This is a genomic window from Kitasatospora sp. NPDC024654 (genome assembly GCF_055559155.1).
In genome coordinates, this window is the sequence record NZ_JBVHLF010000007.1 from 1 (window position 1) to 48741 (window position 48741).

A 48741-nucleotide genomic window follows, 5' to 3' on the forward strand; every position below is an offset into this window, starting at 1 on the left:
ACGGCCCCATCCCGGAACTCGGCGTCGTACGTACGTCGCTTCCCCACCCTCAACTCCTTATCGGGTCACGACTCCACGCTACGAGGGGAAGCACACGAGTGGGAACAGTGGTTCATGACCGTCCGGCGGGTGCTGGCCAAACAGCACATCGTCGAACAGGCCGACGGCCAGGACCGGACCTTCTACCGCCTCCTCCACGCGCACTGCCGACGGCAGATCCTTGCCGGAAAGACGGTGCACCAGCCATGACGCCGACGCGGAAACCTCGTCGTCCTCGGGGCTTGCTTGAGCCGTGGTGCCTGGAAAGCGGGCACGCCCGGTTCTGAGGGGGCCGGGGTCCAGCAATGGGCCCCGGCTACCCGACGGTTCCATCACCGGAAGGTGGAGTCGTGGAAGTGGCGGGGCAGGTTCTACCTGCAACGCTGGCCCTCGGCGCGGGCGTTGGGGGTGCTGCGGGACAAGATCCGCGCGGCGACTTCCCGGTCCCGGACCGAACGGCCGGTGGCTGCCGTGGTGGCCGACCTCAACCCCGTCCTTCGGGGATGGGCAGCGTACTTCCGCAACGGCAACTCCGGGCCGAAGTTCAACGCGGTCGACGGCCGCCACTCAGCGCGCCACTACATGGGCGCATAGTCCCAGCTCAGCGCATCCTTCCCCGTGGCTTCAGGGGCAGTTGGGGCAGCTCGGGAGCAGCCAGCCGGTCACCTTCGTAGCCGTGCACCGCGCCGAAGCGTGCACCGGTCATCCAGTCCTCGCGCGCCTGCCTGATATCCTCATCGGTCCGGGCGATGAAGTTCCACCACATGACGATCCGTTCCTCGAACGGTTCACCGCCGAGGAGGAGCAGGGAGCCATCGGTGCGGGCGTGCAGGGGCAGGTCGCGGCGGCCGCAGCCGAGGTAGAGGAGCGAGCCGGGCTCCACCCGGACGCCGTCGACCTCGATGGAGCCGGTCATGGCGAGGGCCGCGTACTCGAAGGCGGGCTCGACGGGGAGTGCGGTCGTGCTGCCCTCGGTGAGGGTGAGGTCCACGCCGACGAGTGGGGTGTGCGTGGTGCCGGGAGAGCTGGCGCCGTCCAGTTCGCCGAGGATCACCGTGCCGTGCAGGCCGGCAGCGGTGACCTCGGGGAGGACGGGGTGGTGCTCGAAGGTGGGGGCGGTGTGCCGGTGGGCGTCCGGCAGGGCGACCCAGAGCTGGGCGCCGTGCAGCAGCCGGGCGTGCTCGCGCGGGGACTCCTCGGAGTGCGAGATGGCCCGGCCCGAGGTCATCAGGCCGAGTTCGCGCGGGCGGACGGTCTGCAGGCTGCCCAGGCTGTCGCGGTGCAGCACCTCGCCTTCGTGCAGCCAGCTGACGGTTTGCAGGCCCATGTGCGGGTGCGGCGGGACCTGCATGCCCGGCTCGTCGGCGATGTCGTCCGGGCCGTAGTGGTCGACGAAGCACCAGGCGCCGACCATCCGCCGGCCGAGGTTGGGCAGCAGCCGGCGGACCTGGGTGCTCTCGCCGAGCCGCACCGTGCGCCCGGTCAGCAGTTCGCGGACCGGGCCGGTGCTGGCGTCGCCGCCGCAGAAGGTCGCGACGGGCTTGAGGTCAAGGTTGCTCATGATCGTCACGGTACCCAGCACGGTGCTGAGCCACCCGCGGCGGTGTTGGACCGCCCACGGCTCAGTGCGTGCAGGCCCAGGGTGCCTTCGCGGTGGCCGCCTCGGCGCTGGCGCGCAGCGAGCGGACCGCCTCGGCCGGGTCCGCGGCGCCGTACACCGCCGAGCCTGCCACGAAGACGTCGGCGCCCGCCTCGGCGCAGCGCTCGATGGTGGCGGCCGAGACCCCGCCGTCGACCTGCAGCCAGAGCTCCAGGCCGTGCTTGGCGATCAGCTCCCGGGTGCGGCGGATCTTGGGCAACATGATGTCCAGGAACGCCTGGCCGCCGAAGCCCGGCTCGACCGTCATGATCAGGATCATGTCCAGCTCGGAGAGCAGGTCCTCGTACGGCTCGATCGGCGTGGCGGGCTTGAGCGCCATCGAGGCGCGGGCGCCCTTGGCGCGGATCTCCCGTGCGAGGCGCACCGGCGCCGCGGCGGCCTCCGCGTGGAAGGTGACCGAACCGGCCCCCGCCTCGACGTACTGCGGCGCCCAGCGGTCCGGCTGCTCGATCATCAGGTGGCAGTCCAGCGGGATGTCGGTGGCCCGGGCCAGCGCCTCCACGACCGGGACGCCGAGGGTGAGGTTGGGCACGAAGTGGTTGTCCATGACGTCCACGTGCAGCCAGTCGGCCCCACGCACCGCCTCGGCCTCCTCGGCGAGGCGGGCGAAGTCCGCGGAGAGCATGCTGGGGTTGATCTGTGCCATTTCCGAATACCTTCACCACTTGGCTCGGGCCACCACCGCGGTCGCCCCGGCCCCCATCATCTCCCGAGCGGCGGTCGGCCTCCGCGCCGGGCCGGGCGTTCCAGCACCACCAGGTCGTAGCGCTCCTCGACCGGCCGCGGCGGTCGCTGGGCCCGGGCAGCCGCGGTGAGCCGGTCCAGGCCGGCGGCGAACTCGGCGGGGCTCAGCGCGTCGAACTTGGACTCCGCCCGCAGGGCCAGCCGGTCCCGGAACTCCCCGAGGCCGCGGGCGACCGGCGCGCGGTACGAGCAGATCCGGTGGACCGCGAGGCCGGCGGCCGTGAAGTCGTCCAGCACCTCGCCCTCGGAGGGGAAGCGCGCGGCGTCGGTCTCCCGCAGCCGCGGCCAGTAATCGTAGACCGGCGCGTCCAGCCGCTCACGGAAGGTCGTGCGGATCACCAGCCGGCCACCGGGCCGCAGTACCCGGACCAGCTCCCGCGCGGCGGCCGGCCGGTCCGACAGGTGGTGCACCACCCGGGAGAGCAGCGCGAGGTCGAAGCCCTCGGCCGGCAGTGGCAGTGCCTCCGCGCGGGCCGGCAGGTAGCGCACCCGAGGGTGAGCGTGGAGCCGCTCGGCCTGCTCCAGCATGGGCGCCGCGGGGTCGACCCCGACCACCTGCGCGGCGGGCAGCGCGCGGGCCAGCGCGGCGCAGAACACGCCCGTTCCGGCACCGACCTCCAGCACCGCGGTCGCCCCGGCCGGGGCGTAGCCGGCGATCAGCTCGGCCCAGCCGCGCAGTGACTCGGCGGGTATCCCGTTGCCGGCCTGGTAGACGGCGGCCAGCCGCGGGTCGGCGTGCACGACACCTGTCCCTCGAACGTCCATCTCCCGGTCGCGCTCCTTCCTCGACGTCATCGGTGTCGGTGTGCCGCCCCCGCATCGCCGGGCGGCCCGGCCGGTGGCGGCCCCACCGGCCGGGCCGCCAGACGCACGGCTCGGCCACTCACGTACTCACGAACGCCCGCTCACGAACGCCCGCCCACGGACCCCGTGCTCACCAGGCGTAGTCCTCCGGCGCGGGCCGGTGGCCGGGGAAGATCTCGTCCAGCCGGTCCAGCGCCTTCTGGTCCAGCTCCACGTCCAGCGCCCGCAGCGCCCCGTGCAGCTGCTCCAGGGTGCGCGGCCCGACGATCGGCGCGGTCACCACGGGCCGGGTGAGCAGCCAGGCCAGCGCGATGTCGGCCGGCTCGTGACCGAGTTCGGCGGCGAAGTCCTCGTACGCCTGGAGCTGCTCGCGCTTGCCCTCCAGTGCCTCGGCCGACCGGCCGGTGACCCGGCGGACGCCCTCGCGCTCCTTGCGCAGCACCCCGCCGAGCAGCCCGCCGTGCAGCGGGGACCACGGGATCACGCCGAGGCCGTAGTGCTCGGCGGCCGGTAGCACCTCCAGCTCCACGTCCCGCACCAGCAGGTTGTAGAGCGACTGCTCGCTCACCAGGCCGAGGAAGTTGCGCGCCCTGGCCGTCTCCTGGGCCTGCGCGAGGTGCCAGCCGGCGAAGTTGCTGGACCCGACGTAGAGGATCTTGCCCTGGGCGACCAGCACCTCCATCGCCTGCCAGATCTCCTCCCACGGCGTGGCCCGGTCGACGTGGTGCATCTGGTAGAGGTCGATGTGGTCGGTCCGCAGTCGGCGCAGGCTGGCCTCCACCGCGCGGCGGATGTTGAGTGCGGAGAGCCCGCTCTCGTTGGGCCACTCGCCCATCGCGGCGAAGACCTTGGTGGCCAGCACGGTCCGCTCGCGGCGGCCGCCACCACCGGCGAACCAGCTGCCGAGGATCTCCTCGGTGCGGCCCTTGTTCTCGCCCCAGCCGTAGACGTTGGCGGTGTCGAAGAAGTTGATGCCCTGCTCGTGTGCGGTGTCCATGATCTGGTGCGCGTCGTCCTCGGACGTGTGCGGGCCGAAGTTCATCGTGCCCAGGCAGAAGCGGGAGACGCGGAGGCCGGTGCGGCCGAGGTGGGTGAACTCCATAAGGCATCACCCTCCGCCCGCACCGGCCCTTTTGTCCAGCCTGACCTGCCATCAACTACCTTCGGCAATGGGTGGACTAGCGTCCGTGTGCGCCGTACGAGCGAACCGCGAGCGGGGCGCAGACGGCCAGCAGCAGCACCGCCCAGCCGAGGGTGGCCGGCACCGGGTGGTGCAGCGGCCAGGTCGACCCGCCCGCTGCCGGGTTGCCGAACAGCTCCCGAAGGGCCGCGACCACCGTGCTGACCGGGTTCCACCCGGCGACCAGCCGCAGCCAGGCCGGCATCCCGCCGGTCGGCACGAAGACGTTGGTGACCATCGCCACCGGGAAGGTGAGGACGGCGAGTTGGCCCGCCAGCTCCTCCCGACCGGCGGCCAGTCCCAGGCAGGTCCCCAGCCAGGTCATCACGAACCGGAAGAGCACCAGCAAGCCGAAGGCGACCAGCGCGTCGGGCAGCCCGTGGTGGATTCGCCAGCCGGCCAGCAGCCCGACCCCGACCAGCGGCAGCAGCACCACGACACCGACCACCAGGTCGGCCAGCGCGGTGCCGAGCAGGACGCCGGTCCGGGAGACCGGCATCGAGCGGATCCGGTCGGCGGCGCCGCGGTCGAGGTCCCGGGCCGCACCCACCATGGTGGGGGTCAGGCCGTTGACCGCGACCATCGCGAACAGGCCCGGCATCAGGAACTCCCGGTAGCCACCACCGCCGGGCACCCGCATGGCACTGCCGAAGACGTAGCCGAAGACCACCACCATCACCACCGGGACCGCCAGCGAGACGGCCACCAAGCCGGGCGAGTGCCGGTAGTGCAGCAGCACCCGGAGGGCGGAGGTGGTGGCGTCCCGCCGAAGGCGGCCCAGCCGGCCGGGAGCAGCGGTGAGCGCGGCCATCAGGCAGCACTCCGTCCGGTGGTGCCGACGCGCTCCGAACTCCCGTCCACCGTTTGGCTGGTGAGGATGAGGAAGACATCGTCCAGGGTCGGCGGGCGCAGCGCCACATCCTCGGCCTGCACGCCGGCCGCGTCCAACTCCCTTACCAGCTGCGGCAGGGCGACCGCGCGGCCGGGCCGGGAGACCACGGTGACCAGCCGCCGATCCGGGTCGGCCTCCGGGGTGCCGCCGGTCAGTTCCGCCAACACCGCGACGGCGCCGGGAAGTTCGGCGCTCTGCTGGACGGTGACCTCGACTCGCGAGCCGATCGACTCCTTGAGCCGCTCCGGCGGCCCCTCGGCGACGGCCCGGCCGCGGCCGAGCACCAGCACGGTGTCGGCGAGCCGGTCGGCCTCGTCCAGGTACTGGGTGGTGAGCAGCACGGTGGTGCCATCGCCGGTCAACTCCCTTACCGCCGACCAGATTTCGGAGCGACTGCGGGGGTCGAGGCCGGTGGTCGGCTCGTCCAGGAAGAGCACCGGCGGCCGGGTGACCAGACAGGCGACCAGGTCCAACCGGCGCCGCATCCCGCCGGAGTAGCCGCGCACCAGGCGGTCGGCCGCGCCCGCGAGGTCGAAGCGCTCCAGCAGCTCGGCGGCGCGGCGGCGGGCCTCGCGGGCGCCGAGCTGATGGAAGCGGCCGACCAGGTGCAGGTTCTCGCGGCCGGTGAGGCCCTCGTCCACCGCCGCGTGCTGTCCGGCCAGGCCGATGCTGCGCCGGACCAGGTCGGGCTCCCGGACCACGTCGTGGCCGGCCACCCTGGCCCATCCGGTGTCCGGCGCGGCGAGCGTGGCCAGCACCCGGACGGCCGTCGTCTTGCCGGCACCGTTCGGACCGAGCAGCCCGTACACCGTCCCGGCCGGGACGGCCAGGTCCAGGCCGTCCAGCGCTCGGGACCTGCCGTAGGTCTTGCCCAACCCCTCGGCAGCGATGGCGAGTTGTGTTCGCGACATGAGAACCCCCGATTCTCTGGGTACATCGTACGTAGAAGAGCGGCAAGGCCATGCTAGTACTACGTACGCCGTACGTCACTAGGATGGGAACTGAGGTGATCTTCTCGTGCCGTCCAGTGACTCTTCCGCCCGCAAGCCGGCCGCCCGCCGGACCGCTGCCGCTCCCCCGCCGGCCGGTGGCGGCTCGCCCGAACTGATCTGGCTGCGCCCCGAACGCACCGGTCGCGGGCCGCGCCCGGCCCACAGCCGCGCCTCGATCGCCGCCGCGGCGGTGGCGCTGGCCGACGTCGAGGGTCTGGAGGCGGTCACCATGCGCCGGATCGCCGCCCGGCTCGGCGCCGGGACGATGTCGCTCTACAACTACGTGCCGAAGAAGGAGCAGCTCTTCGACCTCATGCTGGACTCGGTGGTCGCCGAGTACCAACTGCCCGCCGAACCCTCCGGGGACGTCCGGGCCGACCTCACGGCCCTCGCCCACCAGCAGTTGGGCATCCTGCGCCGGCACCGCTGGGCGGTCTCACTGGTCATCACCCGGCCCACCCTGGGCCCCAACGGGCTGCGCTTCCTCGACCACTTCCTCGCCGTGCTGGCCCCCACGGAGCTCGACGGCAGCGCCAAGCTGGAGGCGATGGCGCTGTTCAGCGGCTTCGTCTGCCAGTTCGCCGAGTGGGAGCACGGCGGCGTCTCCCCCGGCCAGGACCGCTTGCAGGCGCAGCGCGAACTGGCCGAGTACCTGGGCCGGGCCGCTCTCACCGGCCAGTACCCGCACCTGGCCGCCAATCTGGCCGGCCGCGCGGCGCCGGCGGACCTCGACCAGCTCTTCGCCCGCTCGCTGGGCCGCATCCTGACCGCGATGCTCACCCCGGTCGACTAGGGCTTGTCTGACAAGCCCTAGTTTTCTAGGGGCCCTCCCAGGCTCAGGCGGTACGGCGCAGCAGCGCGAGGTACATCGCGTCCGTGCCGTGCAGGTGCGGCCAGAGCTGGATGTCCGGGCCGGCACCGAGCGCGGGAACGCCGGGCAGCAGTGGCCGGGCGTCGATCCACTCGACCTCCGGCGCACCGCGCAGGACGTCCTCGACCACCGCGCGGGTCTCGGCCAGGTGCGGGGAGCAGGTGGCGTACCCGACCACCCCACCGACCCGGACCGCCGCGAGAGCCGAGCGCAGCAGGTCACGCTGGAGCGGGCCGAAGCCGGCGACGTCCTCGGGCCGGCGGCGCCAGCGGGCCTCCGGGCGGCGGCGCAGCGCGCCGAGGCCGGAGCAGGGCACGTCCATCAGCACCCGGTCGAAGCTCCCGGGCCGCCAGGCGGGCTTGGTGCCGTCCGCGGCGATCACGGTGTACGGGCCGGGGTTGCCGTCCAGCGCCCGGGCCACCAAGCGGGCCCGGTGCGGCTGCTTCTCGGACGCCACCAGCGCGGCGCCCCGCTCGGCGGCCAGCGCGCCGAGCAGCGCGGCCTTGCCACCGGGGCCCGCGCAGCCGTCCAGCCAGAGCCGGTCCGGCCCGTCCAGCGGCGCGTTGGCCAGCGCGACGGCGACCAGCTGGCTTCCCTCGTCCTGCACGCCGGCCCGGTTCTCCTTGACCGCGGCCAGCTCACCCGGGTCGCCGCCCTCGGCGAGCCGCACCGCGTACGGGGACCAGCGGCCGGGCGAGCTGTCCGGCAGCGCGGCGGCGAGGTCGGCGGTGGCGATCCGGCCGGGCCGGGCCACCAGGGTCACCTCCGGGCGCTCGTTGTCGGCCCGCAGCAGCTCCTCGACGGCGCTGCGCCCGGAGGCGTCCGGCTGCCAGCGGCCGAGCGCGTCCCAGAGCGAGGCGACCACCCAGCGCGGGTGCGAGTGGACGACCGCCAGGTGGTCCTCGGCGTCCTCCTCGTACCGCGGGGCGACCTGGGCGATCCAGCTGTCCAGGTCCTGGGCGCTGATCCGGCGCAGCACCGCGTTGACGAACTTGGCCCGGCCGTCGCCGAGCACCACCCGGGCCAGTTCGACGGTGGCCGAGACGGCGGCGTGCGAAGGGATCCGGGTGGCCAGCAGCTGGTGGGCACCGAGCGAGAGGACGTCCAGCACCGGCGGGTCCACCTCGCGCAGCGGCCGGTCGATGCAGGCGGCGATGATCGCGTCGTAGCTGCCCTGCATCCGCAGCGTGCCGTAGACCAGCTCGGTGGCGAGCGCGGCGTCCCGCCGGTCCAGCTTCTGCTTCTGCTCGGCCTCCCGCAGCAGCGAGGGCAGGATCAGGTTGGCGTAGGCGTCGCGCTCGTCGACGGCGCGCAGGGCGCGGAACGCGACGATCCGGGCCGGGTCCTGCTTCGGACGGCGGTGCGGGCGCGGCGCGCCCTTCGGACGCGGGGTGCGCGAGGCGCTGGGGGTGCTCACGGGACTTACCTCAAGGTGCTGCGGAAACTGCGGGAAAGGAGGACGGACTGGGAGTTCAGGCGCCGAGCCGCTCACCGCTCTCGATCCGGACGCCTCGCGCCCAGTCTGCCGCGCGCATCGGCTTCTTGCCCTGCGGCTGGACCTCGCCCAGCTCGATCTCGTGGCTGCCGGTGCCGGCCCGCACGCTGTTCTTCTCCACCGCCAGCTCGCCGGGGGCCAGCTCGGTACGGTCGGTCAGCAGCCGGACCGGGCCGGAGAGCTTGAGGCGCTCGCCGCGGAAGGTGGTCCAGGCGCCCGGCGCCGGGGCGCAGCCGCGCACCAGGCGGTCGATCCGCAGCGCGGGGTGGGCCCACTCGACCCTGGCGTCCTCGACGGTGATCTTGGGCGCCAGGGTGACCCCCTCGGCGGGCTGCGGGACGGCCTTCAGGGTGCCGTCCTCGATGCCGTCCATGGTCGCGCCGAGCAGCCGCGCGCCGGCCCGGGCCAGCCGGTCGAGCAGCTCGCCGCTGGTGTCGGTGGGGTGGATGTCCTCGGTGATGATCCCGAAGACCGGGCCGGAGTCCAGGCCGCGCTCGATCAGGAAGGTCGAGGCACCGGTCACCTCGTCGCCGGCCAGCACCGCGTGCTGGACGGGTGCCGCGCCGCGCCAGGCCGGCAGCAACGAGAAGTGCAGGTTGACCCAGCCGTGCCGGGGGATCTCCAGGGCCGGCTCACGCAGCAGCGCGCCGTACGCGACCACCGGGCAGCAGTCCGGGGCCAGCTCGGCCAGCCGGGCCAGGAACTCGGGCTCGCTCGGCTTCGCGGGCTTGAGGACCTCGATCCCGGCCTCCGCCGCCCGCCGGCCGACCGGGCTGGCCACCAGCCGGCGGCCGCGGCCGGCCGGCGCGTCGGGGCGGGTCACCACGGCGACCACCTCGTGCCGGTCGGAGGCAAGCAACGCCTCCAGCGCGGGGACGGCGACCTCGGGGGTTCCGGCGAAGACGAGACGCAAGGGTCAGGACCTTTCAGCAGCTGGCGGAGGGGAGTGGATGTCGGGATGAACGGGGTGGACCGCTCAGCGGATCACACCGAAGGTACTGTGCGGGGAGATCCGCACCACGGGGGCCGGCTCGGCGCCCCAGTCGGCCTCCCGGATCGCGCGCAGCGCCTCCTTGCGCGCCTCGCGGTCCAGTCGGTCGATGAAGATGATCCCGTCCAGGTGGTCCGTCTCGTGCTGGATGCAGCGGGCCAGCAGCTGGGTGCCCTCGACGGTCACCGGGTCGCCGTACTCGTTGAACCCGCGCGCCACCACACCGTGGGCGCGCCTGGTGTCGAAGCGCAGCCCCGGCAGTGACAGGCAGCCCTCCGGGCCGTCCTGCTCCTCCTCGGAGAGCGACAGGTCCGGGTTGATCAGGTGACCGGTCACCCCGTCCACGTGGTACGTGAACACCCGGAGCGAGACGCCGAGTTGAGGAGCCGCCAGGCCGGCCCCGGGGGCCGCCAGCATGGTCTCGGTCAGATCCTTGACCAGACCGCGCAACTCCTTGTCGAAGGTGGTCACCGGCTGCGCCTTGGCGCGCAGGACCGGGTCACCGAAGATCCGGATCGGTTTGATCGGCACGGTGGCGGGCTCCTCTGCGGGTCGGGCGGGGCAAAGCGTCAGTCTATGCCGTGGCCGGACCCGGCCGACCGCTGATCCGGCAGATCCCGGATCGACCCGACGCGTGACCCCGAGGCCGCTTCGGCGTTGGTCAAGTGGGATTGACCGCGAGTTTCACCGGGCCGGCGCGGGGCCCCCATCACTTGCACGGAAGGTGGCCTGAGCACGATGGCCGAGCAGATCAATCACGACACCCGGGCACGGGCGAGCCTGCACATGCTGGTGCGCGACATCGAGCGGGTCCGCCGCCAGGTGGACGCCCTGCGCACCCTCACCGCGCAGTTGGGCAACGTCTACCGCCCGCGGCGCCCGAGCAGTTCCGGCGGCTTCGTGGTCTACGGGCGGGCGCCGGCGCCGACCGTGCGGCTGGCCCAGGAGCTGCGCGAGAGCGTGGAGACCCTGGTCGCCGCCGCGGTCGAGTTCGACCGGGCACTGGGCTTCTCCTGGGACTCGGTGGGCTCCGCCCTCGGGGTCACCAAGCAGGCGGTGCACCGCCGCTACGGCATGCGGCGCTCGGCCACCGAGCTGCTCGGGGCCGGCGGGAACGCGCTGGCCGGCGCCGTCCCGACGCCCGCCGCGCCGCGCGACGACTGCCTGGACGAGGAGCCGGCCGGCGCCGCCGCGTTGGAGGAGCCGGCCGCGGGCCAGCTGGCCCGGTCCGTCCCGGCCGCCCGGCAGGCCAGCCGACCGGGGGTCCAGCTGCGGGGGTGACCAGCACTCGAGGCTTTGCTACGTGGGAAGTCGGCCTGGCCGACTTCCCACTCGGCATGTCGAGGGCCGATCAGCCGATGTCCGGCGGGTCGATCCGCACCTTGACCGGCTCCGCGGTCCGCAGTGCCACCCGGGCGATCTGCGCCGCCTTCAGCGCCGCCGCCAGCGCTCCGCCCTGCCCGGGGCGCACGCGCAGCAGCGCGCGCTCCTGTTCCTCACCGCGCCCCCCGGGTACGGGGAGCGGGACCGGCCCCAGCAGATCCGTCCCCTCCGGCAGCCGGGTCAGCGCCAGCAGGTCGGCCACCGCCCCCGGCGACCCGGTCACCGAGGCCATCCGGGAGACCGGCGGGAACCGCAGCTGGGCCCGCTCGTCCAGCTCCAGACCGGCGTGCCCGGCCGGGTCCCAGCGGACCAGCGCCTGCACCGGCCGTGCGCCCGGCTCGGCCACGATCACCACCACGCCACCCTGAGCGGCCGGCCGGACCAGCGAGGCCGCCGCCAGCCAGAGCCGCAGCGCCTCCTCGCCGGCCCGCAGGTCGGGACGGTTCAGCAGCGCCCAGCCGTCCAACAGCAGCGCCGCCGCGTAGCCGCCCTCCGCCACCGGCTCGGCGCCGGGCGTGGAGATCACCAGCGCCGGCTCCCCCGGCACGGTGGCCAGCACCGCGTCCCGCCCCGAGGTGCGCACCGGCACCTGTGGAAAGGCCTTGCCCAGCTCCTCCGCCGTCCGCCGGGCACCCACCACCTGCGCCCGCAGCCGGAACGACCCGCACTCCACGCAGTGCCAGTCCGCCTCCTCCAGGCCGCACCAGCCGCAGCGCAGCGCCTGCCCGGCGCCCGTGGCCTCCAACGGCCCGACGCAGCGCGCGCAGCGGGCCGGGGTGCGGCAACGGTCGCAGGCCAGCCTCGGCGCGTAGCCCCGCCGTGGCACCTGGACCAGCACCGGGCCGTCGCGCAGCGCCTCCCGAGCCACCTGCCAGGCCACCGACGGCAACCGGGCGGTCTGCGCGGCCTCGTCGCGCGCCTGGTCGGCGTCCCCCACCGTGCGCACCCGCGGCGCGGTCTCCCGGACCGTCGCGCGGTCGGCGGCCAGCGGCCGGGCCCAGCCGGTGCGCAGCAGCTGGGCGCCCTCGACGGTCATCGCCAGACCGCCGAGCAGCACCGCCGCGCCCTCCTCGGCGGCCCGCAGCAGCGCCACCTCCCGCACGTGCGGGTGCGGCGCGCGCGGATCGCTGTGGCTGCTGTCGCCGTCCGACCAGACCACCAGCAGGCCGAGGTCGCGGACCGGCGCGAAGACCGCCGCCCGAGTGCCGATCGCGGCCCGCACCGAGCCACGGCTGACGGTCAGCCAGCGGCGGTAGCGCTCCTTGGGGCCCAGGTCGGCGCTGAGCGCGGTGTGCCGCCCGGGGCCGAGCAGCTCGCCGAGCGCCCGGTCGACGCGGGCCACCGCCCGCCCGTCCGGCAGCACGGCGAGCGCGCCACGCCCGGCGCTGAGCGCGGCGGCCATCGCCCGGGCGATCTCCTGCGGCCAGTCGGGGCCCGGCAGCGCCGTCCAGACCGCGCGCGGGGCGTGGCCGGCGGCCAGCGCGGCCAGGTACTCCGGACCCTGCGGGTAGCGCCGCCAGCCGCCCGGCTCCGGCTGCGCCGGTGGCGGCAGCGGGTCGGGTGACGGCTCCGCCTCGGCCTTGGCGTGTCGCGGTGGCACCGCGAGCTGCAGCACGTCGGCCAGCGTGCCGGCGTAGCGGTCGGCGATGGTCCGGCTGAGCCGCAGCAGCGCCGGGGTGAGCACCCGCTCCGGCGAGAGCACCTGGGCCAGCGGGGCGAGCGGGCCGGGGTAGTCGCTGGCCGCCAGGCGCTCGACGATGAAACCGTCGTGCAGTTCACCACCCTCGCGCCGCCCGGCCACCACGCGCGCCCCGAAACGCACCCGGACCCGGCAGCCGGGCTGGGCGTCCTCGGCCATCGTGGCGGGCACCGCGTAGTCGAAGAACTGGTCCAGGTGGAGTAGCCCCTTGTCCACCAGCACCCGGGCCACCGGCAGCTCGGCGGCCGGCAGCGCACCGCGCCAGGTGCGCGGCTTGGCCCGGCGGACCGTCTCCCGGATCAGCGCCAGCTGCTCGGGCGGGCCGCCCGGAGCGTCGTCGTGCTCTCCGCTCATCGGACCGTCCCCTCCCCCGGGCCCGGCCGGCGACGAGGCGCTCCCTTCACTGCGGCCGGTCTTGCTCATGGATCCAGTGGTACCAGACCGCACCGACACGCACGGGCGGCGGCCACCCCGTACCAGGGGTGACCGCCGCCCGGTCGATCAGCGGATCAGGCGCTCGCGACGGCGGCCTTCAGCTGCTCGGCGCGGTCGGTGCGCTCCCAGGTGAAGTCCGGCAGCTCGCGGCCGAAGTGGCCGTAGGCGGCGGTCTGGGCGTAGATCGGGCGGAGCAGGTCCAGGTCGCGGATGATCGCGGCCGGGCGCAGGTCGAAGACCTCGGTGACGGCCTTCTGGATCTCCAGCACCGGCGCGGTCTCGGTGCCGAAGGTCTCCACGAACAGGCCGACCGGCTCGGCCTTGCCGATCGCGTAGGCGACCTGGACCTCGGCCCGCTTGGCCAGGCCGGCGGCGACGATGTTCTTGGCGACCCAGCGCATCGCGTAGGCGGCCGAGCGGTCCACCTTGGACGGGTCCTTGCCGGAGAAGGCACCGCCGCCGTGGCGGGCCATGCCGCCGTAGGTGTCGATGATGATCTTGCGACCGGTCAGACCCGCGTCACCCATCGGGCCGCCGACCTCGAACCGGCCGGTCGGGTTGACCAGCAGCCGGTAGTCACCGATCTCCAGCTCGATGCCGTCCTCGGCCAGCCGCTTGAGCTCGGGCTCCACCACGAACTCGCGGATGTCGGGGGCCAGCAGCGAGTCCAGGTCGATGTCGCTCGCGTGCTGCGAGGAGATCACCACAGTGTCCAGGCGGACCGCCTGGTCGCCGTCGTACTCGATGGTGACCTGGGTCTTGCCGTCCGGGCGCAGGTAGGGGATCGTGCCGTTCTTGCGGACCTCCGACAGCCGGCGGGAGAGCCGGTGCGCCAGGGTGATCGGCAGCGGCATCAGCTCGGGCGTATCGTCGCACGCGTAACCGAACATCAGGCCCTGGTCGCCGGCGCCCTGCTTGTCCAGGTCGTCGTCGTCGCCCTCGACGCGGGCCTCGTGCGCGAAGTCGACACCCTGGGCGATGTCCGGGGACTGCGCGCCGATCGACACCGACACGCCGCAGGACGCGCCGTCGAAGCCCTTCTTCGAGGAGTCGTACCCGATCTCCAGGATCTTCTCGCGCACCAGCTGCGCGATCGGCGCGTAGGCCTTGGTGGTCACCTCGCCCGCGATGTGGACCAGGCCCGTGGTGATCAGCGTCTCCACGGCGACCCGGGAGGTCGGGTCGTCCTTGAGCAGGGCGTCGAGGATGGTGTCGCTGATCTGGTCAGCGATCTTGTCGGGGTGTCCCTCGGTGACGGACTCCGAGGTGAACAGGCGGCGAGACACAGCGCTCCCTGGGGTTGCAGCGGCTGCTGACTGAACGCTCCCGGCCGGGCCGGGGCATCCGGAAAGACTTGATTCCTGGAGTGTAACGGTCAGCTATACGCGTTCGACACTCCCTCCACTCCGACGAGCAGAACCGTCTCAAACTACGGTCATGCCAGTCGAGCGGCGACGGCGTCCCAGACTACGTCGGCCAGCGCCTCCTTCGGCCCTTCGGGTACGGCCGTCTCGCTGCCGTCGGCGCCCAGCAGCACCGCCTCGTTGGTGTCGGCGCCGAACGCCTTGTCGGCTCCCACCTCGTTGACGACCAGCAGGTCACAGCCCTTGCGGACGAGCTTGGCCCGGCCGTTGGCGAGCACCTGGTCGGTCTCCGCGGCGAAGCCCACCACCAGCTGGTCAGGGCGCGCCCGGTGCGCCGAGAGCTCGGCCAGGATGTCGGGATTGCGGACCAGGGCGACCGGCGCCGGTTCGACCCCCTCGACCTTCTTGATCTTGCCTGCGGCGTACTGGGCTGGCCGGAAATCGGCCACCGCGGCAGCCATCACCACGACGTCCGCGTCGGCGGCCGCCTTGAGCGCGGCCTCCCGCAGGTCGAGCGCCGTCGAGACCCTGATCACATCGACCCCGGCCGGGTCGGGCAGCTCGGTGTTGGCGGCCAGCAGGGTGACCCGGGCGCCGCGCGCGGCGGCGGTGACGGCCAGCGCGTAACCCTGCTTGCCGGACGAGCGGTTGCCCAGGAAGCGCACCGGGTCCAGCGGCTCCCGGGTGCCGCCGGCCGAGACCACCACGTGCCGGCCGGCCAGGTCGGCGGCGAGGGCACCGCGGGCCAGCACCCGACGACAGGCCTCGAAGATGGCCTCCGGGTCGGGCAGCCGGCCCTTGCCGGTGTCCACGCCGGTGAGCCGGCCCACCGCCGGCTCCAGCACGATCGCGCCACGCCGCCGCAGGGTGGCGACGTTCTCCTGGGTGGCCGGGTGCTCCCACATCTCGGTGTGCATCGCGGGCGCGAAGACCACCGGACAGCGGGCGGTCAGCAACGTGTTGGTGAGCAGGTCGTCGGCCAGCCCGTGGGCGGCCTTGGCCAGCAGGTCGGCGGTGGCGGGCGCGACCACCACCAGCTCGGCCTGCTGCCCGATCCGCACGTGCGGGACCTCGTGCACCCGCTCCCAGGTCTCGGTGGCCGCCGGTCGGCCGGAGAGCGCCGCCCAGGTGGCCTCCCCGACGAAGTGCAGCGCCGCCGCGGTGGGCACCACGGTGACCTGGTGGCCGGACTCGGTGAACCGGCGCAGCAACTCACACGCCTTGTAGGCGGCGATCCCGCCGCTCACTCCGAGGACGACACGGGGTTGGTTCATGGGGCTCGCTCACTCCTCCGCTGGGATTCGCGTTCAGCCTACGATCACTCAGATCGGTCGCGCACCGTGACCAAGGGAACAGTTCCGGTGTGAACGCCGCAGGGCCCGCCGGACGGTGGTCCGGCGGGCCCTGCGATGAGACCTCAGGCCGCGTCGACAGCCTCGGCGGTGAGCATGCCGGCGTTGATCTCGCGCAGCGCGATCGACAGCGGCTTCTCGTGCACGTGGGTGTCGACCAGCGGGCCGACGTACTCCAGGAGACCCTCGCCCAGCTGCGAGTAGTACGCGTTGATCTGACGGGCGCGCTTGGCGGCGTAGATCACCAGGCTGTACTTGGAGTCCGTGGCCTCAAGCAGCTCGTCGATCGGCGGGTTGATGATGCCCTCGGGCGCGGTCATGGAAGAGGACACGCGAAAACCTTCCGAAAGGGTGGAAAAGAAAGAATCTGATGTGATCGCAAAGATCACATCAGGCTACACCGAGCAAGGCTAGCAGTTCGGTCGCCACCTGCTCGACCGAGGTGTTCACCAGGGTGCTGTCGAACTCCGGCTCGGCGGCCAGCTCGACCCGGGCCGCCGCCAACCGCTCGTCGATGACGTCCTGCGGCTCGGTGCCCCGGCCGGTGAGCCGGCGGACCAGCTCGTCCCAGCTCGGCGGCGCCAGGAAGACCAGCTGCGCCTCGGGCATCGACTCGCGCACCTGGCGGGCGCCCTGCAGATCGATCTCCAGCAGGACCGGCTCGCCCCGCTCCAGCTTCTGCTCCACGGCGGACCGCGGGGTGCCGTACCGGTTGCCGGCGAAGACCGCCCACTCCAGCAGTTCACCGTTGGCGATCAGCTTGTCGAACTCGTCGTTGTCGACGAAGTGGTACTGGACCCCGTCCTTCTCGCCCGGCCTCGGGTGCCGGGTGGTCACCGACACCGAGAGCCAGACCTCGGGGTGCTGCTGCCTCATATGGGCGACGACCGTGCTCTTGCCGACCCCCGAAGGGCCGGAGAGCACGGTCAGCCGCGGACGTTCACTCATGCACCGATTATCCCGGATCCTGGACGGACCCGGCACCACCGGGGCCGCGTCAGGACGCGGTGCTGCCGAACTCCCGCTCCAGCGACGCGATCTGGTTGCTGCCGAGGCCGCGCACCCGGCGGCTCTCGCTGATCCCGAGGCGCTCCATGATCTGCTTGGCCCGAACCTTGCCGACACCCGGCAGGCTCTCCAGCAGCGCGGAGACCTTCATCTTGCCGATGACCTCGTTCTCGGACTTGCCGGCCTTGATCACCTCGTGCAGGGACGCGTTCGAGTGCTTGAGCCGGTTCTTCACCTCGGCGCGCTCCCGGCGAGCCTCGGCGGCCTTGGCCAGCGCGGCGGAGCGCTGTTCAGGGGTAAGGGGCGGAAGAGCCACGCCGTTCACCTCAGGGTCTGGAAGGAGTTGAAGTGCTAGGACATTGGTCGTGCCAGGGGCCCACCGTCGCCGGTCTGGTTTCGGCCGCAGTGGAACCTAGCCGCTCTGACCTGCGAGAGCAACGGGAAACGCACTGCTGAGAGCCCCTACCGCCGGACACTACCCGGATTGCGCGCCCACGTCAGGAAAAGAAGCCGAAAAGTCCTGGTCAGCACAGGTAGGCCAGGACTTTTCGGGAGAAAACGGCCCGGTTTGGGCGGCGTTCGTCAAGCCGATGTGACGGCCCTCACATCGTCGACGAAGGTCTGTGCGGCCTCCCGCAGCGCGGTGACCGAGGGGCCGTGCCGCAGCACGTCCCGGCTGACGCTGGGCACCACGTCGCGCACCGCGGCGCCGAAGACCCGGGGCAGATCGGCCATCGTCGCGCCCTGGGCGCCGATCCCCGGGGCCAGCAGCGGCCCGTTGATCGTCAGGTCCACCCCCGCGTCGGCCAGCGTCGCGCCGACCACCGCGCCGAACGAACCGAGCGGCTCGGCACCCGCGTTCTCCGCCGCCAGCCGGCGCAGCACGCCCTGCGCGACGCTCACCCCGTCCGGGCCGGTCGCCCGCTGCACCTCGAAGCCCTCCGGGTTGGAGGTCAGGGCCAGCGTGAAGAGCCCGCAGCCGCTGGACCGGGCCAGGTCCACGGCCGGCTGCAGCGAACCGAAGCCGAGGTAGGGGCTGACCGTCAGGGCGTCGGAGAAGAGCGGGCTGTCCGGCGCCAGGAAGGCCTCCGCGTAGGCGGCCATGGTGGAGCCGATGTCGCCGCGCTTGGCGTCCATGATCACCAGCGCCCCGGCCGCCCGGGCGTCCGCCACGGTCCGCTCCAGCACCGCGACGCCCCTGCTGCCGAACCGCTCGAAGAACGCGGCCTGCGGCTTCAGCACGGCGACCCGGTCGGCCAGTGCCTCGACCACGGTCCGGCTGAAGGTCTCCAGGCCCGCCAGGTCGTCGCCCAGCCCCCAGGCGGCGAGCAGGGCGGCGTGCGGGTCGATGCCGACGCAGAGCTGGCCGCGGCTGTCCATCGCGTGGCGCAGCCGGGAACCGAAGGTGGTCGTCATGAGGGCCTTTCCGTCTCAGAGCGGGCGGTGGGCGAACCCCACCGCGTCGGTGTACTTGGCGAAGCCGCGGGCCGCGAGTTCGGCGCGCAGTTCGGTGAGGATCCGCGACGGAGCCGCGGGATCGTGGAAGAGCGCGGTGCCGACCGCCACTCCGCCGGCCCCGGCCAGGGTGAGTTCCAGGGCGTCCCGGCCGGTCCGGACGCCGCCCATGCCGAGGATCGGCACCTGCGGGATCCGCCCGGCCAGCATCGCCGCGTGCACCTGGTAGACGCAGCGGACCGCGATCGGGCGCACCGCCGGGCCGGAGAGCCCGCCGGTGCCGCCGGCCAGCGCCGGACGCAGGGTGGCCGGGTCGATCGCCATCCCGAGCGGGGCGTTGACCATCGACAGCCCGTCCGCCCCGGCCTGCACGCAGGCCGCCGCGATCTCGGTGATCGAGCCGACGTCGGGCGAGAGCTTGGCGTAGACCGGCAGGTCCGGGTCGGCCACCCGGCGCACCGCCCGGACCACGTCGTACGAGGTCGCGGGATTGGCGGCGAAGAGCAGGCCGCGGTCGGCGGTGTTGGGGCAGGAGATGTTGAGCTCCAGCCCGACCACTCCCGGCCGCCCGTTCAGCCGCTCGGCGACCGCGGTGTAATCCTCCAGCCGCTCCCCCGCGATCGAGACCAGCACCCGGGCGCCGCGCTCGGCCAGCCAGGGCAGCTCGGTGCGGACGAAGGCGTCGATGCCGGAGCCCTGAAGGCCGATCGCGTTGAGCATCCCGGAAGGGGTCTCGGCCATCCGCGGGGTGGCCAGGCCGGACCGCGGGTGGAGCATGATCGTCTTGGTGGTGACCGTGCCCAGCTCGTCCAGCGGCACGAACCGCGCCAGCTCCCGCCCGTAGCCCGCGCAGCCGGAGGCGGTGGTCAACGGGTTGGGCAGGGTCAGCGAGCCCAGCGGGGCGCTGAGATCGACGTCCTGCGGCCGGAGCGCCTCGGTGGTCATCGGCCCGCTCCTCCCATCGCGGCGGCCCCCTCCAGGTCGTCGGGCACCCGGCCCCGGTCGTCCCAACGCACCCGGCCACCGTCGAAGACCGGCCCCTCGGTGCACGAGCGGACGAAGCGGCTCACCCCGTCCTCGCCGACCACCGGCAGCACGCAGGTCATGCAGATGCCGGTGCCGCAGGCCATCGCCTCCTCCACCGCGACCTGGCAGCGCACCCCGGCGTCGAGTGCGATCCGGCTGAGCTCGCGCAGCATCGGCATCGGGCCGCAGCCGTAGACCACGGTCGCGTCGATCGCCCGGATCGCCTGGGCCAGCGGGTCGGTGACCCGGCCGGTCATCCCCAGCGAGCCGTCCTCGGTGAGCACCAGCACGTCCAGGGTGAGCGCCCGGGCCTGCTCCACGCCGTACAGCCGGTCGGCCCGGGCGGCGCCGAGGATGACGCCCACCTGGCCACCGCGCCGCAGCACCGCCTCGCCGAGCGCGAGCAGCGGTACGGCGCCGTAGCCACCGGCCACCAGCAGCGCGGTGGCCGGCCCCTCCGGCAGCGGGAACGGGGTGCCGAGCGGGGCGATCAGGTCCAGCAGCTCACCCGGCCGGCTGTCGGCCAGCTCGGCGCTGCCGGCGCCGCGCACGGCGACCACCAGCTCCACCGTGCCGGCCCGCGGGTCGGCCCGGTGGATCGCGAACGGGCGCCGCAGCAGGAGCGCGGAGTTCGGGCCGCCGACCGCCAGGGTGGCGAAGTGACCGGGCCGGATCCGCTCCGGCACACCGGGCGCGCGTAGCACCAGACGGCGGTACTCGCCCTCGACGTGGTTGGCGAGCACCTCGGCCCGCAGCTGCAGGGGGTTGGCCATCCGGGGGCACCTTTCGACTGCGCGGTGGCTGGGCGGTACCCGAACTCTCCCAAATCCGCCCGCCACCTGTCACTTCCCCCGATATCCGACGAACCGTCAGCCCGGGTCAGGCGGAGCTGCCGACCGCCTCGGCGAGGCTGCGGAACCCGCTGCGGCGCAGCCGCGCCGACAGGCCCCGGTGCACCCGGCGCATCCAGAACGGCCCCTCGTAGATGAAGGCGCTGTAGCCCTGCACCAGGTCGGCGCCGGCCACGATGCGCTGCCAGGCGTCCTCGGCGGTCTCGATGCCGCCGACCGAGACCAGTACCAGCCGGCCCTGGGTCCGCTTCCGCAGCCGCCTGAGCACCTCCAGCGAGCGGTCCTTGAGCGGCGCGCCGGAGAGCCCGCCCATCCCGATCGCCTCGACCTGGGCGGCCGGGGCGCGCAGCCCCTCGCGGCCGATCGTGGTGTTGGTGGCGATGATGCCGTCCAGTCCCAGCTCCAGGGCCAGGTCGGCGACCGCGTCGACGTCCTCGTCGGCCAGGTCGGGGGCGATCTTGACCAGCAGCGGGACGTGCTGCCGGGTGGTCCGGTCGGCGGCCTCGCGGACGGCGGTCAGCAGCGGGCGCAGGTGCGAGACGGCCTGCAGGTTGCGCAGTCCGGGAGTGTTCGGCGAGCTGACGTTGACCACCAGGTAGTCGGCGTGTCCGGCCAGCCGCTCGGTGCTCTTGACGTAGTCGGCGACCGCGTCGGCCTCCTCGACCACCTTGGTCTTGCCGATGTTGACGCCGATCACCGGGGTCAGCGAGGTCCGCGGCCGGGCCGCCAACCGGGCGGCGATCCGGGCCGAGCCCTGGTTGTTGAAGCCCATCCGGTTGATCAGCGCCCGGTCCTCGACCAGCCGGAACAGCCGCGGCGCCGGGTTGCCGGGCTGCGGCTCGCCGGTGACGGTGCCGATCTCGACGTAGTCGAAGCCGAGCATGGCCAGGCCGTCGATGCCGATCGCGTTCTTGTCGAAGCCGGCGCCCAGGCCGAACGGGCCGGGCAGGTCGAGCCCGAGCGCGCGGGTCCGCAGCGCCGGGTCGCGCGGGGCCAGCAGCAGGCTCACCAGCTGGCGCAGCCCGGGGACGGACGCGGCCAGCCGGATCCAGAAGAAGGCCAGGTGGTGGGCCTTCTCGGGGTCCATCTTCCGGAAGACCAGGTTGAAGAGCAGCTTGTACACGTTGCGCCTTCCTCGCATGGGAGTGGGGGGCGCCGGCGGTCCGGTGCCCCCCACTCGGGTGGTGCTACTTGCGGGTGGAGTTGATCAGCGCCGCGTGCTCCTGCAGCGACATCACGCCGACCTCGCCGCGGGCCAGGGCGTCGATGCCCTGCACGGCGGCGCCCATGGCCTGCACGGTGGTCAGGCACGGCACGCCGCGGGAGACGGCGGCGGTGCGGATCTCGTAGCCGTCGAGGCGGCCGCCGGTGCCGTACGGGGTGTTGATGATCAGATCGACGTCACCGTCGTGGATCAGCTGCACGATGGTCCGCTCGCCGGCCGGGCCGGGGCCCTCGCTGTGCTTGCGCACCACGGTCGCCGGGATCCCGCCGCGCTGCAGCACCTCCGCGGTGCCCGCGGTGGCCAGCAGCTCGAAGCCCAGCTCGACCAGTGCCCGGGCCGGGAACACCAGGTTCCGCTTGTCCCGGTTGGCGACCGACACGAAGACCCGGCCCTTGGTCGGCAACGCGCCGTACGCGCCCGACTGCGACTTGGCGTAGGCGGTGCCGAACACCCGGTCGATGCCCATCACCTCGCCGGTCGAGCGCATCTCCGGGCCGAGGACGGTGTCCACGCCGCGCCCGTGCACGTCCCGGAAGCGGCTCCACGGCATCACCGCCTCCTTGACCGAGATCGGGCAGTCGGCCGGCAGCGTGCCGCCGTCGCCCTCGCCCGGGAGCAGGCCCTCCGCGCGCAGCTCGGCGATGGTGGCACCGAGCGAGATCCGGGCGGCGGCCTTGGCCAGCGGGACAGCGGTGGCCTTGGAGGTGAACGGCACGGTCCGCGAGGCGCGCGGGTTGGCCTCCAGCACGTAGAGGATGTCACCGGCCAGCGCGAACTGGATGTTGATCAGACCGCGCACCCCCACCCCGCGGGCGATCGCCTCGGTCGAGGTCCGCAGCCGCTTGATGTCGAAGCCGCCCAGCGTGATCGGCGGCAGGGCGCAGGCCGAGTCGCCGGAGTGGATGCCGGCCTCCTCGATGTGCTCCATCACGCCGCCGAGGTAGAGCTCGGTGCCGTCGAAGAGCGCGTCCACGTCGATCTCGACGGCGTCGTCCAGGAACCGGTCGATCAGCACCGGGTGCTCGGAGATCAGGCCGGCGTGCCGCTCCAGGTAGGAGGCGAGCGACACCTCGTCGTAGACGATCTCCATGCCACGTCCGCCGAGCACGTAGGAGGGGCGGGCCAGCACCGGGTAGCCGATCTCGTCCGCGATCGCCTTGGCCTCCTCGAAGGAGAAGGCGGTGCCGTGCTTGGGCGCCGGCAGGCCGGCCTCGCGCAGCACCCGACCGAACGCGCCGCGCTCCTCCGCCAGGTCGATCGCCTCCGGCTGGGTGCCCACGATCGGCACGCCGTTGTCCTTCAGCGCCTGCGCCAGGCCGAGCGGGGTCTGGCCGCCGAGCTGCACGATCACGCCGGCCAGCGGACCGGCCTGCTGCTCGGCGTGCACGATCTCCAGCACGTCCTCCAGGGTGAGCGGCTCGAAGTACAGCCGGTCGGAGGTGTCGTAGTCGGTGGAGACGGTCTCCGGGTTGCAGTTGACCATGACGGTCTCGTAGCCGGCCTCGGCGAGCGCGAAGGAGGCGTGCACGCACGAGTAGTCGAACTCGATGCCCTGCCCGATCCGGTTCGGGCCGGAGCCAAGGATGATCACCGCGGGCTTGATCCGCGGCGCGACCTCGCTCTCCTCGTCGTAGGACGAGTAGAAGTACGGGGTGCGGGCGGCGAACTCGGCCGCGCAGGTGTCCACCGTCTTGAAGACCGGCCGGATGCCGAGCGCGTGCCGGACCTCGCGGACCACGTCCGCCTTCAGGCCGCGGATCTCGCCGATCTGCTGGTCGGAGAAGCCGTGCCGCTTGGCGTGCCGCAGCAGCTCCGGGGTCAGCTTCTCCGCCTCGCCCAGCTCGGCCGCGATCTCGTCCAGCAGGAAGAGCTGGTCGACGAACCAGGGGTCGATCCGGGTCGCCTCGAAGACCTCGTCCGGCGTGGCGCCGGCCCGGATCGCCTCCATCACGGTGTTGATCCGGCCGTCGGTCGGCACCTTCGCCTTGGTGAGCAGCTCGTCCTTGTCACCGATCGGGCCGGCCCAGGAGAACTGCGAACCCTTCTTCTCCAGCGAGCGCAGCGCCTTGTTGAGCGCCTCGGGGAAGTTGCGGCCCATCGCCATCGCCTCGCCCACCGACTTCATGGTGGTGGTCAGCGTGGGGTCGGCGGAGGGGAACTTCTCGAAGGCGAACCGCGGCACCTTCACCACGACGTAGTCGAGGGTCGGTTCGAAGGAGGCCGGGGTCTGCTCGGTGATGTCGTTGGGGATCTCGTCCAGCGTGTAGCCGACCGCCAGCTTGGCGGCGATCTTGGCGATCGGGAAGCCGGTCGCCTTGGAGGCCAGCGCGGAGGAGCGCGACACCCGCGGGTTCATCTCGATCACGATCACCCGGCCGTCCTCCGGGTTGACCGCGAACTGGATGTTGCAGCCGCCGGTGTCGACGCCGACCTCGCGGATCACCGCGATGCCGATGTCACGCAGGATCTGGTACTCGCGGTCGGTCAGCGTCATCGCCGGGGCGACGGTGATCGAGTCACCGGTGTGCACGCCCATCGGGTCGAAGTTCTCGATCGAGCAGACCACCACGACGTTGTCGTTGCGGTCCCGCATCAGCTCCAGCTCGTACTCCTTCCAGCCGAGGATGGACTCCTCCAGGAGCACCTCGGTGGTCGGCGAGAGGGTCAGCCCCTGACCGGCGATCCGGCGCAGGTCCTCCTCGTCGTGCGCGAAGCCGGAGCCGGCGCCGCCCATGGTGAAGGACGGGCGGACCACGACCGGGTAGCCGCCGAGGGTGTCGACGCCGGCCAGGACCTCCTCCATCGAGTGGCAGATCACCGAGCGGGCCGACTCGCCGTGCCCGATCTTCGCCCGGACGGCCTCCACGACCTGCTTGAACAGCTCGCGGTCCTCGCCCTTGTTGATCGCCTCGACGTTGGCGCCGATCAGCTCCACGCCGTACTTGGCCAGCGTGCCGGCCTTGTGCAGCTCGATCGCGGCGTTCAGCGCGGTCTGCCCGCCCAGGGTGGGCAGCAGCACGTCCGGCCGCTCCTTGGCGATGATCTTCTCGACGAACTCCGGCGTGATCGGCTCGACGTAGGTGGCGTCGGCGATCTCCGGGTCGGTCATGATGGTCGCCGGGTTGGAGTTCACCAGCACCACCCGCAGGCCCTCGGCCCGCAGCACCCGGCACGCCTGGGTGCCGGAGTAGTCGAACTCGGCCGCCTGCCCGATCACGATCGGACCCGAGCCGATGACCAGGACGGACTTGATGTCAGTGCGCTTCGGCACGGGTCAGCTCCCTGCGGTGGTACGAGTCGTGGCGGCGATCAGCTCGACGAAGCGGTCGAACAGGTACGCGGCGTCGTGCGGGCCGGCGGCGGCCTCCGGGTGGTACTGCACGCTGAACGCCGGGGTGTCCAGGCACTGCAGGCCCTCCACGACGTCGTCGTTCAGGCAGACGTGCGAGACCTCGGCGCGGCCGAACGGCGTGTCGCTGACCTTGTCCAGCGGGGCCTGGACGGCGAAGCCGTGGTTGTGCGCGGTGACCTCGACCTTGCCGGTGGTGCGGTCCTGCACCGGCTGGTTGATCCCCCGGTGGCCGTACTTGAGCTTGTAGGTGCCGAAGCCCAGCGCCCGGCCGAGGATCTGGTTGCCGAAGCAGATCCCGAAGAACGGGGTCCCGCGCTCCAGCACCTCGCGCAGCACCGCGACCTGGTGGTCGGCGGTGGCCGGGTCGCCCGGGCCGTTGGAGAAGAAGACGCCGTCCGGGTTGACCGAGTAGATGTCCTCGGCGGTGGCGTTGGCGGGCAGCACGTGCACCTCGATGCCGCGCTCGGCCATCCGGTGCGGGGTCATCGCCTTGATGCCGAGGTCCACGGCGGCGACCGTGAAGCGCTTCGCACCGATCGCCGGCACGACGTACGGCTCGGTGGTGGCCACCTCGGCGCACAGGTCGGCGCCCTTCATCTCGGGCGCCTGCAGCACCCGGGAGAGCAGCTCGGCCGGCTCGGCCAGCTCCGGGCCGGAGAAGATGCCGACCCGCATCGCGCCGCGCTCGCGCAGGTGACGGGTGAGCGCGCGGGTGTCGATCCCACTGATGCCGACCACGCCCTGGGCGGCCAGCTCCTCGTCGAGCGAACGCTGGGAGCGCCAGTTGGACGGCACCCGGGCGGGATCGCGGACCACGTAACCGGCGACCCAGATCCGCTGCGACTCCGGGTCCTCGTCGTTGACGCCGGTGTTGCCGATCTGCGGGGCCGTCATGACCACCACCTGGCGGTGGTAGGAGGGGTCGGTCAGGGTCTCCTGGTAGCCGGACATGCCGGTGTTGAAGACCGCCTCGCCGAAGGTCTCGCCGATCGCGCCGTACGCCTGGCCGCGGAAGGTCCGGCCGTCCTCCAGGACGAGCACGGCGGGGACCCGCTCCCGGCGGGCGGCGCGCGGCTGCCTCGTGGTGGTGAGGGCAGGAGCGGTCATGGTGTTACGCCTTCCGTCTTCGTCGTACGTGTTGCGGTCGTACGTGTTGCGAGTTGCTCGACCTCGGCGGCCCAGGCCGCGTGGTCGTCCGCGCGGTCCAGCCGGAAGCCGGAGTCCAGCGCGCGGCCCTGGAGCGTCCAGCCGACCACCAGCAGACCGGCCGGGACGACCTTGCCCGCGATCCCGGACTCCAGCCGGGCTCCGGTGAGGTCCTCGACCGGGATCCAGAGGTCCTCGGCACCCGGGCGGCGGACCAGCAGCCCGCGCTCGGTGAGGGTCAGCGCGGCCAGGCTGCGGTTGCCCAGGCCGTGCGCCACCACCCGGTCCAGCCAGTTCCCGGCGGTGGTGCTGCCGTGGTAACGGCCGCCGCTCTCCAGGATCGCCGGGCCCGGGTCGTCCGGCACGGCGGGCAGCTCCGGCAGGTCCGCCTGGAGGGTGCGCCGCCAGTTCCAGCCCTGGCGCATCAGCCAGTAGATCAGCCCGATCAGGATCACCAGGCCGACCGCCCAGCCGATGTGGCCGGCCCAGTCGTGGACCTTGGCCTGCTGCATCGCCAGCGGAGCGGGGCTCATCCGAGCTCGCCCGGCTCGACCAGCACGCCGGCCAGCACGGTGGGCACCCCACGCAGGAAGGTGGCGTGCACCCGTCCCGGCAGGTCGAGGCCTCGGTAGGGGGTGTTTCGGCTGCGGGTGGCAAAGCTCTCGGGATTCACGGTGCCACGGTACGCGGGATCGAAGAGCACCAGGTTGGCCGGCTCACCGACCGAGATGGGCCGCCCGTGGCCGGCCAGCCGGCCGATCCGGGCCGGGCGGTGCGACATCCGGTCGGCGACGCCCTCCCAGTTCAGCAGGCCGGTCTCGACCATCGCCTGCTGCACCACCGAGAGCGCGGTCTCCAGGCCGACCATGCCCATCGCGGCGGCCGCCCACTCGCAGTCCTTGTCCTCCGCGGGGTGCGGGGCGTGGTCGGTGGCGACCGCGTCGATGGTGCCGTCGGCCAGCGCCTCGCGCAGCGCGTGCACGTCGGCGGCGGTGCGCAGCGGCGGGTTGACCTTGTAGACCGGGTCGTAGGAGCGGACCAGCTCGTCGGTCAGCAGCAGGTGGTGCGGGGTGACCTCGGCGGTGACGTCCCAGCCCTTGCCCTTGGCCCAGCGGATGATCTCCACCGAGCCGGCCGTGGAGACGTGGCAGACGTGCAGCCGGGAGCCGACGTGCGCGGCGAGCAGCACGTCGCGGGCGATGATCGCCTCCTCGGCGACCGCCGGCCAGCCGCCGAGCCCGAGCTCACCGGAGACCTGGCCCTCGTTCATCTGGGCGCCCTCGGTGAGCCGCGGCTCCTGGGCGTGCTGGGCGACCACCCCGTCGAAGGCCTTCACGTACTCCAGCGCGCGGCGCATGATCACCGCGTCGTCCACGCACTTGCCGTCGTCGGAGAAGACCCGGACCTCGGCCGCGGACTCGTGCATCGCGCCCAGCTCGGCGAGCTTCTTGCCCTCCAGGCCGACCGTGACGGCGCCGACCGGCCGCACGTCGCAGTAGCCGGAGGCCTGGCCGAGTCGCCAGACCTGCTCGACCACGCCGGCCGTGTCGGCCACCGGGAAGGTGTTGGCCATCGCGTGCACGGCGGTGTAACCGCCCTTGGCGGCGGCCTGGGTGCCGGTCAGCACGGTCTCGGCGTCCTCGCGGCCCGGCTCGCGCAGGTGGGTGTGCAGGTCGACCAGACCGGGCAGGGCGATCAGGCCGTGCGCGTCGATGTCCACGTCGGCGTCGGCGGTCAGGCCGGCACCGATCTCCCGGATCACCCCGTCGACGATCAGGATGTCCTGCGGGTCACCGCCGAGCAGCTGGGCGTTGCGGATCAGGTAGCTCGTCACTGGGCGGTCTCCTGGGTTTCGGTGCGGGGGGAGTCGGCGGGCCCGTCGGCGTGGACGGCGCCGCCGAGCAGCAGGTAGAGGACGGCCATCCGGACCGAGACGCCGTTGGCGACCTGCTCGACCGCGGTGCAGCGCGGCGAGTCGGCCACCTCGGCGGTGATCTCCATGCCGCGGACCATCGGGCCGGGGTGCATCACGATGGCGTGCTCGGGCAGCCGGGCCAGCCGGCCGGCGTGCATGCCGTAGCGGCGGGAGTACTCGCGCTCGGTGGGGAAGAACGCGGCGTTCATCCGCTCGCGCTGGACCCGCAGCATCATCAGCGCGTCGGTCTTGGCGAGCGCGGCGTCCAGGTCGTAGCTCACCTCGCAGGGCCAGCTCTCGATGCCGAGCGGCAGCAGGGTGGGCGGGGCCACGAAGGTGACGTGCGCGCCCAGGGTGTTCAGCAGCAGCACGTTGGAGCGGGCGACCCGGCTGTGCAGCACGTCGCCGACGATGGTGATCCGGCGGCCCGCGAGGTCGTTGCCCAGGCCCGGGTTGAGGTGCCGGCGCACGGTGAAGGCGTCCAGCAGGGCCTGGGTCGGGTGCTCGTGGGTGCCGTCACCGGCGTTGATCACACTGCCGTGCAGCCAGTCGGACTGGGCCAGCCGGGCCGGCGCGCCCGAGGCGTGGTGCCGGATGACGACCGCGTCCGCTCCCATCGCCTGCAGGGTCAGCGCGGTGTCCTTGAGGCTCTCGCCCTTGGAGACCGAGGAGCCCTTGGCGGCGAAGTTGATGACGTCGGCGCTGAGCCGCTTCTCGGCGACCTCGAAGGAGGTCTTGGTGCGGGTCGAGTCCTCGAAGAAGAGGTTGACGACGGTACGGCCGCGCAGCGTGGGGAGCTTCTTGACGGCCCGCCCGGAGAGCTGGGCCAGCTCCTCGGCGGTGTCCAGGATCAGCAGCGCGTCCTCGCGGCTGAGATCTGCGGCGGAGACGAGGTGGCGCTTCACGGTGCTACTCCGGCAGGTTGGGGTCGGCGGCGAGCGCCTGGGAGGAACGGGCGGCGAAGTCGCGGTCACCGACCAGGACGGCGTCCTGGCCGTCGGTGTCGGCGAGCCGGACCTGGACGGCCTCGCGCAGCGAGGTGGGCAGGTTCTTGCCCACGTAGTCGGCGCGGATGGGCAGCTCGCGGTGGCCGCGGTCGACCAGGACGGCGAGCTGCACGGCGCGCGGGCGGCCGATGTCGCCCAGGGCGTCGAGCGCGGCGCGGACCGTGCGGCCGGAGAAGAGCACGTCGTCGACGAGGATGACCAGCTTGCCCTCGATCCCGCCGGACGGGATCTCGGTGTGCTCCAGGGCGCGGGCGGGCTTGAGCCGCAGGTCGTCCCGGTACATGGTGATGTCGAGCGTGCCAAGCGGGATCTCGCGGCCGGTGATCTGCGTCAGCTTGGCGTGCAGCCGGCGGGCGAGGTGGACGCCGCGGGTGTGGATGCCGAGGAGGACGATGTCCTCCGCGCCCTTCGCGCGCTCCACGATCTCGTGGGCGATCCGGGTGATCACGCGGGAGATGTCCGCGCCGTCCAGCACCTGGTGCGGCGGACGCGGCGTGTCGATGTGTGCGGTCATGCCGAAGCCGACCTCCTTCCCCGCCTCACGGGACGGGCCTTAAAGGATGTCTGGTGGATGGCTGCCGGACCGTGCCGGGAGCCTCGTCCATGCTAGCAGGGCGATCAAGATGATCCCCGCCATGCTTTATGTCGTGTTCACGCAGAGGTAGCAGACCATTCGCACGACTGCCCCATTCGGCTTGACGCAGCTACCTTACTCTACGTAACCTCACAGTGAGTTACGGAACAGACGTCGAACCCACTGGTAGAACGCCTGGGAGGCGAGGGGCCCCTCGCTCCCCCGTGACCGTTTCTGAACGCGAAGCAATTCTTGTCCGGGGAGACCAATGTCCAGCGACTACGCGAAGCAGCTCGGGGGCAAACTCCGCGCTATCCGCACACAGCAGGGGCTCTCCCTGCACGGCGTCGAGGAGAAGTCCCAGGGGCGCTGGAAGGCGGTCGTCGTCGGCTCCTACGAGCGTGGCGACCGAGCGGTCACCGTGCAGCGACTGGCCGAGCTCGCCGAGTTCTACGGCGTCCCGGTGCAGGAGCTGCTCCCGGGCGGCACCCCGGGCGGTGCGGCCGAGCCGCCGCCGCGCCTGGTGCTGGACCTGGAGAGACTGACCCAGGTCCCGTCCGAGAAGGCCGGCCCGCTGCAGCGGTACGCGGCGACCATCCAGTCCCAGCGCGGTGACTACAACGGCAAGGTCCTCTCGATCCGCCAGGACGACCTGCGCACCCTCGCGGTGATCTACGACCAGTCACCGTCGATCCTCACCGAGCAGCTGATCAGCTGGGGCGTGCTCAACTCCGACGCCCGTCGCGCGGTGCGCGACGAGGACGCCGGCTGAGTCACGGCCTCGGCCACTACCTGCAGAAACGTCACGGCGCGGTCCCGGGGGACCGCGCCGTCGGCGGTTCGGTGCGCCGTTTCGGCACGCCGCCCCGGCACGACCCTCTCAGCGCACCGCCGTGAAGCCCGTGCCGGCGCTCTGCCAGCTCCAGGCCGCCTGCTGGTACTCGCCGCAGCCCGCCGCCGAGCCGCGCAGTCCGCTCAGCTCCAGCCGGCCGGGCAGCCGCCGGGCCAGCGCGGCGCAGAGCACCGCGCGAACCAGGTCCAGCTCCTCGTCGTGGATCCGCACCAGCCCGTCCTCCCAGAGCACCACCCGGGCCTCCGCCACCAGAGGTCCCCCCGACGCCCGGATCACGCAGCGGAACTCGTACGCCCCCGGCCCGGCCTCCCCCAACAGCCGCGCGAACAGCTCGGCCGCCTCCCGGTAGCAGCGCTCGACGGCCGGCAGGGCGCCACCCTCGGCCAGCAGCAGCTCGGCGTGGCGCATCGTCAGTCCGTTCTCCCGGGCCCGGACCAGCCTCGGCAGGAAGTCGTCCACCAGCTCCTCCCCCTGGTAGTCGAGCAGCTGCCCGAGCAGCGCTGGATTGGCCAGGTAGCGCTGCTGCGCGACCCGGTCGGCCGGGTCGAGACGGCGCAGCAGGCAGAACTCGGCGAAGTCGTCCGGGTGGAAGCGGCGCACCCGGACCGACTCGAAGCGGCGCCGGGCGTGCGCCAGCAGGGTGGCCGTGCCGGCCAGGTAGCGCGGGTGGTCCGGGGCCGCGGTCAGCCCCCAGGGGCGGGCCCGCTCGAAGTCCTCCGGCGAGGCCAGCACCCCGGTCACGAAGACCCGCTGCGCCGGCGCCTGGCGGGCGCGAGTGGGGCGGCAGCGGGGCGGACGGCGTGGGTGGAGATACCTGGACATCGGGCTCCCGAGAGGTTGCGAGGGGCGGCTGGCCTACGCCACGTCCTCCCCCGCAACCCGCCCGACACACGCACCTCACGTCACATATTGGTAACCGAGCGTGAGAATTTCGATTCCGCAGGTCAGCGCGGGCGCGGCGCCCGGGCCAGCTGGCGGGACTGGGCGACCAGCCGGCCGGTCTCGTCCCAGATCTCGGCGTCCTCCTCGAAGTAGCCCCCGGCCAGGTTGCGGGTGGCGTGGCTCACCCGCAGCCAGCCGGGCGCCGGCTTGGCTCGCAGGTGGACGGTCAGCTCGATGGTCGGCGCCCAGCCGGGCAGGCCGAGGTCGAAGGTGACCGGCGGTAGCGCGTCGGCCACCAGCAGCAGCGCCAGCGGGTCGGGCTCGCGGCCGTCGGCGAGCCGGAACCAGCCCTGGATCCGGCCCTGCCGGGAGGGCTGCCCGACCGCCCAGCCCACCGTGGCCGGGTCCAGCCGCAGGTCGAACCGCTCCAGCAGGGCGGCCTGCTCGATCAGGGCGGGCGGGGCGTGCTCCATGCCGACGCAGCTCTCGCGTGGCGGCAGCGCGGGCGGGGTCGCCGCGGTGTGCACCTCGCCGGCCTGCGCGGCCAGGTCACCGTAGGTCGCCAGCACTCTGAGTCGCTCGACCGGGGTGCCGTCCTCGTCGTCCTGGTAGAGCGAGGCGGTGCCGGTGGAGAGCGAACCGCCGCGGCGGACCAGCTCGGTGCGGACCTCGGCCGGACCCGGGCGGGAGGCAGAGAGGTAGTAGCCGCTGATCGACACCGGGTCGGGGTGGCCGGGCAGCTCGCGGGAGAGCGCGTTGGCGGCGACGGCCAGCAGCAGACCGCCGTTGATCCCGCCGCCGATCTGCCAGCCGGCGCCCAGCTCGCCGCGGTGGCGGCCGTCCGGGCCGGGGTCCAGGGCGATGGCCTGGTCGAACTCGCTGCTGGTCGCGGTCACGGTGGTCATGGAGTGGCGCCCCCTTCGGCCTTGCTACTGGTCGGTAGCAAAGATACGCCCCCGTCGTGAACGCACGATGGCCGCCGGACCGCGGGGGTCCGGCGGCCATCGTCGTGACCGGACGGTCTCAGCGCTTGATGGTCGGCTTGAGCTCCATGAAACGGGCCAGCAGGCCGTTCACGAAGGCCGGCGAGTCGTCGGTGGAGTACTCCTTGGCGATCTCCACCGCCTCGTCCAGGACGACCGCGTCCGGGACGCCGTCCTCCCAGATCAGCTCGTAGGCGCCGAGCCGCAGGACGTTGCGGTCCGCGATCGGCATCCGGTCCAGCGCCCAGCCCACCGCGTAGGTGGCGATCAGCTCGTCGATCCGGCGGGCGTGCTTGGCGTAGCCCTCGACCAGCTGCATGGTGTACTCGGCGACCTGCGGGACGCCCTCGTCCGGCTTGGGTTCCCGGGCGCGGGCCACCCAGCCGGCGAGCACCGCCAGCGGGTCGACGCCCCGGTGGTCGGCCTCGAAGAGGATCTGGAAGGCGCGGGTACGGGCCTTGCTACGTGCGGCAGACACAGTTACTTGACCCGACCGAGGTAGCTGCCGTCGCGGGTGTCGACCTTGATCTTCTCACCGGTGGTGATGAACAGCGGGACCTGCACCTCGGCACCGGTCTCCAGGGTGGCCGGCTTGGTGCCACCGGTCGAGCGGTCGCCCTGCACGCCCGGCTCGGTCTCGGCGATGACCAGCTCGACCGCGGCCGGCAGCTCCACGTACAGCGGCGCGCCGTCGTGCTGCGCGACCAGGGCCTCGAAGCCCTCCAGCAGGTACTTGGCGGCGTCGCCGACCACGTCCGGGGTGATGTGGATCTGGTCGTAGGTGTCCATGTCCATGAACACGAACTGCTCGCCGTCCTTGTACGAGAACTGCATGGTGCGCTTGTCGACGTTCGCGGTCTCGACCTTGACGCCCGCGTTGAAGGTCTTGTCGACGACCTTGCCGCTCAGCACCTCCTTGAGCTTGGTGCGCACGAAGGCCGGGCCCTTGCCGGGCTTGACGTGCTGGAACTCGACGACAGACCAGAGCTTGCCGTCCAGGTTGAGGACCATGCCGTTCTTGAGATCGTTCGTGGAAGCCACGGGCGCACTTACTCCTGGATATAACTGTCAAGGAACCAAGGGGTGCGGCCTGTCCCACCCGCAGGGGCGGTCACAGGGCGAGGAGCTCCTTGGTGGTGATGGTGAGCAGCTCGGGCCCGCCCTCCTCCGGGGGGCGCACCACGAGCGTGTCCTCGATCCGGACTCCGCCGCGGCCCGGGAGGTGAACCCCTGGACCGACGGTGACCGGCACGCGGTTGTCCAGTTTACCCATGTCGGCGGGTCCGAGGCCCGGCGCCTCCCGGACCTCCAGCCCGACGCCGTGCCCGAGCGGGCGCGGCGGGCTCTCCACATGGCCCGCCGCCTGCAGGATGTCACGGGCCGCGCGGTCGGGTGCGTTGCCCGGCACGCCCGGGCCGAGCGCCTCCCGACCGGCCCGCTGCGCCTCGAAGACCAGCCGGTGCAGCTCCACCTGCCAGGCCGCGGGCGCCGCGCCGATCACGAAGGTGCGGGTGGCGCAGACGGCGTAGCCGCGGTACTGGGCGCCCAGCGCGACGGTCAGGAAGTCGCCCTCCTCGACCCTGCGGTCGGTGGGCAGGTGGTTGGCCCGGCCGGAGTGGGTGCCGGTGGCGACCGAGACCGGAAAGGCGGCCCCGTCCGCGCCGTGGTCGATCATCCGGCGCTCCAGCTCCATCGCCAGGTGCCGCTCGGTCCGCCCGACCAGGATCGACTCCAGCAGCTCGCCCAGTGCCTGGTCGGCGATCTCGGCGGCGATCCGCAGGTCGGCGATCTCGTACTCGTCCTTGACCACCCGCAGCCGCTCGACCGCGCCGTCCAGGTCGGCCAGCCGGATGCCGGGGGCCAACGCGGCGATCGCGCGGTGCCGGGTGACGGTCAGGTCGCCCTCCTCGACCGCGAGGTCACGCACGCGCAGCCGGGCGGCCGCCCCGGCGGCGGCCGTCGCGGTGTCCTCGTCCGGGGCGGTGACCAGGTGGGCCAGCTCGACGGCGTAGGGGTGCTCGCCGGTGTCGTCCGGTGGCAGGTCCGCGGGCAGCGCGAGCAACGCGCGGTCGCGGGTCAGCAGCAGCGTCGCGCCGCACGGTGCGCAGCCCGTCAGGTACCGGACGTTCGCGGGGCTGCTGATCAGCGCCGCGTCCACACCGGCCGTGCTGCAGTGCTCCCGGAGCCGCTCTCGGCGGACCGCGTGCGCATCGGACATGCCCGAAGCCTATGAGGGGACCCGTCGGACCGCCTGTTCAGCTGGTCCGTTCTGCTGGCCCGGGCGAGCGGGCACCATACTGACTGATCGTCAGATAGGCTGCGCGGCACGGCCGGATGGCCGACCGCCTGCGGAGGAGAGCGCCGTGACCGAGTCCCGCACGCCGGGCGCCTGGGAGCCCGTCGAGATCGACACCAGCGTCGCCCACTCGGCCCGGGTCTACGACTACTGGTTGGGTGGCAAGGACAACTTTCCGGCCGACCGCGAGCTGGCCGAGCAGATCATCGCCGCGGTGCCGAACATGCGGGCGATGGCCCGGGCCAACCGGGACTTCCTGGGCCGAGCGGTCCGCCACCTGGTCGTGGAGCAGGGCATCCGGCAGTTCCTGGACATCGGCACCGGGATCCCGACCGCGGGCAACACCTACGAGGTGGCCCAGGCGCTGGCGCCGGAGTCCCGGGTGCTCTACGTGGACAACGACCCGATCGTGCTGGCGCACGCCCGGGCGATGATCTCCAGCCACCCGGCCGGGCGGACCTCGTTCATCCTGGGCGACCTGCGCGAGCCCGCCGAGATCCTGGACCACCCGGTCTTCGCGCAGATCATCGACCGGGCGCAGCCGGTCGGGTTGCTGCTGGTCGCGGTGCTGATGCTGTTCCGGGACGCCGAGGACCCGTGGGCGATGGTGCGCACCCTGGTGGACGCGCTGCCCCCGGGCAGCTGCCTGGCGCTGACCCACCCGAGCGGCGACTTCGCGCCCGAGGAGGTGGCCGTGGCGGTGCGGGCCGCCGAGCACGCGCACGTCCCGCTCACCCCGCGCGGCCGGGCCGAGGTGACCCGCTTCCTGGACGGGCTGGAGCCGGTCGCGCCGGGCGTGGTCCCGGTGCTGGCCTGGGGCGGCGCGGCCGAGGGGGTGGACGTCGACTCCGCGTACTACTACGCCGCGGTGGCCCGCAAGCCCTGAGCCGGCTCCGCCGGGCGGCTCGGCCGTCCGGGGCCCGGGCAGGCGCGGCGGCCCCGGGCGCCGCCGGCGAGGATGGTAGGGATGGGGCGCGTGGAGTGGTTCAACGCGCCGGCGTACGGACTGAGCAGGCTGGTCCTGCTGCGGCTGCTGGCCGCGGTCTACCTGATCGGGTTCCTGGCGGCGGCCCGGCAGTTCCGGGCGCTGATCGGCGAGCACGGGATGCTCCCGGTGCCGCGGTTCCTGGCCGCCGTCCCGTTCCGGCACTCACCCAGCCTCTTCCACTACGGCTACTCGGACCGCCGCTTCGCGACCGTGGCGTGGACCGGCGCGGTGCTGGCGGCGGCCCTGGTAGCCGGCGCCGGCGACCTGGTACCGCTCTGGACCTCGATGCTCTGGTGGGCCGCGCTCTGGGTGCTCTACCTGTCGATCGTCAACGTCGGGCAGGTCTGGTACTCCTTCGGCTGGGAGTCGCTGCTGCTGGAGGCCGGGTTCCTGGCCGCCTTCCTGGGCAACGCCACGGTGGCGCCGCCGCTGCCGGTGCTGGTGCTGATGCGCTGGCTGCTGTTCCGGGTCGAGTTCGGCGCCGGGCTGATCAAGCTGCGCGGCGACTCCTGCTGGCGCGACCTCACCTGCCTCAAGTACCACCACGAGACCCAGCCGATGCCCGGGCCGCTCAGCTGGTTCTTCCACCACCTGCCCGGCCCGCTACACCGGGTGGAGACGGCCGCCAACCACGTCGCCCAGCTGCTGGTGCCGGTCGGCCTCTTCCTGCCCCAGCCGGCGGCCACCGTGGCGGGCTCCGTGGTGATCGTCACCCAGCTCTGGCTGGTCTGCTCCGGCAACTTCGCCTGGCTCAACTGGCTGACCATCGCACTGGCGTGGTCCGCGGTGCGGCTGCCGCACGGCACGGTGACCAGCGCCGGCGCGCCGCTCTGGTTCGAAGTGCTGGTGCTGGCGGTCACCGCGCTGGTGGTGGTGCTCAGCTACTGGCCGGCCCGCAACCTGCTCTCCCGGCACCAGGCGATGAACATGTCGTTCAACCGGCTGCACCTGGTCAACACCTACGGCGCCTTCGGCAGCATCAACCGGGTCCGCTACGAGGTGGTGGTGGAGGGTACCGACGAGCCGCTGATCACCCGGGAGACGGTCTGGCGGGAGTACGGCTTCCGGGGAAAGCCGGGGGACGTGCGCCGGCTGCCGCGCCAGTTCGCGCCCTACCACCTGAGGCTGGACTGGCTGATGTGGTTCGCCGCGATCTCCCCCGGCTACGCCCGGCCGTGGTTCCGCCCGTTCGTCGCCCGGCTGCTGGTCAACGACCCGGCGACGCTGCGGCTGCTGCGCCACAACCCCTTCCCCGACGAGCCGCCGACCCACGTCCGGGCGGTGCTGTACCACTACCGCTACACCGACTGGCGCGAGCTGCGCCGCTCCGGCGCGTGGTGGGAGCGGCGCCGGGTGCGCGAGTACCTGGCGCCGGTCAGGCGGGGGTGAGCGCGGGGGTGGTGGGCGCGGTGGCGAGCACCACCTTGCCCAGGTTGGCCCGGGACTCCAGCAGTGCCACCGCCTCCGCCGCCCGTTCCAGCGGGTGCACCGTGCTGACCGGCCGCACCCGCCCGTCGGCCAGCAGCCGCCACAGCTCGGCCCGGATCTCCGCCGCCACGGCGGGCCGGTGCCGGGCCAGCCGTCCCATCGAGAGGCCGGTCACCGTGGCCGCCGAGCGGAGTACCGCCCCGGCGTCCAGCGTGCCGCCGGACCCGGCCAGGGTGACCAACCGGCCGAACGGCACCAGCGCGCCCAGCGCCCGCGGCAGGATCTCACCGCCGGCCCCCTCCAGCACCAGGTCGACCGGGGCTCCCCAGTCGGTGTCCTGGTAGCTCACCACCTCGTCGGCGCCCAGGGAGCGCAGGAACCCGGCCTTCTCCGGCGAGCCGACGGCGGCCACCACCCGGGCCGCGCCGAGCGCCTTCGCCAGTTGGACGATCAGATGGCCGACCCCACCGGCCGCGGCGGTGACCAGCACGGACTCGCCTTCCTCGCACCGTCCGACCCGCAGCGCGGCCAGCGCGACCAGGCCGCCGTGCACCAGCCCGAGCGCGTCGGCCGCGCCGACCTGCTCCGGCACCGGGGTGAGCAGCGCGGGCGAGGCCACCGCCAGCTCGGCGTACGGCTCGGCCGCGATGCCGCCGACCCGCTGCCCCACCCGTAGCCCGTCCACGCCGGGGCCGAGCGCGACGATCCGGCCGACCACGCCCCCGCCGGGCGATGCGGGCAGCGGCACCTCGCCGACCCCGCGCAGCACCGGCAGCACCGTCCGGCTGACCCCGGCGACCTCGGTGCGGAACAGCACCTCACCGGCGCCGGGAACGGGCTCGGGCACCTCGTCGAGCCGCAGCGCCCCGGGGCCTTCGTGGGTGTGGAACCTGACCTTGCGCATGGCTGCGTCTCCCCTCGCCGGACGATCGTTGGCAGACCCAACGATAGAGCAGAATCATTGGTGCATCCAACGGATTTTCGGCTAGGATGCGGGTCGTGACCGATGCTCCGCTCTCCCGCCTGCAGACCCTGCCCAGCTGGCTGCTCGGCCGGGCCGGCGCGCTCGCCCATCGCCTGGTGGCCGAGCACCTGGGCCGCGAGGGCTTCCGGATGGGTCACCACGCCGTGCTCTGCGCGGTCGCCGAGCTGGGCCCGGTCGCCCAGGCGGAGCTGTCGCGCACGGTGCGGATCGACCCCAAGGACATGGTCGGCGTGCTGAACGACCTGCAAGCCAAGGGGCTGGTGGTACGCGGCAAGGACCCACGGGACGCCCGGAAGAACGCGATCACCCTCTCCCCCGCCGGAGCCGAACTGCTGGCCCGGCTACAGGAGTTGGGCGACCAGGCCAACGCGGAGCTGCTGGCGCCGCTGGAGGCCGACGAACGGGACCAACTGCTGCGGTTGGTCAGGAAGTTGATCCAGATCGACGGCTGACGGCCCGCGCCGGTGGGGTGCGAGCCCGACCAACCGGCCGCACCGGGTTCGCCGGTCGAAGAGCGTTGCCCGCCGGCGGGATCGTGATCCTCTCGCCTCCCGCGCTCGCCCCCGTGGGCAGGGGATCCCGCCGTCAGTGCTGTTGGCAGCCGGGGCACCAGAAGAGGTTGCGGGCGGCATGGGGTTCGGTGCGGACCTCGGTGGCGCAGACCAGGCAGGGCTGGGCGGCGCGGCGGTAGACGTAGACCTCGCCGCCGTGGTCGTCGACCCGGGGCGGGCGGTTCATCGCCTCGGGGGTGTGTTCGGGGCGGACGGTGTCGATCCGGCCGATCGCCGCGCCCTCGCGCATCAGGGCGACCAGGTCGACCCAGATGGCGTCCCACTCGGTCCGGGTGAGGTCGCGGCCGGCCCGGTGCGGGCTGATGCCGTGCCGGAAGAGCACCTCGGCCCGGTAGACGTTGCCCACGCCGGCCAGCACCTTCTGGTCCATCAGCAGCGCCGCGACGGTGCTGCGGCTGCGCGAGATCCGCGACCAGGCGCGGTCCGGGTCGGCGTCGGCGCGCAGCGGGTCGGGGCCGAGCCGGGCGTGCACCGCGTCCTTCTCACCCGGGGTGAGCACCTCGCAGGTGGTCGGGCCGCGCAGGTCGGCGAAGTGCGCGGAGTTCTCCAGCCGCAGCCGGACCAGGCCGACCGGGGCGGGCGCGGGGGCCGCGCCGAAGCCGAACACGCCGTACAGGCCGAGGTGGACGTGCAGCCAGGAGTCACCGAAGCCGAGGAAGAGGTGCTTGCCGTCCGCCTCGGCCGTCTCCAGGACGCGCCCGTCCAGCAGCGCCGCGCCGGCGGTGAACCGGCCCTGCGGACTGGCCACCGCGACCGGCTCGCCGCCGAACGCCCGCAGGTGTTCCGCGGCGAGCCGGTGCAGGATGTGGCCTTCGGGCATGGTGAATCAACTCTCTTGCGGGGAAAGGTGGTTCAGCGGCTCGGGTGGCCGGCCAGGCGAGCCGCGATGACCCGGTCCAGGGCGTCGGCGGTGGCCGCCACGTCGAGTTGGGAGTTGTCGATGATGGGCAACCCGGAGTTGTACCAGCCGGCCATCCGACCGTGGATCCGGGCCACCTCCTCGTCGCTGAGCCGGCGGTTGCCGCTGCGCCGGGCGTTGCGCGCCAGCACCGAGTCCAGTCCCGGCAGCAGCACCACCGGGATCATGCCGGGGCCGATGTGCCGCTTCCAGCCTCCCAGTCCGATCGCCGGGCGGTCCGGGAAGACCGCGTCGTCGATGATGCAGGAGATGTCGTTGGCGAGGTAGTTGCGGCACGCGAAGCCACACGTCCGGCGAGCCAGCCGGTACTGGGCCTCGGAGGAGCTGTTCCAGCCGGACTGCGGGTTGGCGAAGCCGGACTGCACCCACTCGCGGACGTCGTCCAGGCTGATGTGCGCGGTAGTGGTCGGCCGCCGCTCGGCCCAGTGCCGGGCGACCGTGGTCTTGCCGGCGCCGGCCGGACCGATCAGCAGCACCGCGAGCGGGCCGGGGTGGCTGGCCGGGACCCCGGCGGGCAGCTGTACCGGCGTGCCGGTGGGCATCACGAAGTGCCCGGTGGCGCCCGGCTGTACGGCGGCGGACAGCACCGGCCCGGGCGCGGGTCGCGGCGCGGGCGGACGCGACGGCGCCGGAGGCAGCGCGGGCCGGTCCCCCTCCGCGTCCGGGCACGGCTGCACGGTCTGCCGGGGCGGCACCGGCGGGGGCGGGGTCAGCGGTCGTGGGGGCAGCGGCCCACCCCCTGCGTACTGCGTCATGGACACACCTCCCTGCCGGGGAGATTACACGGCGGCCCGGTGGCGGGCCCAGTCCGCCACCGGGCCGCCGACCGCCGCTACCGGGTGGTGAGCTGCTCGGCCAGGGCGCGCAGGGCCAGTTCGTACGAGCCGAGACCGAAGCCCGCGATGGTGCCGGAGGCGATCGCGGCGATCACCGAGGTGTGCCGGAACTCCTCGCGCGCGTACGGGTTGGAGATGTGCACCTCGATCAGCGGCGCGGTGCGCTGGGCGGCGGCGTCGCGCATCGCGTACGAGTAGTGCGTGAACGCGCCGGGGTTGATGACCACCGGGAGCCGCTCGTCGGCCGCCCGGTGCAGCCACTCGATCATCTGCCGCTCGGAGTTGGTCTCGTGCACCTCGACCTCGAAGCCCAGCTCCTTGCCGAGCGCGGTGCAACGCTCGACCAGGCCGGCGTACGAGGTGGCGCCGTAGACGTCCGGCTCGCGGCTGCCGAGCCGGCCGAGGTTGGGGCCGTTGAGCACCAGGACGGTGGTCACTTGGCGACCTCCGCGTACGCGGCGACCAGCAGCGACGGGTCCGGGCCCTCCAGTACCGAGGTCTTGGCCAGGCCGTCCAGCACGATGAAGCGCAGCAGGTCGCCGCGTGACTTCTTGTCGATCTTCATCGCGTCCAGCAACTTCGGCCAGGCGTCCGCCCGGTAGCTCAGCGGCAGGCCGACCGAGGCCAGCACCGAGCGGTGCCGGTCCGCCGTCGCGTCGTCCAACCGCCCGGCCAGCCGGCCGAGTTCGGCGGCGAACACCATGCCGACCGAGACCGCCGCGCCGTGCCGCCACTTGTAGCGTTCGTTGCGCTCGATGGCGTGCGCCAGCGTGTGGCCGTAGTTGAGGATCTCGCGCAGCCCGGCCTCCCTGAGGTCGCCGGAGACCACGTCGGCCTTGACCTGGATGGCCCGTCGGATCAGCTCCACGGTGTGCGGGCCGGCCGGCGTGGTGGCGCCCTGCGGGTCGGCCTCCACCAGGTCGAGGATGACCGGGTCGGCGATGAAGCCGCACTTGATCACCTCGGCCAGGCCGGAGACGTAGTCGTGCCTGGGCACGGTCTCCAGGGTGGCCAGGTCGGCCAGCACCCCGGCCGGCGGGTGGAAGGCGCCGACCAGGTTCTTGCCCTCGGCGATGTTGATCCCGGTCTTGCCGCCGACCGCCGCGTCCACCATTCCGAGCAACGTGGTGGGCACGGCGATCCAGCGCACCCCGCGCAGCCAGGTCGCGGCGACGAAGCCGGCCAGGTCGGTGGTGGCGCCGCCGCCCAGGCCGACGATCACGTCGGAGCGGGTGAAGCCGGTCTGTCCGAGCACCGACCAGCAGTACGCGGCGACCTCGGCGCTCTTGGCCTCCTCGGCGTTCGGCACCTGGAGCGCGATCGCCTCGTACCCCTCGGCGGCCAGGTCCTCGCGGATCGCGTCACCGGTGGCGGCCAGCGCCTCCGGGTGGATCACCGCCACCCGCCGGGCCTGGGTACCGATCAGCCCGGCGAGTTCGCCCAGCAGCTGCTGCCCGACCAGCACGTCGTACGGCGCGTGGCCGGCCGAACCGCCGACCTGGATGGTGACCGTGCTGCTGCTCATGCTTCCTTCAACTCCAGGGATTCCAGCACCGCGTCCGCGACCTGCTCCGGGGTGCGCCCCTCGGTGCTGATCACGGCAGCGGCGACCTCCAGGTACAGCGGCCGGCGGGCCGCCATCAACTCGCGCCAGGCCGCCCGCGGGTTGACCGCGAGCAGCGGACGCGGGGCGTCCAGACCGACCCGCTTGACCGCGTCGTGCAGGGCGACCTCCAGGAAGACCACCGGACGGCCGGCCAGCAGCGCGCGGGTGGCCTCGGCCATGACCGCGCCGCCGCCGAGCGCCAGCACGCCGTCGTGCTCCTCCAGCGCGGTCCTGACGGCCCGCACCTCCAGGGCGCGGAAGTGCGGCTCGCCGTCGTCGACGAAGATCTCCGGGATCGGTTTGCCGGCCAGTGCCTCGATGTCGGTGTCGGTGTCACGGAACGTGCTGCCGAGGCGCTCGGCGAGCAGCCGGCCCACCGTGCTCTTCCCGGCCCCGGGCGGGCCGACCAGCACCACGACCGGGCCGGCCGTACGCCCGATTCGCCCGCTCACCGGATGATCAGGTGGTCGAGGTAGCTCTGCACGTTGCGGCGGGTCTCGGCCACGTGGTCGCCGCCGAACTTCTCGCAGACCGCGTCCGCCAGCACCAGCGCCACCATCGCCTCCGCGACGATCCCGGCCGCCGGAACCGCACAGACGTCCGAACGCTGGTGGTGCGCCTTGGCCGGCTCGCCGGTCCGCACGTCCAGGGTCCGCAGCGCCCGCGGCACGGTGGCGATCGGCTTCATCGCCGCGCGGACCCGCAGCAGCTCGCCGGTGGAGAGCCCGCCCTCGGTGCCACCGGAACGGCCCGAGGCGCGCCGGACGCCGTCCGGGGTCGGCACGATCTCGTCGTGCGCCCGCGAGCCCGGGATCCGGGCCAGCTCGAAGCCGTCGCCGACCTCCACGCCCTTGATCGCCTGGATGCCCATCAGCGCGGCCGCCAGCCGGGCGTCCAGCCGGCGGTCCCAGTGCACGTGCGAACCCAGACCCACCGGCACGCCGTACGCCAGCACCTCGACCACGCCGCCGAGGGTGTCGCCGTCCTTGTGGGCCTGGTCGATCTCGGCCACCATCCGCTTCGAGGCGTCCGCGTCCAGGCAGCGCACCGGGTCCTCGTCCAGCCGCGCCTCGTCCACCGGCAGCGGCAGCACGCCGGCCGGCGCCTTGGCCGCGCCAAGCTCCACCACGTGCGAGACCAGCTCGATGCCGCAGGTCTCCCGCAGGTACGAACGGGCCACCGTGCCGAGCGCGACCCGCGCCGCGGTCTCCCGGGCGCTGGCCCGCTCCAGGATCGGACGCGCCTCGTCGATGCCGTACTTCTGCATGCCGGCCAGGTCGGCGTGGCCGGGCCGGGGGCGGGTGAGGGCCTCGTTGCGGGCCAGACCCGCGAGCACCTCGGGGTCGACCGGGTCGGCCGCCATCACCTGCTGCCACTTCGGCCACTCGGTGTTGCCGACCATCACCGCCACCGGGCTGCCCATGGTCAGGCCGTGCCGGACCCCGCCGAGGAAGGTCACCTCGTCCTGCTCGAACTTCATCCGCGCGCCGCGCCCGTAACCCAGCCGCCGCCGCGCCAGCGCGTCCGCCACCATCGCGGTGGTCACGGGCACGCCCGCGGGCAGACCCTCCAGCGTCGCGACCAGTGCGGGGCCGTGCGACTCCCCCGCGGTCAGCCAGCGCAACGTACCCAACGGTGCTCCTTCGTCAGCGGTCCGGCCGCGGCTGCTGGGCGCGGTTCCGGCCGGGTTTCCCGAGCGGGCCCGTTTGCGGTGGGCCCTCTTCCGAATCCTTTCACGTCCGGGGGCGGGATCGGGTCGAGGTCCGCGTGGCGGACACCGGGACGGACAGCCGGGGCGGTGGGGCACAATGGACGTGGACCGCGCTCCAGCGGCCACCGGACGAGACGCGCCGTACCCGGAGGGACAAGACGACGCAGCCCTTGGAGGGTGCCGTCATGGAGCAGCTGATCCAGATCATCGGGTCGATCCTGGTGCTGATCCCGTTCGCGCTGGCGCAGCGCGGCCGGCTGAACACGAAGTCCCGCGGCTATCTGGTGCTGAACCTGGCCGGCTCGGGCGTGCTGGCGGCCCAGGCCGCGGTCACCGCGCAGTGGGGCTTCCTGTTGCTGGAGGGTGTCTGGGCGCTGGTGTCGCTGGCCGGATTGGTGACCGTACTGCGCGGGCGCGAACCACGGGCCGCTGAGCACTGATCGCGTTTTGGAGCACCGCTCTCGTAGGTGATCGCCTCCTGTTGGTGATCGCCGCTCTCGCACCGGGGTCGGATGGAGCGGTGCTCTCATTGTGGAACACCGCTCTCGACTGCAAGCACTGCTCTCACGTCTGGGCGACACAACTCGCCGGAACACTGCTCTCGTCACTGGGCATCGCTCTCGACCCCGCGCAGCGCTCTCGACCCCGCGCAGCACGCTCACGCCCGCCCGCTGCTCGCGCCACCGGGCAGCGACCGGCACCGTGGCAGAGCGCCACTCTCATATCAGAGCGCTGCCCTCACCCGTGAGCAGTGCTCTCACCGATGAGCGCCGCTCTCACCAGCGAGCACCGCTCTCGCGATGCCGGCTCAGTGCTCCCGCTCAGCCAGCGCGGTCTCGCCGGCCGCCCGCATCGCCGCCAGCGGTCCCGGGGTGATCCCGGTGAACCGCTCGCACTGCAGCACCGCCTGATGGACCAACAGGTCCAGCCCACCCAGCACGATCCCGCCACGCTCGGCGCAGGCCGCGGCCAGTGCGGTCGGCCACGGGTGGTACAGCACGTCGAAGAGCGCGCCGGGCGCGCCCGTCAGGCCGGCCGCGAACCCGTCCGTCGCCCCGACCGGGGTGGTCGACACGGTCAGCGGCCCGGCCAGGGCCTCGGCCCCGCGCGCCCAGTCCGTCGTCCGCACCGGCACCCCGAGCCGATCGCCGAGTACCCGCATCTCGCGCGCCCGCTCGGCGCTGCGCACGTACACCGTGACCTCGCCCGTGCACAGCTGGGCCAGCGCGGCCAGCGCGGACGAGGCGGTGGCCCCGGCCCCCAGCACCGCCGCCGCCGGGACCTGCCCGATCCCCCGCTCACGCAGCGCCGCGACCAGCCCGGGCACGTCGGTGTTGTCCCCGGTGCGCCGCCCGTCGGCCTCGAAGACCAGGGTGTTCACCGCCTCCACCGCCAGTGCGGTCGGACTCACCTCGTCCAGCAACGGGATCACCACCCGCTTGAGCGGCATGGTCAGTGAGAAGCCCGCCCAGAGGCCCGGCTCCAGTCCGGCCAGGAACCCCGCCAGGTCGTCCTCGCCCAGCTCGAACCGGCCGTACTCCCAGTCGTCGAGCCCGAGCGCCCGGTAGGCCGCGGTGTGCAGCACCGGCGAGAGCGAGTGGGCGATCGGCGAGCCGAGCACGGCGGCCCGGTGGCGCCGACCGGTCACCGACCGTACGCCGGCGGTCGACCGCCCACCGGCCGTCGACTGCCCACCCGTCATCAACTGCCCGCCGGTGGTCGGCTGCTGGCTGGTCATGGCTGTTCGGCACTCCTATCGCTCAGGACGGCCACCGCCCGCCCGTGACACACGACGCTCGGTCACTCGCAGTGCACGGCCTGTGCGTCGAAGGCCTGGCCGTGCGAGGTGCAGTACTGTTTGACGTTCGCCGCGAAGTCGGTCGACGAAGTCGAGAACAGCGTCTCGGTCGGACTCATCGCGATGAAGTACGCCCAGGTGCCCGGCGTCGGGTTGAGCACCGCCTGGATCGCCTCGTCGCCGGGGTTGGAGATCGGCGTCGGCGGCAGGCCCGGGTTGATGTAGGTGTTGTACTTGTTCGAACCGTCGTTGATCTGCGCCTTGGTCAGCGCAGTCGAGCCCACCGAGTACTGCAGCGTGGTGTCCATGCCCAGGGTGTGGTGGGTGACGTCGGTGTTCAGGCGGTTGTAGATGACCCGGGCCATCTTGCCGAAGTCCTGCGAGTTGTTGCCCTCGGCCTGCAGGATGCTCGCCTCGGTGATCACGTCGTAGGTGGTCTTCAGGCCCGCCTGCTGGATCAGCGCGGGCGTGATCACCTGCGAGTACTCCTGGTTGGCGTTGGCGACCATCTGCTTGAGCAGGTCCAGCGGCTGCATGCCCGGGGTGATCGAGTACTTGGTCGGCCAGAGGAAGCCCTCGGGGTTGTTGCCCGCGTAGGCCGGCAGACCGAGGTTGGCGACCTGCGACTTGGCCACGCCGGCCGTGGTGCCGGCGGCCAGCTTGAGCTTGGTGTCGATCATCGCGTAGATGTCGACGGCCTTCTTGCCCTCGGGCACGATCAGCGCGTTCCCGCCGGCCGCGGAGACCAGCAGCTGCACGGCGGCGGCACCGGACATCTGGCTGTGCATGGTGTAGCTGCCCGCCTGGATGCCCATCGCCTGCGGGTTCTTGTTGTAGGCGTCGGTGAACGCACCCGCGCTCTTCACCACGCCGGCCGCCAGCAGCGTCTGCGCCATGTCGGCGCCGCCGGCCCCCGGGGCGATCGTCACGGTGACCGAGCCGGTGCCGTTGCCGGTGTAGTCCGGCGGCGGGCCGAAGTGGCTCTTGTAGAAGCCGTAGCCGAACCAGCCCGCGCCGCCCGCGCCGCCCAGCAGTACCAGGGCGACCACCAGGCAGGCACCGCGGTTGCGCCGGCCGGACTTCTTGCCCTTCTCCTTGCGCTTGCGCTGGGCCTCGCGGCTGTTGTCCTCCTCGACGGCGCCGAAGAAGGACTCGTGTTCGGCCTCGTCGCCGTCGAGGGGTTCGCCCTCCGGCAGCTCCCCCTCGGCGTAGTCCTCGCCGACGTAGTCCTCGCCGAGGTGCCCGTCCTCGGCACCCTCCTCGACGTACAGGCCGTCCTCGTACAGCCCGTCCTCGTACCCCTCGACGTACCCGGCCTGCGGATCGTCCAGCGCCGCGGCCGCGGCCTCCCAGTCGATGCCGTCCGGCCCGGGCCCGGCCGGGGCCTGAACCGGCACCTGAACAGCTGCCTGAACCGGCGCCGGCCCGGGCATCGGCCGCTGGACCTGGTCGTGCACCGGCTGGTGCTGCTGCGGGAAGGGGACCTGCTGCGGGTAGCCCTGCGGCGCGCCCGGCGCCGGGTAGCCGGTCTGCTGCTGGCCGGTCTGCTGCTGCGGGAAACCCGGCTGGGCCTGCTGCTGCCACTGCTGCCCGCCGTACGGATCCTGCGGCATCGGCTGCTGCCCGGGGTACGCCGCGTACTGCTCGGGCTGCTGCGCGTAGCCCTCCTGCGACGGGTAGCCCTGCGGCGGCGCGTAGCCCTGCCCCTGCAGTACGTACTGCCCCTGGCCGTAGACGTCCTGCGGCTGCGCGTAGGAGTCCTGCGCCGCGTACTCCGCTCCGCCGAAGTGTTGCTCCGGGTGGCCGAGCTCGGCGGGGTGCCACGGCTGGGAGCCGTAGCCCCGACCCTGATCAGTCATCGAATCCCTTATGCCGACGGAGACGGACGGTGGATCGGACCGACCGTCCGGGACGGCGTCCCGGCACGATCTCGAACCGGCGTGCTAGCGCAACATCTGGGGGGAGACGTTACCGTACCGCAAGGTACCGCCCGTTTCGGGCGCTTGGTGCCCGACCTGTCGGTTCCGGGGACCCCCGGAGGCCGTCACCCCGTGCTGGGACTGGGTTCCGAGGGGTGCTGGGCCTGGTAGGCGTTGAAGTCGGCGACGTTCTTTCTGTGCTGTTGCTCACTGTCCGTGAAGCGGGTGTCCCCGGGGCTGACCGTCACGAAGTAGAGCCAGTCACCCGGCGCCGGGTTGAGCGCGGCGTCCAGCGCGTCGTGGCCGGGGTTGTCGATCGGGGTCGGCGGCAGGCCGCTGTGCTGGTACGTGTTGAACGGCGAGTTCAGGTTGGTGTCGGTGACGGTGGTGTGCAGAGTGGTGCGACCGAGTGCGTAGTTGATGGTGGAATCGAGTTGGAGCGGCATCTTCCGGCCCAGCCGGTTGTAGATCACCCGGGCCACCTTGGCCATGTCGTCGCGGTTGTCCGCCTCGCCCTGGACCAGGCTGGCCACCACCAGCGCCTGGTAGGGGGTGATCCCGAGCGCGCTCGCCTCACCGGTCAGGCCCTCGCCGTTGAACTCGGTGCCGGCCTGCTTGACCATCTGTTGAAGCAGAGCCAGCGCACTGGTCTCGCTGGTGACGCCGTAGGTGGCGGGGAAGAGCAGGCCCTCCAGGTTTCCGCCGGCGAAGTCGGGCAGGCCGAGGTCGCCCTGGTGCTCCTGGGCGGTGCGCTGCGCGGTGCCGGCCGGCAGCCGCAGCCGCTGGTCGATCGCCGCGTAGATCTGGCTCGCCCGCCAACCCTCGGGCACTGTGAGGCCGTTGGCGTTGAACGGATTGTCCAGCACGTTCAGGGCGGCAGCCGCGGACATCTCGTGCTTGAGCGGATAGGTGCCGGGCAGGATGTGCTGGCCCGAGGAGAGCGAGGCCGCGGTTGTGAAGGCCTTGACACTGGCCACCACTTGGTTCTGCACCAGAATTTGGCCGATCTTGGTGAGGCTCGCCCCCTTCGGGACCGAGATCTGCACCGATCCGGTGCCGCCGCCGGTGTAGTCGGCCGCCGGACTGGAGTCGAACGAACCGAAGTACCGCAGGCCCACCAGCACCGTCGAGCCGGCCAGCAGCGAGAGCAGCAGCGCGGTGATCCCACAGGCCAGACCGGTCCGACCGGACGGCGGCTTGGGCGGCTCCGACCCCGATGGCCGCTCCCACGACGACCGCTCCCACCGCAGCGGCTCGGGCTCCGGCTCGTGCACCGGGGCTCCGAGGTGGCCCGGGGTCAGCCCGGGCGCCAGGTCCTGGTCCATGCCGGTGGGCCTCCCGTCTGCCGATGGGACGTCGGATGAGAAACGTCAGGGGCCCGTCCGGACGCGTCCGGACGGGCCCCCACAGAGAAGACCGAGCAAGAAAAACCAACCACCCACTCCACGCCTGCACAAGGTAACCCGCCGACCCCCCCTCCTGCCTCTCCGGGGCGCTGCGTAGCC

The 48741-nt window shown here is 72.8% G+C and carries 49 protein-coding genes and 1 riboswitch; of the genes, 9 read left to right on the top strand and 40 right to left on the bottom strand.

Annotated features, from left to right (window positions below; all coding sequences use genetic code 11):
• On the top strand, positions 1-249 hold a 249-nt coding region (locus ACZ38L_RS06145; RefSeq protein ID WP_465689714.1), incomplete at its 5' end, for a hypothetical protein.
• Positions 250-381: 132 nt separating this feature from the next.
• Positions 382-633, top strand: a complete 252-nt coding sequence (locus ACZ38L_RS06150) for a group II intron maturase-specific domain-containing protein (protein ID WP_465689716.1) — start codon at positions 382-384, stop codon at positions 631-633.
• A 7-nt stretch (positions 634-640) separates the two neighbouring features.
• Here the strand turns inward: ACZ38L_RS06150 and ACZ38L_RS06155 are convergent, their stop codons facing one another.
• From ACZ38L_RS06155 to ACZ38L_RS06180, 6 genes are all read right to left on the bottom strand, one after another.
• Positions 641-1600: a pirin family protein gene (locus tag ACZ38L_RS06155; protein ID WP_465689718.1), complete on the bottom strand. Its 960-nt coding sequence runs from the start codon at positions 1598-1600 to the stop codon at positions 641-643.
• Positions 1601-1661: 61 nt separating this feature from the next.
• Positions 1662-2345, bottom strand: a complete 684-nt coding sequence (rpe, locus tag ACZ38L_RS06160; RefSeq protein WP_465689720.1) for a ribulose-phosphate 3-epimerase — start codon at positions 2343-2345, stop codon at positions 1662-1664.
• Between the two features lie 56 nt (positions 2346-2401).
• Positions 2402-3208: a class I SAM-dependent methyltransferase gene (locus tag ACZ38L_RS06165; RefSeq protein ID WP_465689722.1), complete on the bottom strand. Its 807-nt coding sequence runs from the start codon at positions 3206-3208 to the stop codon at positions 2402-2404.
• 169 nt (positions 3209-3377) lie between these two features.
• Positions 3378-4349, bottom strand: coding sequence for an aldo/keto reductase (locus ACZ38L_RS06170; RefSeq protein WP_465689724.1), 972 nt, complete (start codon positions 4347-4349; stop codon positions 3378-3380).
• Between the two features lie 76 nt (positions 4350-4425).
• Entirely contained in the window at positions 4426-5238 is an 813-nt protein-coding gene (locus ACZ38L_RS06175; protein ID WP_465689726.1) for an ABC transporter permease, read from the bottom strand.
• Complete coding sequence (locus tag ACZ38L_RS06180; protein ID WP_465689728.1) at positions 5238-6230, bottom strand: ATP-binding cassette domain-containing protein; 993 nt, start codon at positions 6228-6230, stop codon at positions 5238-5240. The genes ACZ38L_RS06175 and ACZ38L_RS06180 overlap by 1 nt, the downstream gene beginning before the upstream one ends.
• A gap of 106 nt (positions 6231-6336) precedes the next feature.
• Here ACZ38L_RS06180 and ACZ38L_RS06185 point away from each other — a divergent pair, with 106 nt between their 5' ends.
• The gene (locus tag ACZ38L_RS06185; RefSeq protein WP_465689730.1) at positions 6337-7104 is read left to right on the top strand and encodes a TetR/AcrR family transcriptional regulator; all 768 of its coding nucleotides are present in this window, start codon (positions 6337-6339) and stop codon (positions 7102-7104) included.
• Positions 7105-7147: 43 nt separating this feature from the next.
• Here ACZ38L_RS06185 and ACZ38L_RS06190 read toward each other — a convergent pair whose 3' ends face one another.
• The 3 genes from ACZ38L_RS06190 to def all read right to left on the bottom strand — a co-directional run bounded on the left by ACZ38L_RS06190 (position 7148) and on the right by def (position 10199).
• Complete coding sequence (locus ACZ38L_RS06190; RefSeq protein WP_396565842.1) at positions 7148-8599, bottom strand: RsmB/NOP family class I SAM-dependent RNA methyltransferase; 1452 nt, start codon at positions 8597-8599, stop codon at positions 7148-7150.
• 55 nt (positions 8600-8654) lie between these two features.
• A complete protein-coding gene (gene fmt, locus ACZ38L_RS06195) occupies positions 8655-9590 on the bottom strand; it encodes a methionyl-tRNA formyltransferase (RefSeq protein WP_465689732.1) in 936 nt (311 codons plus the stop codon).
• Positions 9591-9653: 63 nt separating this feature from the next.
• Complete coding sequence (def, locus tag ACZ38L_RS06200; RefSeq protein WP_465689734.1) at positions 9654-10199, bottom strand: peptide deformylase; 546 nt, start codon at positions 10197-10199, stop codon at positions 9654-9656.
• 207 nt (positions 10200-10406) lie between these two features.
• Here def and ACZ38L_RS06205 point away from each other — a divergent pair, with 207 nt between their 5' ends.
• Positions 10407-10949, top strand: a complete 543-nt coding sequence (locus ACZ38L_RS06205; protein ID WP_465689736.1) for a hypothetical protein — start codon at positions 10407-10409, stop codon at positions 10947-10949.
• Positions 10950-11019: 70 nt separating this feature from the next.
• Here ACZ38L_RS06205 and ACZ38L_RS06210 read toward each other — a convergent pair whose 3' ends face one another.
• The 16 genes from ACZ38L_RS06210 to pyrR form a co-directional block, all read right to left on the bottom strand.
• Entirely contained in the window at positions 11020-13104 is a 2085-nt protein-coding gene (locus tag ACZ38L_RS06210; RefSeq protein ID WP_465689738.1) for a primosomal protein N', read from the bottom strand.
• A 155-nt stretch (positions 13105-13259) separates the two neighbouring features.
• A complete protein-coding gene (metK, locus tag ACZ38L_RS06215; RefSeq protein ID WP_465689740.1) occupies positions 13260-14471 on the bottom strand; it encodes a methionine adenosyltransferase in 1212 nt (403 codons plus the stop codon).
• Positions 14472-14620: 149 nt separating this feature from the next.
• Positions 14621-15823 (bottom strand): bifunctional phosphopantothenoylcysteine decarboxylase/phosphopantothenate--cysteine ligase CoaBC, encoded by a 1203-nt coding sequence (gene coaBC / locus ACZ38L_RS06220; RefSeq protein ID WP_465689742.1) that lies wholly within the window; start codon positions 15821-15823, stop codon positions 14621-14623.
• Positions 15824-15966: 143 nt separating this feature from the next.
• Entirely contained in the window at positions 15967-16233 is a 267-nt protein-coding gene (gene rpoZ, locus ACZ38L_RS06225) for a DNA-directed RNA polymerase subunit omega (RefSeq protein ID WP_035840778.1), read from the bottom strand.
• A 58-nt stretch (positions 16234-16291) separates the two neighbouring features.
• Complete coding sequence (gene gmk, locus ACZ38L_RS06230; protein ID WP_396565854.1) at positions 16292-16849, bottom strand: guanylate kinase; 558 nt, start codon at positions 16847-16849, stop codon at positions 16292-16294.
• 49 nt (positions 16850-16898) lie between these two features.
• A complete protein-coding gene (gene mihF / locus ACZ38L_RS06235) occupies positions 16899-17225 on the bottom strand; it encodes an integration host factor, actinobacterial type (RefSeq protein ID WP_396565856.1) in 327 nt (108 codons plus the stop codon).
• 266 nt (positions 17226-17491) lie between these two features.
• The gene (gene pyrF, locus ACZ38L_RS06240; protein ID WP_396565857.1) at positions 17492-18325 is read right to left on the bottom strand and encodes an orotidine-5'-phosphate decarboxylase; all 834 of its coding nucleotides are present in this window, start codon (positions 18323-18325) and stop codon (positions 17492-17494) included.
• Positions 18326-18340: 15 nt separating this feature from the next.
• Positions 18341-19309 carry a dihydroorotate dehydrogenase gene (locus tag ACZ38L_RS06245; protein WP_465689746.1) on the bottom strand — a complete coding sequence of 323 codons (969 nt, stop codon included), beginning with the start codon at positions 19307-19309 and terminating at the stop codon, positions 18341-18343.
• On the bottom strand, positions 19306-20163 hold the full coding sequence (locus ACZ38L_RS06250) for a dihydroorotate dehydrogenase electron transfer subunit (protein WP_465689748.1): 858 nt from the start codon (positions 20161-20163) through the stop codon (positions 19306-19308). The genes ACZ38L_RS06245 and ACZ38L_RS06250 overlap by 4 nt, the downstream gene beginning before the upstream one ends.
• A gap of 106 nt (positions 20164-20269) precedes the next feature.
• Positions 20270-21364 carry a quinone-dependent dihydroorotate dehydrogenase gene (locus tag ACZ38L_RS06255; protein ID WP_465689750.1) on the bottom strand — a complete coding sequence of 365 codons (1095 nt, stop codon included), beginning with the start codon at positions 21362-21364 and terminating at the stop codon, positions 20270-20272.
• A gap of 64 nt (positions 21365-21428) precedes the next feature.
• Entirely contained in the window at positions 21429-24737 is a 3309-nt protein-coding gene (gene carB / locus ACZ38L_RS06260; protein ID WP_465689752.1) for a carbamoyl-phosphate synthase large subunit, read from the bottom strand.
• Positions 24738-24740: 3 nt separating this feature from the next.
• Entirely contained in the window at positions 24741-25925 is a 1185-nt protein-coding gene (gene carA / locus ACZ38L_RS06265; RefSeq protein ID WP_465689754.1) for a glutamine-hydrolyzing carbamoyl-phosphate synthase small subunit, read from the bottom strand.
• Positions 25922-26497, bottom strand: a complete 576-nt coding sequence (locus tag ACZ38L_RS06270) for a PH-like domain-containing protein (protein WP_465689756.1) — start codon at positions 26495-26497, stop codon at positions 25922-25924. Before ACZ38L_RS06270 ends, carA begins: the two co-directional genes overlap by 4 nt.
• Complete coding sequence (locus tag ACZ38L_RS06275) at positions 26494-27798, bottom strand: dihydroorotase (RefSeq protein WP_465689758.1); 1305 nt, start codon at positions 27796-27798, stop codon at positions 26494-26496. Before ACZ38L_RS06275 ends, ACZ38L_RS06270 begins: the two co-directional genes overlap by 4 nt.
• Positions 27795-28784: an aspartate carbamoyltransferase catalytic subunit gene (locus ACZ38L_RS06280; protein ID WP_465689760.1), complete on the bottom strand. Its 990-nt coding sequence runs from the start codon at positions 28782-28784 to the stop codon at positions 27795-27797. The genes ACZ38L_RS06275 and ACZ38L_RS06280 overlap by 4 nt, the downstream gene beginning before the upstream one ends.
• Positions 28785-28788: 4 nt before the next feature.
• Entirely contained in the window at positions 28789-29400 is a 612-nt protein-coding gene (gene pyrR / locus ACZ38L_RS06285) for a bifunctional pyr operon transcriptional regulator/uracil phosphoribosyltransferase PyrR (RefSeq protein WP_396565874.1), read from the bottom strand.
• Between the two features lie 328 nt (positions 29401-29728).
• Here pyrR and bldD point away from each other — a divergent pair, with 328 nt between their 5' ends.
• Complete coding sequence (gene bldD / locus ACZ38L_RS06290) at positions 29729-30232, top strand: transcriptional regulator BldD (protein WP_280669675.1); 504 nt, start codon at positions 29729-29731, stop codon at positions 30230-30232.
• Positions 30233-30340: 108 nt separating this feature from the next.
• Here bldD and ACZ38L_RS06295 read toward each other — a convergent pair whose 3' ends face one another.
• The 5 genes from ACZ38L_RS06295 to ACZ38L_RS06315 all read right to left on the bottom strand — a co-directional run bounded on the left by ACZ38L_RS06295 (position 30341) and on the right by ACZ38L_RS06315 (position 34396).
• Positions 30341-31135 carry a hypothetical protein gene (locus ACZ38L_RS06295; protein ID WP_465689763.1) on the bottom strand — a complete coding sequence of 265 codons (795 nt, stop codon included), beginning with the start codon at positions 31133-31135 and terminating at the stop codon, positions 30341-30343.
• A 122-nt stretch (positions 31136-31257) separates the two neighbouring features.
• A complete protein-coding gene (locus ACZ38L_RS06300) occupies positions 31258-32100 on the bottom strand; it encodes a thioesterase family protein (RefSeq protein WP_465689765.1) in 843 nt (280 codons plus the stop codon).
• A 118-nt stretch (positions 32101-32218) separates the two neighbouring features.
• Positions 32219-32656 (bottom strand): transcription antitermination factor NusB, encoded by a 438-nt coding sequence (gene nusB, locus ACZ38L_RS06305; RefSeq protein ID WP_465689767.1) that lies wholly within the window; start codon positions 32654-32656, stop codon positions 32219-32221.
• A 2-nt stretch (positions 32657-32658) separates the two neighbouring features.
• Positions 32659-33219, bottom strand: a complete 561-nt coding sequence (efp, locus tag ACZ38L_RS06310; protein WP_396565882.1) for an elongation factor P — start codon at positions 33217-33219, stop codon at positions 32659-32661.
• Positions 33220-33289: 70 nt separating this feature from the next.
• On the bottom strand, positions 33290-34396 hold the full coding sequence (locus ACZ38L_RS06315) for a M24 family metallopeptidase (RefSeq protein ID WP_465689769.1): 1107 nt from the start codon (positions 34394-34396) through the stop codon (positions 33290-33292).
• Between the two features lie 145 nt (positions 34397-34541).
• On the opposite strand from ACZ38L_RS06315, the gene ACZ38L_RS06320 reads away from it, so the two are divergent.
• Both ACZ38L_RS06320 and ACZ38L_RS06325 read left to right on the top strand, forming a co-directional pair.
• Positions 34542-35360 carry an SAM-dependent methyltransferase gene (locus tag ACZ38L_RS06320; RefSeq protein ID WP_465689771.1) on the top strand — a complete coding sequence of 273 codons (819 nt, stop codon included), beginning with the start codon at positions 34542-34544 and terminating at the stop codon, positions 35358-35360.
• A 90-nt stretch (positions 35361-35450) separates the two neighbouring features.
• A complete protein-coding gene (locus tag ACZ38L_RS06325) occupies positions 35451-36851 on the top strand; it encodes a lipase maturation factor family protein (protein WP_465690003.1) in 1401 nt (466 codons plus the stop codon).
• On the opposite strand, the gene ACZ38L_RS06330 is transcribed toward ACZ38L_RS06325, so the two are convergent.
• Positions 36838-37794 carry a quinone oxidoreductase family protein gene (locus ACZ38L_RS06330; RefSeq protein WP_465689773.1) on the bottom strand — a complete coding sequence of 319 codons (957 nt, stop codon included), beginning with the start codon at positions 37792-37794 and terminating at the stop codon, positions 36838-36840. The genes ACZ38L_RS06325 and ACZ38L_RS06330 overlap by 14 nt on opposite strands.
• 86 nt (positions 37795-37880) lie before the next feature.
• On the opposite strand from ACZ38L_RS06330, the gene ACZ38L_RS06335 reads away from it, so the two are divergent.
• Positions 37881-38327: a MarR family winged helix-turn-helix transcriptional regulator gene (locus ACZ38L_RS06335; protein WP_465689775.1), complete on the top strand. Its 447-nt coding sequence runs from the start codon at positions 37881-37883 to the stop codon at positions 38325-38327.
• Positions 38328-38460: 133 nt separating this feature from the next.
• Here the strand turns inward: ACZ38L_RS06335 and ACZ38L_RS06340 are convergent, their stop codons facing one another.
• The 6 genes from ACZ38L_RS06340 to aroC form a co-directional block, all read right to left on the bottom strand.
• Positions 38461-39267 (bottom strand): Fpg/Nei family DNA glycosylase, encoded by an 807-nt coding sequence (locus ACZ38L_RS06340; protein ID WP_465689777.1) that lies wholly within the window; start codon positions 39265-39267, stop codon positions 38461-38463.
• A gap of 32 nt (positions 39268-39299) precedes the next feature.
• Positions 39300-40121: an AAA family ATPase gene (locus tag ACZ38L_RS06345; protein ID WP_465689779.1), complete on the bottom strand. Its 822-nt coding sequence runs from the start codon at positions 40119-40121 to the stop codon at positions 39300-39302.
• 77 nt (positions 40122-40198) lie between these two features.
• The gene (gene aroQ / locus ACZ38L_RS06350) at positions 40199-40639 is read right to left on the bottom strand and encodes a type II 3-dehydroquinate dehydratase (RefSeq protein ID WP_396565897.1); all 441 of its coding nucleotides are present in this window, start codon (positions 40637-40639) and stop codon (positions 40199-40201) included.
• On the bottom strand, positions 40636-41727 hold the full coding sequence (gene aroB, locus ACZ38L_RS06355; RefSeq protein ID WP_465689781.1) for a 3-dehydroquinate synthase: 1092 nt from the start codon (positions 41725-41727) through the stop codon (positions 40636-40638). The genes aroQ and aroB overlap by 4 nt, the downstream gene beginning before the upstream one ends.
• Complete coding sequence (locus ACZ38L_RS06360) at positions 41724-42260, bottom strand: shikimate kinase (protein ID WP_465689783.1); 537 nt, start codon at positions 42258-42260, stop codon at positions 41724-41726. The genes aroB and ACZ38L_RS06360 overlap by 4 nt, the downstream gene beginning before the upstream one ends.
• A complete protein-coding gene (aroC, locus tag ACZ38L_RS06365) occupies positions 42257-43441 on the bottom strand; it encodes a chorismate synthase (RefSeq protein WP_465689785.1) in 1185 nt (394 codons plus the stop codon). The genes ACZ38L_RS06360 and aroC overlap by 4 nt, the downstream gene beginning before the upstream one ends.
• 181 nt (positions 43442-43622) lie before the next feature.
• Positions 43623-43687: riboswitch (guanidine-III (ykkC-III) riboswitch) on the top strand.
• A gap of 17 nt (positions 43688-43704) precedes the next feature.
• On the opposite strand from aroC, the gene ACZ38L_RS06370 reads away from it, so the two are divergent.
• Positions 43705-43959 carry a CBU_0592 family membrane protein gene (locus ACZ38L_RS06370; RefSeq protein ID WP_396565904.1) on the top strand — a complete coding sequence of 85 codons (255 nt, stop codon included), beginning with the start codon at positions 43705-43707 and terminating at the stop codon, positions 43957-43959.
• 368 nt (positions 43960-44327) lie between these two features.
• Here the strand turns inward: ACZ38L_RS06370 and ACZ38L_RS06375 are convergent, their stop codons facing one another.
• The 3 genes from ACZ38L_RS06375 to mltG (ACZ38L_RS06385) all read right to left on the bottom strand — a co-directional run bounded on the left by ACZ38L_RS06375 (position 44328) and on the right by mltG (ACZ38L_RS06385) (position 48561).
• Positions 44328-45221, bottom strand: coding sequence for a shikimate dehydrogenase (locus tag ACZ38L_RS06375; RefSeq protein WP_465690005.1), 894 nt, complete (start codon positions 45219-45221; stop codon positions 44328-44330).
• A gap of 98 nt (positions 45222-45319) precedes the next feature.
• On the bottom strand, positions 45320-47176 hold the full coding sequence (gene mltG / locus ACZ38L_RS06380) for an endolytic transglycosylase MltG (RefSeq protein ID WP_465689787.1): 1857 nt from the start codon (positions 47174-47176) through the stop codon (positions 45320-45322).
• Positions 47177-47361: 185 nt separating this feature from the next.
• Positions 47362-48561 (bottom strand): endolytic transglycosylase MltG, encoded by a 1200-nt coding sequence (gene mltG / locus ACZ38L_RS06385; protein ID WP_465689789.1) that lies wholly within the window; start codon positions 48559-48561, stop codon positions 47362-47364.
• Positions 48562-48741 lie beyond the last annotated feature (180 nt).

Bases quoted from the DNA above. Each gene is read 5' to 3' on its own strand.
- ACZ38L_RS06300 (WP_465689765.1), bottom strand. From the start codon at position 32,100: ATGACCACCGTGACCGCGACCAGCAGCGAGTTCGACCAGGCCATCGCC.
- coaBC (WP_465689742.1), bottom strand. From the start codon at position 15,823: ATGAACCAACCCCGTGTCGTCCTCGGAGTGAGCGGCGGGATCGCCGCC.
- carA (WP_465689754.1), bottom strand. From the start codon at position 25,925: ATGACCGCTCCTGCCCTCACCACCACGAGGCAGCCGCGCGCCGCCCGC.
- ACZ38L_RS06165 (WP_465689722.1), bottom strand. From the start codon at position 3,208: ATGGACGTTCGAGGGACAGGTGTCGTGCACGCCGACCCGCGGCTGGCC.
- bldD (WP_280669675.1), top strand. From the start codon at position 29,729: ATGTCCAGCGACTACGCGAAGCAGCTCGGGGGCAAACTCCGCGCTATC.
- aroB (WP_465689781.1), bottom strand. From the start codon at position 41,727: ATGAGCAGCAGCACGGTCACCATCCAGGTCGGCGGTTCGGCCGGCCAC.
- ACZ38L_RS06245 (WP_465689746.1), bottom strand. From the start codon at position 19,309: ATGACCACCGAGGCGCTCCGGCCGCAGGACGTCGATCTCAGCGCCCCG.
- ACZ38L_RS06210 (WP_465689738.1), bottom strand. From the start codon at position 13,104: ATGAGCGGAGAGCACGACGACGCTCCGGGCGGCCCGCCCGAGCAGCTG.
- pyrF (WP_396565857.1), bottom strand. From the start codon at position 18,325: ATGACGACCACCTTCGGTTCCCGGCTGCGCCACGCGATGGACAGCCGC.
- mltG (WP_465689789.1), bottom strand. From the start codon at position 48,561: ATGGACCAGGACCTGGCGCCCGGGCTGACCCCGGGCCACCTCGGAGCC.
- ACZ38L_RS06270 (WP_465689756.1), bottom strand. From the start codon at position 26,497: ATGAGCCCCGCTCCGCTGGCGATGCAGCAGGCCAAGGTCCACGACTGG.
- ACZ38L_RS06375 (WP_465690005.1), bottom strand. From the start codon at position 45,221: ATGACGGGTGGGCAGTCGACGGCCGGTGGGCGGTCGACCGCCGGCGTA.
- ACZ38L_RS06315 (WP_465689769.1), bottom strand. From the start codon at position 34,396: ATGTCCGATGCGCACGCGGTCCGCCGAGAGCGGCTCCGGGAGCACTGC.
- ACZ38L_RS06340 (WP_465689777.1), bottom strand. From the start codon at position 39,267: ATGCCCGAAGGCCACATCCTGCACCGGCTCGCCGCGGAACACCTGCGG.
- ACZ38L_RS06175 (WP_465689726.1), bottom strand. From the start codon at position 5,238: ATGGCCGCGCTCACCGCTGCTCCCGGCCGGCTGGGCCGCCTTCGGCGG.
- ACZ38L_RS06180 (WP_465689728.1), bottom strand. From the start codon at position 6,230: ATGTCGCGAACACAACTCGCCATCGCTGCCGAGGGGTTGGGCAAGACC.
- ACZ38L_RS06370 (WP_396565904.1), top strand. From the start codon at position 43,705: ATGGAGCAGCTGATCCAGATCATCGGGTCGATCCTGGTGCTGATCCCG.
- ACZ38L_RS06205 (WP_465689736.1), top strand. From the start codon at position 10,407: ATGGCCGAGCAGATCAATCACGACACCCGGGCACGGGCGAGCCTGCAC.
- ACZ38L_RS06295 (WP_465689763.1), bottom strand. From the start codon at position 31,135: ATGTCCAGGTATCTCCACCCACGCCGTCCGCCCCGCTGCCGCCCCACT.
- ACZ38L_RS06335 (WP_465689775.1), top strand. From the start codon at position 37,881: ATGCGGGTCGTGACCGATGCTCCGCTCTCCCGCCTGCAGACCCTGCCC.
- gmk (WP_396565854.1), bottom strand. From the start codon at position 16,849: ATGAGTGAACGTCCGCGGCTGACCGTGCTCTCCGGCCCTTCGGGGGTC.
- ACZ38L_RS06155 (WP_465689718.1), bottom strand. From the start codon at position 1,600: ATGAGCAACCTTGACCTCAAGCCCGTCGCGACCTTCTGCGGCGGCGAC.
- ACZ38L_RS06345 (WP_465689779.1), bottom strand. From the start codon at position 40,121: ATGACGCAGTACGCAGGGGGTGGGCCGCTGCCCCCACGACCGCTGACC.
- ACZ38L_RS06330 (WP_465689773.1), bottom strand. From the start codon at position 37,794: ATGCGCAAGGTCAGGTTCCACACCCACGAAGGCCCCGGGGCGCTGCGG.
- mltG (WP_465689787.1), bottom strand. From the start codon at position 47,176: ATGACTGATCAGGGTCGGGGCTACGGCTCCCAGCCGTGGCACCCCGCC.
- pyrR (WP_396565874.1), bottom strand. From the start codon at position 29,400: ATGACCGCACACATCGACACGCCGCGTCCGCCGCACCAGGTGCTGGAC.
- rpe (WP_465689720.1), bottom strand. From the start codon at position 2,345: ATGGCACAGATCAACCCCAGCATGCTCTCCGCGGACTTCGCCCGCCTC.
- ACZ38L_RS06170 (WP_465689724.1), bottom strand. From the start codon at position 4,349: ATGGAGTTCACCCACCTCGGCCGCACCGGCCTCCGCGTCTCCCGCTTC.
- ACZ38L_RS06250 (WP_465689748.1), bottom strand. From the start codon at position 20,163: ATGGCCAACCCCCTGCAGCTGCGGGCCGAGGTGCTCGCCAACCACGTC.